Origin of the sequence: Parasedimentitalea psychrophila (assembly GCF_030285785.1) — a bacterium.
GTDB lineage: Bacteria > Pseudomonadota > Alphaproteobacteria > Rhodobacterales > Rhodobacteraceae > Parasedimentitalea > Parasedimentitalea psychrophila.
The window spans coordinates 4,777,381-4,835,051 of record NZ_CP127247.1 but is presented as its reverse complement, the minus strand read 5'-3'; the positions used below and the strand labels follow the sequence as shown (position 1 = coordinate 4,835,051).

Genomic DNA, 57,671 nt, shown 5'->3' with positions numbered 1-57,671 from the left:
CAGATCCATGGTGGGCTCCCTTGATGCTTGCATGGGGTTTAGCGCAGGCAGCCCGCGACGCCAAGATAATTTGATCAAAAGTTTGATCGCCGCCCATGATGCCCGCTGCAATCTGCCCCAACCCGAGCATCTTTTTGCTGAAAATACTCAAATCCACCGGCGCCCCAACCGGGCCACTGGTGACTCTTTCGGCAGCGGATTAGCGGATCAGGTTCATCCGCAGTTTCAACTTGGCCCGCTTGGCCTGCGGCAAGTGGCGGTTCAGCCGTTTGTTGACCTGGCCATAGACGCCGATAATTACCAGCGTCAGCAGGATGAAATAGAAAGCCAGGATCGGGTAAGGAACAAAAGGGTTGAAGGTTTTGTCAGCGAAGTAGTTGGCGTAATACAGCGCGTCACCCTTCTGCTGCCAGGTCGGGAACCCCGAGAAATAGACCAGTGTGGTGGCATGGAACATAAAGATCGCTTCGTTGGTATAGGCCGGCCAGGCCAGTCGCAACATGGTGGGCCAGGTGATCCGGCGGAATCTGGACCAGCCGGTCATGCCATAGGCATCCGCCGCGTCGATGTCGCCCTTGGGGATCGAGCGCAGGGCGCCATAAAAGATTTCAGCGCTATAGGCCGAGGTATTGAGAAACAGCACCAGAAGCGCTCCCAGCCAGGCTGAGGTCAACGGGGAAAACAACGGGTTGACGGTTTTCAGCTGAAGGAACAGGAAATAGGCAAAAAAGAACTGGATGAACAGAGGCGAGCCGCGGAACAGGAAGATGAACCATTCGGCCGGCTTGCGGTAGACCGGGTTCTGCGCGCTCTTGGCGATTGCCAAAGCGGTGGCAAGAAAAAAGCCGGCTATAACTGCCAGAAGACCAAAGTAGACATTCCAGATCAGCCCAGAGCCAATCAGTGTGAACTGCTCACAGAGGGTAAAGTCACTGCGCGGCAGCAGCCGTTCGCCAATCCCCAGTGATCGCAGGCCATAGTCCTGCAGGGTCTGAAAACAGCTCATGACGCTTTCCTTTGCGCGGTGCCACCGACGGTGGCCTGGCCATGCGACAGCCGGGCTGTCAGCCGATCAAGAAATACCTCGGAGAGCCTGGTGAAGGCCAGATAGAACACCAGCAAGGCCAGGAAATACCACATGCGCCAGTCGCCATGTGGATAGGCGGTGAACCTGGAGGTCTTGGAACCACCCAGTTCGCGGGCCCAATAGACAATGTCTTCGACACCCAGCAGGAACAGCAGCGGCGTCGCCTTGATCAAGACCATCCACAGGTTGGACAGGCCGGGCAGCGCGTAGATCCACATCTGCGGCACCAGAATGCGCCAGAAGGTCTGCCGATGGGTCATGCCATAGGACTCGGCTGTTTCGATCTGCCCATGGGGCACGGCGCCCATGGCGCCAAACAGCACATTGGCGGCAAAGGCGCCAAATACGATGGCAAAGGTCAGCACCGCTAGGGTGAACCCATATGTTTCGTGCATCCATTGCGGCGAGGTGCCCAGCGGCATCTTGGCGGCAGAACAGACGACAAAATCGCTGCCCTGGCGGATCGGTTGATCCCAGTCGGGGCATTTCACCTGGTGGCGCAGCCATTCAATGCCCTGATCCAGTGCAATCACGAAGAACAGGAAAAAGGCGATATCCGGCACCCCGCGCACCAGGGCGATATAGGCTTTGCCCAGCCAGCGCAGCGGCGCGATGCGGCCGCGGGCGGCCATGGCACCGCCAAAGCCAAACAGCATGGCGGCCGGGGCGGTGATCGCCAGCAACAAAAGGACCGTCCCAAACGAGACATAGAAGCCCATATGCTTGCCTGTGGTCAGGTAGCAGGACAACCACTGGAGGCCATCCAGCAGGGCGGGGTCTGAACAATATCCAAAAATGGCGGGCCTCGTTTTCTTGCAGGGAGCAGGGCCGATACGGGCAGTAAAAAGGAGAGGGGGCGATGCCCCCTCTCGCAAGTCTTGATGTCAGATCTGGGCGCTTAGAATTTGCCCTCGATCTCCCATTTGTCCAGCATTTCGTTCAGCGAGCCGTCGGCTTTCATCGACGCAATTGCCGCATCGAACTTGCCGCGCATTTCGCTATCAGACTTGCGGAAGGCCATGCCGATGCCGCCACCCAGATAGATATCACCCAGGAACACCAGGTCAGATTCTGCAACAATTGGGTTCAGGAAGTCCTTGTCGGACAGAACCGCGTCGGCTTCGCCTGCATTCACCGCAGCGATGGTTTCGTCCGGAGTTGGGAACTCGACCAGAGTGGCACCGGATGCAGCGACATGGGCCGACTGAATTGTCGCGGCCTGCGCGGCAATCACAGCGGATTTGATATCAATATCGGCCGACAGGCCTGCATAAGAAGACGGTGAGGGCAGGGTATAGCCCTGGGTGAAAGCCACCACTTCGGCGCGTTCCGGGGTGATCGACATGCCCGCGATGATAGCATCGTAGTTGCCCGAGGTCAGGTTAGGGATGATCGAATCCCAGTCGTTGGTGACCCAGGTACAGGTCAGCTCGGCGCGTTTGCACAGCTCATCGCCCAGCTCGCGCTCAAAGCCGTCAACTTCGCCAGCGTCGTTGATGAAGTTATAGGGAGGGTAGGCGCCCTCGGTGCCCAGACGAACGGTTTCAGCAAGTGCAAAGCTGGCGCTAAGGGCCAGCACAGCGGTGCCCAAGAACAATGACTTCATTAGATTACTCCCACATTTTTGTGATTATTTTGGTTTGGTTATTTCAGTGGCGGGTGGCGGACAGAAAGCCGCTCAATCGTTCCGATTGGGTATTGCCAAAGACCTCGTCCGGTGTGCCCTGTTCCTCGATCAGACCTTGATGCAGGAACACAACATAGTCTGAGACATCTGCCGCCAGTTTCATATCATGGGTGACCAGCAGCATTGTGCGGCCTTCAGCCGCGAGGTCCTTGATCACTTTGACCACCTCTTGCTCCAGCTCGGGGTCAAGGGCTGAGGTGGGTTCATCGAACAGTAGCGCCTCGGGTTCCATGCAGAGAGCGCGGGCAATTGCGGCACGCTGCTGCTGGCCACCGGACAATTGCGCCGGGAAGACATCGCATTTATCGCCAATGCCGACCTTGTCCAGGTAGCGACGGGCGTCGGCGTCGGCCTCGGCGCGGTCGCGGCCCAACACGGTGACCGGGGCCTCCATCACGTTCTGAAGGATGGTCATATGGGCCCAGAGGTTGAACTGCTGGAACACCATGGACAGATTGGTCCGGATGCGCAGGATTTGCTTGGGGGTCGAGGGGCGACGGGCCAGACCTTTGCCGGTCCAGGAGATCGGCTCGCCTTTGAACAGGATCTCGCCCTGCTGGCTGTCTTCCAGCAGGTTGCAACAGCGCAACAAGGTGGATTTACCAGACCCGGACGACCCGATCAGTGATACCACATTGCCACGATGGGCGGTAATATCGACACCCTTGATGACTTCTAGTTCGCCATAAGATTTGTGCAGGCCGCGAATTTCCAAAACAGGGGTTGTGTCAGTCAAGGTCGTTATCATCCGGTGCTGTTGTGTGGCGTTAGTATTGGACCTAATTTTAGCACTATTGCAATGTGCAATACGGAAAAATCTTGCGGCATTCAGGCGTTTTGTCGATCAAAAGTGCCGGATTGGAAACCCGGGCCGGCCGTTCACGTCGCCGATCCATCATAAATCATGCCGGCGCCACTTGTGCGAGTAAGCTGTGACCGGACTTGCCCGCTGTGGTTGGGCTCCTAGTGCCGCCACAAAACAAGACCGGCCGCTTTGTCGGCGCGGCGGCGGCGATGTCCTGAGGAGCCGCAAAGGGTCACAAATCAGGGTCGCGACCTTGATGCATCATCAGCGCCGGGCCCAAAGGTGTTGGCACCGCAAGGTAATCGGCAGCCGGGATTGCCAGCAGGCTGTTTAACTGCAGGGTTTCCCTATGGTCTTTCGACAGGTCCGAAATCGCGGTCTTGATGGCCAGAAACAACGGTTTTGGATCCTGGCCCATGGCGGTGATATAGGGCAATGCCGGGGTTGGATCTGTGCGGTCAATCGCAACCAGATCGGCGGCAAAACTGTCATAGCGCTGAATCATCAGCCAGCTGAGCGCATCCAGAGCGGCGAAGTCGGCACGCCCTTCGGCCACCGCCAGCGCCGAGGCCCGGTGGCCGCCGCTTTCCAGCAGCTCTCCGGGCATCAGATGGCGGGCGCGAAGATGGGTGATTGGCGCCGCCCAACCGGATTGAGACTGGGCATCATTATAGGCAAAGCGCTGTCCGTCAAACGCGGCAAGTGCTGCGCCCTGTTGGGATTTGCGGGCGACGATAATGCTGTTGTAGTGCCCCGGCGGGCAGTCTGGTAGGCCATAGTCCGGTGATCCGACCAGCTGGACCTCGCTATAAAGACGGCTGCGGTAGGGCATGCCACAGGTCTGCGACAGCAGCAGATCGGGCGAGCGCCAGACCTGCCAGAAATCGGCTCCGCGGGTCAGGGTCTCGGGGCCGCAGCCAAGCTGGGCCTGAATGGCGGACCAGAAAGCATCGTTGGCTGCCGCCGTTTCCGGGCGGTCATACATCCCAAGATGAGCAATCACTGTGTTTTCTCCACCCGTCGGCGCGCCCGCGCACTGTCGATGTCGCTGACCCCCAGAAGGCTGGCGGACAGGCGCATGATTGCATTTTCGCTGTCATCGCGTTGGCCGTCGGCCAGCACCACCTGCCACAGAGCCTCGACCACGCCAATGCGGTCGTCATAGGCGACAGCCTCTTTGATGGCACGGGTAAAACGAACGGTGTCCGGCGCTTCGGCCTCCATCGCCTCGGCCTGTTCGCGCAACAAGATTGTCTCGCCCAGATCCAGCCCATAGCGGGAGGCGGTTATGCGGTCGATACGATCCTGTTCAACATCGGCGTAATTGTGGTCCGAGCGGGCAATGCGCACCAATAGTGCGGTCAGCGCCAGGCGGGCATCTTTTGGCGCCAGCGCCGAGGGAACCGGTTGCAAAAGCTTATTCAGCAAATCCTTGAACATCAGCTTTCCTCTGACTGAGATGAAATTTTGGCTTTGGCCTTGGTGCGGGCGGCCTTGCTGTCGGCCGCTGACAGGCCCATGGCAATGCGGGCTTCTTCGACGATGGTGACTTCGCCGGGGTGTTCTTTGTTGTCCGCCAGCACCACTTCCCAAAGGGCATCCATCGCGGCGAGGCGCTCCTCAATGCCGGTGGTTTCGCGGATCAACTGGCCAAAGGTGTTGCTTTCCGGGGCGGCGGCCTGCAGTTTCTCGCAGGTGGCGCGCACCTTGGCGGCCTCGATGGCGTTGTGCTGATACAGGCGGGCCAGGATCCGGTCGATCAGGCTGATTTCCTCAAGCTGGTATTCGCGGTCGGATTGCGCCACCCGCACCATCAATGCCCCCAGTGCCAGTTCGGCATCAGGGTCGGGCAGCACCACGGTGCCTTTGGGGCGAATGGCCTGCAGCAGTTTTTTCAACATTGGCATGGGGCACTCCGAAATACTTGGCCAGTCACAGGCGGCCTATCCATCATAACCTTCAATGATCTCCATGTCGCCTTTGGAAACCGGATCACGCAGGGCCTTGGCATCTTGATAGGCGACAGAGTCGTAACAGGCTTTGGCCGTTGCAAAATCCTTGAACTCGATCACCACGGTGCGCGCCCGGGTCTGACCCTCGCGGACCTCTTTGGTGCCTCCCCGCACCAGAAACCGGGCGCCGAAATCTGCAAACGGCGCCGCATTGGCGGCGACGTAGTCTTTGTAGCGCTCCATGTCATCCACATCGACATGTGCAACCCAATATCCTTTTGTCATCTGTCTCTTTCCTAATTGCTGGCTGCAGGCTGGAACAAATTTGTGTGCATATCAATGAGTTGCTTGAACATTTTTTCCCCGTATCACGGTTGGCCGATACCGGTGCGTGCAAGCACACACCCTACACAAACCAGTCCTGCTCGGTCTTGGTCTTTATCGGCCACCCGGATACACCCGCCAGAGCGACGGGTGTATTTGGCGGCTATGGCAGGTCTCAGCCGATTTCAGACAGGCGCGCCAAAGCCTCTTTGATCTGGGCCTCTTCCTCTTCGCGCAGCTGCAGATTGGCGCGGGTTTCCGCCACCACTTCGGCCGGGGCAGAATCGGCGAACTTGGGGTTCTTCAACCGGCCGCGCAAGCCGCCCAGCTCTTTCATCAGCTTGTTCAGGTTCTTTTCCTGGCGGGATTTTTCTGCTGCAACATCAATGATGTCGGCCAGTGGCAGCGCAAAGGAGGCCCCTGGTGCGCCGATCGAGATACAGCCCTTGGGCAGGGTCTCGGCCTTGGTGAGGCTTTCGATCCGGGCCTTGTTCATGATCAGAGCGGCGTTGCGATCCCAATAGCTCTGGGCGGTTGCGTCGATCTCGGTCATCAGCATTGGCACGATGGAGCCGGAGGGTACATTCAACTGCGACCGCGCTGAACGGACGTTGCCAATCACTGAGATGACCCAGTTCATTTCGGCCTCGGCCTCAGCGTCCACCAGATCTGCCGCCGTGTATGTCGGCCATTTTGTGTGGACGAGCATTTTTGCTGTTTCGCCCGTCTTCATGCCACGGCCTTCTGTGACGTTCCACAGCTCTTCGGTTACGAAGGGCATAATCGGGTGCATCAGGATCAGCGCCTGGTCGATGGCCCAGGCATAGGTCGCCTGGGTTTCGTCCTTGGCCGCCTGATCGTCGGCAAAGAAGATCGGCTTGGTGAACTCCAGATAGCGGGCACAGAAGCTGTTCCAGAAGAAGGCATAGAGCGCATTGGCGGCATCGTTGAAACGGTAGGCCTCAAACGCAGCGTCGACCTCTTCGCGCAGCTTGGCGATCTCGCCGATGATCCAGCGGTTCAGCGGCAGGCTGGCCTTGGGGGGATTGGCGCCACGGGTGGCGCTGAAGGCATCAATCTGGCTGTCGCCGTAGGAGCAGGCCTGCCAGATTTTGGTGACGAAGTTGCGGTAGCCCTCGATGCGTTTCATGTCGAGTTTCAGCACGCCGCCAAGCGAGGCCATTGCCGCATTGGTAAAGCGCAGCGCGTCGGCGCCGAATTCGTCAATGATGTCCAACGGATCCACCACGTTTCCAGTGGATTTTGACATCTTCTTGCCCTTGGCGTCGCGCACCAGGCCATGCAGGTATACGGTGTCAAAGGGGATTTTCTCGGCCACCGGACGCTCTGACAGAACCGCCATCTGCATCATGATCATCCGCGCCACCCAGAAGAACAGGATGTCCTGGCCGGTGATCAGGGTCGAGGTGGGGAAGTAGCGATTCATCTCGGCGGTGTCTTCGGGCCAGCCCAGGGTGCCGATTGGCCACAGGCCGGAGGAGAACCAGGTGTCGAGCACGTCGGGGTCGCGGGTTAGTTCTGTCCCGATGCCTGCCATCATCTGTGCTTCAGATTCTGTAGCAGCACAATACTGATTGCCGTTCGCATCGAACCAAACCGGGATCTGATGGCCCCACCACAGCTGGCGCGAGATGCACCAGGGCTCGATGTTTTCCAGCCAGTGGTAATAGACCTTTTCACCGCTCTCGGGGATGATCTTTATGTCACCGTTTTTGACCGCGTCCAGCGCCGGGTCTACAATCTTGTTGGTCTCCACAAACCACTGGTCGGTCAGCATTGGTTCGATCACCACTTTTGAGCGGTCGCCAAAGGGCTGCATGATCGGCTTGTTCTCAACGTAAGGAACGCTTTCGGTCACTTGCGACTCGTTGCCGTCTTCGTCTGTTACGGTCTTGGTGACGGTTTGCATCACAGCCAGACCCTCGGCGGTGATGTCGGCGATCACTGCGGCACGCGCCTCAAACCGGTCCATGCCGCGGTATTGCTCGGGCACCAGGTTCATCGCGGCGATGCTGGCTATGGTGAATTCCACCTCGCCATTTGCGATGGCCTGCGCGGTTGCGGCCTCGTCCACATAGGGCGCGCCGTCGGCGCGCATATTGGCCTTAGTATCCATCAGATTATACATCGGAATGCCGCAACGCTTGGCAACCTGATAGTCGTTGAAGTCATGCGCACCGGTGATTTTCACCGCGCCAGAGCCGAAGTCTTTGTCTGGGTACTCATCTGTAATGATCGGGATCAACCGGCGCTGCGCCTTGGGGCCAACCGGGATTTCGCACAACATACCAACGATAGGCGCGTAACGCTCGTCCGAAGGATGCACCGCAACCGCGCCGTCGCCCAGCATGGTCTCGGGCCGGGTGGTGGCGATCGAGATATAATCACGCTCCTCGCGGAAGGTGACATTGCCCTCTTCATCTTTTTCCAAATACTCATATGTGGCGCCGCCAGCCAAGGGGTATTTGAAGTGCCACATGTGGCCCGGGGTCTCGATGTTTTCGACCTCAAGATCTGAAATCGCGGTCTCAAAGTGCGGGTCCCAGTTGACCAGCCGCTTGCCGCGATAGATCAGCCCCTTGTTGTACATCTCCACAAACACCTTGATCACCGCATCGTGGAAATTGGGCGAGTTTTCGTGGCCGGTGCGGGTGTCGCCATGGGCGCCGGACATGGTGAAGGCGGTGCGCTCAAAGTCACAGGAGGCGCCGAGGCGTTTGAGCTGCTCGACAATGGTGCCGCCGGATTGCTCTTTCCAAGCCCAGATCTTGCTCAGGAACTCTTCGCGAGTGAAATCGGTGCGTTTCTTGCCCTCTTTGGCCAGTTCACGCTCCACCACCATTTGGGTTGCGATACCCGCATGGTCGGTGCCGGGCTGCCACAGGGTGTCAAACCCTTGCATGCGTTTCCAGCGGGTCAGGATGTCCTGCAGGGTGTTGTTGAAGGCATGGCCCATGTGCAAAACGCCGGTCACATTGGGCGGTGGGATCATGATCGAGAAAGAAGAGGCGCCGGGCCTGGCATTGGCACCAGCCTTGAAGCAGCCGGCCTGTTCCCAGGCCTTATACAGCCGGTCTTCGGCTTCGGCCGCGTTGAATGTCTTTTCCATCGCCATGCGCATCGTCCTGAATAGGTATCTTTGGTTGGGGTTTCCCTTAGCGAAAAGGCGCGCCAAGGGGAAGGGAGGACCGGCATTGTGTGAGCCGCAGCGGCGATATAAAGGGAGAATGCGGGATTTTGAGTATTTAAAGCAAAAAGAAATCCACTCGGGACACATCAGAGTGCGCCCGACTGCTCGATGGCCATTGACCAGGGCACAGACGGGCGGCTTCTCTTTGCACGGCCATCGGCTCTCCAGCCTGTACCGCATCATCTTAATGCCACATTAACCCTAATAAGGCGTTAATGGTTTCTTTTTGCTGAAAGTACTCAACTTTAAGGCTGATTTGAATTTCGCCATGGATGGGTTGTACGGATCAGGTGCGATCCAGCTTGGTGGCAAGATGGATCAGGCTTTCCGAAGACTTGACCCCGCGCGCCTCGCCGATGCGGTCGATGGTTTCGTCCAACTCGGCGGTGGTTTGCGCGACCACCTGCGCCAGTAGGTCGAACCGCCCTGAGGTGGTATGCACAACCTGGACACCGGAAAGACTGTGCAGCCGCGATAGCACTTCTGGCCCCGAGCGGGGTTCGATTGAAATCAGCACTGTGGCCTGAAGGGGGGGGCGGGTGGCCGCCGTGGCCCGCAGGGTATAGCCGGAAATCACGCCGCTGCCTTCAAGCCGTTCAATGCGGGCCTGCACGGTTGTACGCGCGAGACCCAATTGTCGTGCCAGATCGGCCACTGGGCGGCGGGCGTTTTCGCGCAGTAGCGCAATGAGCTTTTCATCGGTATCGGCGTTTTGCATGGGTAACCTGTCATAGTGACGAATATTATCGTCATAATAGGCGGTCTGCAGGGGGAATTCGACGGGCAATTGATGTTTTTTAAGGGAAAACAGTGAGGCTTTTGAGATGCAGCATATTCCCGCCCTATGGCATGACCCTGAGACCCATCTGGCGCGGCATCAGCCTGATCTGCCGATTCTCTACTTTTCGCCGCGCGTCTTGCATCAGACCGCTGCACGGTTTCAGGCCGGATTTCCAGGATTGGTGACCTATGCGGTCAAGGCCAACCCGCATCCGGCGGTGCTGTCCAATCTGGTGGCCGCCGGCATCGAAACATTCGACGTTGCCTCCCCCGGTGAGATGGCAGCGGTGCGGGCCGCCAGCCCAACCGCAGTGATGCATTACAACAATCCTGTCCGGTCGCAGGCCGAGGTGCAGGCTGGTATAAAAAATGGCGTTGCCAGTTGGTCGGTGGATGAGCTGAGTGAGTTGGATAAGCTGGCAGAAGTGCCGCGCAGCTGCGAAATCGCGGTGCGGTTTGCCCTGCCAGTCTCTGGTGCAGCCTATGATTTTGGCAGCAAATTCGGCGCGGCGCCTGCTGAGGCGGTGGATCTGTTGCAGCGGGTGGCCGCAGCGGGCTGGGTGCCGTCCTTGTGTTTCCACCCCGGAACACAATGTGAGGATCCAAATGCCTGGGTTGAATACCTGGGCGAAGCCAGCCGGATCTGTGAGGCCGCAGGGGTCAAAATTTCCCGTTTGAACGTCGGCGGTGGATTCGCCGCCAATCGCGACGGCCTGGCGCCGAACCTGGAACAGGCCTTTGACGCCATCGGGCAGGCCGCGAGACGGGGATTTGGCCCTGACCAGCCTCTGCTGATCTGTGAACCAGGGCGCGCGATGGTGTCCGAATCCTTCACATTGGCGGCGCGGATTAAGGGCCTGCGCAAAGGCGGAGACGTGGTGTACCTGAACGACGGTATCTACGGCGGTCTGGTTGATATCCGAGACATGGGCCTACCGGGGCGGGTTTACGTTGTCGCCAGCAATGGTGTTCACCGCAGCGCCAAGGCAACACCACGGGTGGTGTTTGGCCCAACCTGCGACAGTCTGGATCGGTTGCCCGATGGCTTGCCCTTGGCGCAGGATGCTCAGGTGGGGGACTATGTGCTGATGCCGGGCTTGGGCGCCTATTCCTCGGCGATGAGCACCCAGTTCAACGGCTACGGGCTGTCAGATATCGCCACGGTTATCGAACTGAGTGGAACTCGCCACGGATAAAATCAGTTTCGCCGCACAGGGGGCTCGATAACAGCTCAAAGACCGGGGTATTGCCCCGATTGAGCCTCTGGTGCCCCGCATGGCGCTGAGGGCTGGAAATTCCACGGCTCGGCGCGTGCTGTTGTTACGAAATCGAAAGCATTTTGGGTGACGCTGTTCAGGCAAAGGACTTAGGCGATCTGAGACTCGGGCCAATTCGCCATCCCAGCTGACAGGTGCCGCAACCGGTATTGGCGTTGGACCCACCTCTGATTTGATTTACCTCATTGTCAGGGCAAAGAGGGATAACAAGGCTGGCGATAATGGGGGCACTTGGTCATGGATTGCCACCCGAGCTGCAGGCCGAAGGGCGGGTGCTTTGGGCCTGGATCGTAACGCCTCGGTGTGTCGGAGGAGCCAATAATCGGGCTTTTCCGGAGCAATGGAAAGTGGTGAGGAATGTTTTTAACACAGCTGAGCAAGCGGATCATCGGATGGCTCGGGCGGCCATTACGCTCAGAGCATTCTGGCGAAACCAAGATGCGCGGGCCGCGGGCTCATGTGATTATCCTGGACGGAACCATGTCAACACTCGAGCCGGGGCAGGAAACCCACGCAGGCAAAACCTATCAACTGTGCCGCCAGACGGGTGGCAAGGTTTCGGTGTTCTACGAAGCCGGGATCCAATGGTCCAACTGGCGCAAAACACTGGATGTGATGACGGGGCGCGGCATCAACAGGCAAATTCGCCGTGCCTATGGCTATCTGGCCTCACGGTATCGCCCCGGCGACCGGATCTACCTGATCGGGTATTCGCGCGGGGCCTATGCGGTGCGATCGCTGGCCGGAGTGATTGACCAGGTTGGACTGCTCAAGGCTGAACATGCCACTGTCCGCAATATTCGCACTGCCTATCGCCATTATCAGGGCGAGGGGAGCGAGGTCTCATCGCAATTTAGCCGCGCCTTTTGCCACCCGTCGGCTGATATTGAAATGATCGGCGTGTGGGAAACGGTCAAGGCGCTGGGCCTGCGGTTGCCGTTGTTGTGGCGCTGGGCAGAATCGCGGCATGCGTTTCACAGCCACCAGTTGGGGCATAATATTTGCAATGGCTTTCAGGCGCTGGCGCTGGATGAAACCAGGCAGGTGTTTGAACCGGTGCTTTGGGACTGTCCCTCTGGCTGGCACGGGCATGTGGAACAGGTCTGGTTTCGGGGCGCGCATGGCGATATTGGCGGCCAATTGGGCGGATACGAAGCGGCGCGGCCGCTGGCCAATCTGTCCTTGGTTTGGATGTTGGAAAAAGCCGAAAACTGCGGCTTGCCGCTGCCGGGGAACTGGCGCTTGCAATTTTCGGTTGATCCTACGGCCCCCTCTGTGGGGACTTGGCGCGGTTGGGGTAAGGTCTTTTTGCTGCGTGGCCGCCGCCGCGTTGGTCTTGATCGCAGTGAACGACTTCACAGCAGTGTTGGAAACAGCCCCGTGTCAAAAGCCACCGGCTTGCGGGCCTTGAGGTCCAAGGTCGCCCGCTGACCCCTGTCTGCTGGCCCTGCTGTGGCGTTTGCCGACGTGACCTCACAGGCTCAAATCGTCACTGTTCCCCAATTGATCCTGTCCCAGTTTCTTTTTGCCAAAAATACTCATCTTCAAACCCATCCAGCCGCCGCCGGCGTCAGCGCTTTGCGCCAGACAGGTTCATGATAATACAGGTGGTCGATCCGGTTGCGTATAGCTTGCCGTCTTCCACGCCACGAATTTCCCCCCGCGCAACCCCGGTTGAACGACCGACGTGCTCAGTGACGCCGAAACAATCAACCATCATGCCCAGCGGAATGGACCTCAGAATGTTGATTTTATATTCCAGCGTCGTATAGACTGAGCCCCTGGGGACGCCGGTCATGACAGCACAGGCCATAGCGCTGTCCAGCAAGGTACCGTACCAGCCCCCATGCACTGTTCCCAGCGGGTTGGTGGTGGAAAACTCTGGTGTGCCGCGAAAGACCACCCGGCCCATTTCAACGCTATGCAATTGATAGTTCAGGGTCTTGGCGATGGGCGGTCCGGGGAGCGACCCGTCCCGCATGCGGGTCATGAACTCCAGCCCTGACATTTCGGTAATCTGCTTAGGTTTCAGTAAGTCATCCGGAGACTCTGCAAAATACATGTCGCGTTCCTTTTGGGCGGACCCTAGGAAGGCGATCAATCCTCGGCAAGATTTACGCCACGTTCTCCAGCGACACTTTGGGAACAACCCCCAGTGCGTGGCAGACGTCACGGGTCAACTCGGGTCGGTTCATGGTGTAGAAATGCAGCTTGTCAACGCCGCCGTCGCGCAGGTCTGAGCACAGTTCGGTGCAAATCGCCGTTGCCAATAGCTCCTCACGGTCATCGCGAATAGCCTTGTCAAAGGCCTCGTCGACCCAGGCCGGGATCACGGTGCCGCAGCGTTTGGCAAAATTACGCGCGCCTTTCCAGTTCTCGATTGGCAGAATGCCGGGGGTCAGAACATGGTCAATGCCTGCCTTGGCGCATTTGTCGCGAAACCGAAAGAAGGTCTCCGCTTCAAAGAAAAACTGGGTCAGCGCTTCGCTGGCGCCGGCGTCAATTTTGCGCTTCAGCCAGTCGACGTCAGCATCCGAATTGGCTGCCTCGGGGTGGCGGTCGGGATAGGCGCCGACGCGGATATTGAACTTTCCGGTTTCAGCCAGTGCCTCGATCAATTCGACGCAATTGGCGAAGCCGTCGGGATGAGGGGTGAAACCGCCAGCGCCCTTGGGCGGATCGCCGCGCAGGGCAACGATATCTTTCACCCCCGCAGCGGCAAACCGGTCGGCAATGTCCAGTGTTTCAGCGCGGGTGGCATTGACGCAGGTCAGGTGGGCGGCAACGTTCAGCCCCGAGGATTTATGCAACGTGGCCACCGCATCGCGGGTCAAATCGCGGGTGGTGCCGCCAGCGCCATAGGTCACCGAGACAAAGCGCGGCTCCAGAGGCGATAGCACTTGCATGGTGTCCCACAGGCGAAAAGACCCCTCGAGGTTTTTCGGTGGGAAAAATTCAAATGAAATCTCTGGCGTCGTCATCTGGGGCATCTCCTGTTCAATTCCACCCTTGTTGCACGCGCCGCATTGTGAGACAAATTCATAATTCTCAAGAACAACATGAGTGAAACGCTGGGATGCATATCGAATTTCGCCACCTGCGAACCGTCAAGGCCATACATGAGGCCGGCGGTTTGGCGCGTGCGGCCGACCAATTGAACATCACCCAGAGCGCGTTGAGCCATCAGATCAAAGGCCTGGAGGAACAGGCTGGGGTGGAGTTGTTTCTGCGCCGCTCCAAGCCGATGAAACTATCCGCTGCCGGGCTGCGGCTGCTGCGGCTGGCCGACCAGGTGCTGCCTCAGATCGCGGCTATGCAGGCCGAGTTTTCAGCGCTGCGCGATGGTCACACCGGCCGGATGCATATCGCTATTGAGTGCCACGCCTGTTTCGAGTGGCTGTTTCCGGTGCTCGAGAGCTTCCGCAGAAGCTGGTCAGATGTGGATGTGGATATTCGCCCCGGTCTGGCGTTTGATGCGCTGACGGCCTTGCAAAAGGAAGAGGTCGATATGGTGGTGTCGTCGGACCCGGAGCAAATTTCCGGGGTCGATTTCATCGAGCTGTTCGACTACGCGCCGGTGTTTGTCGCCGCCGCTCAGCATCCTCTGGCGGCCAAGTCTTATATTGACGCCGAAGATTTTTCTGACCAGACGCTGATCACCTATCCGGTGGACAAAACCAAACTGGACGTGTTCAGCCAATTGCTGATCCCTGCCGGGGTTGAGCCGGAGGCCATTCGCCAGGTCGAGTTGACGGCGGTGATCCTGCTGCTGGTGGCCTCTAATCGCGGTGTCTCGGTGTTGCCGGACTGGGTGGTGCGCGAGGTGAAATATTCGTCTGATTACGTTACTCGGCCGCTGACCCGCAAGGGCATCACTCGCAGTCTATATGCGGCAGTGCGCAGCGAGGACCGGGACAAACCCTATATGCAAGAGCTGATCCGGCTGGCCAAGGTCGAGGCCCATAAACTGCAATTGCAGTAAAACATATTTGGCCGCAATAGCGGTGCGTGCTAGCACGCACCCTACGCAGATAGCAGGACGGTAGGGGCGAGTGTAGGGTGTGTGCTTGCACGCACCGTCTGCTCGCCCAATGTCAGCTCAGACCAGTTTCACGATCTGCTTGCCCATATTGCCGCCCTTTAGCAGTGCCATAAAGGCGGCTGGGGCATTTTCCAGGCCAATGGCGATATCCTCGAGGAACTGGATCTCGCCATTGGCGACCAGAGGGCCGACGTCCTTTTGGAATGCCGGGTAGCGGTCAAAGTGGTTCATGATGATGAAGCCCTGCACGGAGAGGAATTTCACCAAAACATTGCGCCATATCATCGGCGCCGTCAGGTCTGCATCGGCGCCTTTTGCACCGCCGTAATAGCTGATCATGCCGCAGACCGGGATGCGGCCATAGGAGTTCATCAGCGGCAGTACTGCCTCGAGCACCTTGCCGCCGACGTTCTCAAAATAGATGTCGATGCCATTGGGGCAGGCTGCGCCTAAGTCTTTGCGCAACGCGGAGGCATCTTTATAGGCGCGGTGATCCAGGCAGGCGTCAAAACCAAATCTGTCAACTGCCAGAGCGCATTTTTCGGCGCCGCCAGCGATGCCAACGGTGCGCAGGCCAGCCCGTTTGGCCAATTGGCCAACCATGGATCCAACCGGTCCAGTGGCCGCGGCCACCACCAGAGTCTCACCGGCCTTTGGCTTGCCATATTCATTCAAGCCATGCCAACCGGTCAATCCCGGCATGCCAAGAACGCCGAGCGCCGCAGTTATGGGGCCGTGGTTTGGATCCAGTTTTTGCAGCTGATTGGCCGGTAAGCGGCCGTGGCTGACCCAGCCAAACATGCCAAAGACAAAATCGCCGGGCTGGAATGCGGGGCTGTTGGAGGCGACCACTTCGCCCACGGCTCCGGCTTCCATGGTGCCGCCAATGGGCACCGGGGCGGCGTAAGACTTGGCATCGTCCATCCGCCCACGCATATAGGGGTCCAGCGACATATAGTGGAGTTTGACCAAGACCTCATCCGGGCCCGGGGTTGGCACGGCGCAGGTCTCAAGGCTGAAGTTTTCAGCCGATGGTGCACCGGTTGGGCGGCTGGCCAGCGTGATGCGTTGCATTTGATCTGACATGGATGTCTCCGTTGCTGTTTGGCTGCTTTCTAAACTGCTCAGTTCAGTTAGGCCATTGGAAAGTGCTCCGCTATTATAGCCGAACGGCAAATGGCGCAGGTATTGGCTCTTGGCAACTGGGGGCATGCGGCGTATAGGCAGCGCTTGACCAACATCTCTCTGACGACATAGGAGCCCCGATATGATCGGCAGTGCGAATCTTAATATCATGATCAAGGCCGCCCGTAAGGCAGGCAAATCGCTGGTCAAGGATTTCCGCGAAGTGGAAAACTTGCAGGTCTCGGTGAAAGGCGCCGGGGATTTTGTCACCAAGGCGGATATTGCAGCTGAGAAAATCCTGAAAGAGGAACTGCTGGGGGCGCGGCCAACCTATGGCTGGCTGGCCGAAGAGAGTGCTGAAATTCCAGGACAGGACCCGACCCGGCGCTGGATCGTCGATCCGCTGGACGGCACCACCAACTTTTTGCACGGGCTGCCACATTGGGCGATTTCGATTGCGCTGGAGCATAAGGGCAAGATTGTTGCGGGGGTTATCTTTGATGCCGCCAAGGATGAAATGTATTTCGCCGAAAAGGGCTCTGGCGCCTGGATGAATGAAACCCGGATCCGGGTGTCCGGTCGTCACCGGATGATCGAGAGCATCTTTGCCACCGGGCTGCCTTTTGCCGGGCGCTCTGATCTGCCTGCAACCCTGCAGGATCTGGCGCGGCTGCTGCCCGCCTGTGCCGGTGTGCGGCGTTGGGGCTCAGCGGCGCTGGACATGGCCTATGTGGCCACTGGTCGCTATGAGGGATTTTGGGAGCGTCGATTGAACGCCTGGGATCTGGCCGCCGGGATTATTCTGGTGCAGGAGGCCGGTGGTCTGGTGCAGGGATTGGATGCTGACGATAATATCGTCGACGTCGGCGAAGTGATCTGCGCCAACGAGCCGATCTTTGAGACGTTTTCCAAGGTTATTCGCCGCTGATATCGCTGAAGTTTTGAAAATGATCGCGCGTCTGGAGCTGTCCGGGCGCGCGTTTTTTGTTTGGGATGTGCGCTTTTGTAAAGGGAAGGGCACGTGGCTGGTTCAGGAGCCTCCGGCGGGGATATTTATGGCCAGATGAAGCTGCGGGATCCAGTGTCGGGGCAGCGCGGCAGTCGAAACAGTCCGGTTTTTGTATGGGCTGCGCTAGCGGCCTTTGGTCCAGGGTGACTGGCCTGGTTTTTTGCGCGGCAGTTGGGGGATGCGACTGGCGCTGTATTTGGCCTGGGGGTGAGGCGGCTGACCGCGGGTCTGGCGCCAGAATGCGCGGCCTCCGCGTTTGACCCACAGAGGCACAGTCAGCAACAGCCCGACCGCAAAGCCTCCGGTATGGGCCCAATAGGCCACGCCTCCGGTATTGGGGTCGGCGTTGAGTGAGCCTAGGAACTGCATGCCGAGCCAGACGCCCAGCATCAGATAGGCGGGGATGGTGAAAATCCGGAAATAGATCACGAGGATCAGCAGGATGTCGATGCGGGCGCGCGGAAACAGCAGCAGGTAGCCGCCCATGACCCCGGCAATAGCGCCGGAGGCTCCGATGGTGGGCACATGCGAGTCGGGGCCTGAGGCAATATGGACCAACCCGGCGCCAATACCGCAGGCAAGGTAGAAGGCGAGAAAGGGCAAATGGCCCATCTCATCCTCCATATTGTCGCCAAAGATCCACAAAAACAGCATGTTGCCCGCCAGATGCATAAAGCCGCCGTGAATGAACAATGAGCTGACCAGCGGCGACAGCCGCTGCGCGGCGTCGATTTCGGCGGGGATCAGCGCGTAGGCATTATAGAACCGTGCCAGCTCAATATCAGTGTCAAACATGGTGGCATAAAAGGCATAGGCCAGAATATTAAACGCCATCAATGTGTAGACGACATAAGGCCTGCGGCCAGAGGGGTTGTGATCGCGGATTGGGAACATGGGGCTGACGCTGGGCTGAAAGCGGCCCAGCGTCAAGCACTTATAGGGTTTGGCCCTCGCCACCCAGCAGTGCCGCGTTGCCGCCGGCGGCGGTGGTGTCGACGCAGATATGGCGCTCACCGAGGACGTGGGCGCGGTCGGGGTGGCCAGGGATCAAAGGCAGGATCGGGCCGCTGCGCCGCGCCAGGGCCTGTTCTATGGTGCGCCCGATCGCTTCGTCTCCCCACCAGAGCACCCCGGAGATATCCTGGATCTGTTGCAGTTGCTGCAGGTCGACCCTGCCGGTGGTCCGCAACACGGTGCCGCCTTGGTGAGTGACCTCTTGCATCTGGGCGGCAACCGTCTCAGGCCCGGGGCCAAGGCAAAGCAGCGGTGGCCGTGGTGAAAGTGTCAATCGATTGCTTTCCCCTGTGGGTCCGGGGAGGCTCTGGGTGGTGGCAGAGGCTGGGCTGCCCGAGGGGCTGGGGCGCTCGGTCTGATCGCGCTGCCATGCGGCGCTGCTGTGCTGGCGGTCCGGGGCGCAGAACCGGGCCAGATAGTTGGGGCCACCGGCCTTGGGTCCGGTGCCCGAGAGGCCCTCGCCGCCAAACGGCTGGCTGCCGACCACGGCGCCGATCTGGTTGCGGTTGACGTAGATATTGCCTGCCTCAATGCGGTCGGTGATGTATTGAACGCGGTCGTCGATGCGGCTGTGCAACCCGAAGGTCAGCCCGTATCCGGTGGCGTTGATGTCGGCGATGACCCGGTCCAGATCGGCAGCCTTGTACCGGACCACGTGCAGGACGGGGCCAAAGATTTCCTGTTTCAGCGCGGCAATGCTGGGGATTTCGATCAGAGTCGGAGCGACAAAGCTGCCCTGCTCGGGGGCCTGCAGCTGTTTCAGCACACGGCCCTCGGCGCGGGCGATTGCGATATGTGACGCTATGATATCCTGGGCGGTTTTATCGATCACCGGGCCACTGTCGGTGCTGAGCAGCCAGGGGTTGCCGGTGTTCTGGGCCTGCATGGCGCCGGTTAGCATGGTCAACACGCCATCGGCGATGTCTTCCTGCAGGTAGAGGCAGCGTAGTGCCGAGCAGCGTTGGCCGGCGGACTGAAAGGCGCTCTCAACGATGGATTGAACGGCCTGTTCTGGCAGCGCGGTGCTGTCGACGATCATCGCATTCAAGCCGCCGGTTTCCGCGATCAAAGGCGTGCCGGGGCGCAGGGCATCGGCCATGCTGGCGCGGATTTTCAGCGCAGTGGCAGTAGAGCCGGTAAAGGCCACACCATTCACCCGCTCATCTGAGGTCAAAGCCGCGCCGACAGCGCCGCCACCGGGCAGTAATTGCAACGCAGACCGTGGCACGCCGGCCTGATGAAGCAGCGAAACGCAGCAATAGGCAATCAGCGGCGTTTGCTCGGCAGGTTTGGCCAGCACTGCATTGCCGGTGGCCAGGGCTGCGGCGATCTGCCCCGAGAAGATCGCCAGCGGGAAGTTCCAAGGGGAAATGCAGGTGAAGACACCGGCTGGTTTGGCCTCTGCGGGAATGCGGGAGGCGTAGAAGCGCAAGAAATCAACCGCCTCGCGCAGTTCCGAGACGCAGTCGGGCAGGGTTTTACCAGCTTCACGGCTGAGCAGGGCGAACAGCTCGCCAAATTTCTCCTCGTAAAGATCAGCCGCTTTGTTCAGCACTGCGGCGCGGGTGCTGGCCGGGGCATCCCAGGGGGTGGCGGCGGTCAGTGCCGTGGCCACGTCGCTTTCGCTGGCACTGGCCACCTGGCCAACCGGGGTCAGGTCGCTGGGGTTGGTCACGTCCTGCGGCGGCAGCGGCGCGGCGGCTGCAGCCAGTAGCGGCACGGCGCTCCAGCTGTGGGTTGCCCAGGGGGTGCGCGCCTGCTCAATCAGGTCCAGCGTTGGCGCATGGGTCAGATCAAAGCCCCGCGAGTTGATGCGTTCTGGGATGAACAGCTCGGGCCCGATGGCGATGCTGCGGCTGACGTCGGCGATCATCTCAAACGGATCGGCGGCGACCACCTCGGGGGCGACATCCTCGTCGACGATCTGGTTGACAAATGAGCTGTTAGCGCCGTTTTCCAGCAGTCGGCGCACCAGATAGGCCAGCAGATCCTGATGGGCGCCAACCGGTGCGTAGATCCGGCATTTGGTGTGGTTCTGTTCCAACACCATCTGGTGCATGGTTTCGCCCATGCCGTGCAGGCGCTGGAATTCATAAGGCTGGCCGTCCCGCGCCATATGCAGGATGGCGCTGACGGTGTGGGCGTTATGGGTGGCGAACTGCGGATAGATGTGATCGGTCATCGCCAGCAGTTTGCGCGCATTGGCGATATAGGACACATCCGTTAGGGGCTTGGAGGTGAAGACAGGGAAGCCATCAACCCCCATCTCCTGAGCCCGTTTGATTTCGGTATCCCAATAGGCGCCCTTGACCAGTCGCACCATGATCTTGCGACCGTGGCGGCTGGCGATATCGTACAGCGTGTCGATGGTCAGCCCGGCGCGCGGGCCGTAAGCCTGCACCACCACGCCAAAGCCATCCCATCCTGCCAGCGCCGGATCGGCCAGCACAAGGTCGATCACCTCAAGCGACAGCGACAGGCGGTCGGCCTCTTCGGCATCGACATTCAGCCCCATGCCCGCCGCCTTGGCCAGCAAGGCCAGTGCGCGCAGCCGGGGCACCAGAAGATCCATCACGCTGGCCTCTTGCGCCAGCTCATAACGGGGGTGCAGCGCCGACAGTTTCACCGAGATGCCGGGGTTCTGGCGGATGTCATGACTGTGGCAGCCCGCGGCAATGGCCGAAATTGCGCGGGAATAGCTGAGGTGATAGCGCGCCGCGTCGCCTTCGGTGCGGGCAGCCTCGCCCAGCATGTCATAGGAATAAGTGTAGCCCTTGGATTCCATCCCGGCGGCGCGTTTCATAGCGCTTTCGATGTTTTCGCCCAGTACAAACTGACGGCCCATTTCCTTCATCGCGCGGCTGACGGCGGTGCGGATCAGGGGTTCGCCGACCCGCTTGATGGCACCGCGCAGGGCGCCAACCGGGCCGCTCTCGTCGTCCAGAACCTTGCCGGTCAGCATCAGCGCCCAGGTCGAGGCATTGACCAGCGAGGAGGAGGACTTGCCCAGGTGTTTGCCCCAGTTCGAGGGCGCGATCTTGTCCTCGATCAGCGCATCGATGGTTTCGGCATCGGGTACCCGCAGCAGCGCCTCGGCCAGGCACATCAGCGCCACACCTTCGTCGGTGGACAGCCCGTATTCAGCCAGAAACACCTCCATCAACCCCGGTGAGGAATGGCCGCGGATGTCACGCACCAGCGCTGCCGCATTGGCACAGATGCGGGCGCGGTCATCGCCCGACAAAGCTGCCGTGGTCACCAGTTGATCGCGAAGCTCAGCCTGATCGGCATAGGTCATGGCGTCGATGACGTGGCGCAGCGGGGGGGTAGGTGCCATCAGGGATCTCCAGTAGGGGGCAGGCGTTATGGTGAGGATACTGGCAATTCTGCGGGACATTCGTCTGAATACCTGTATTTGTAGGGCGATTAGGCTGAAAATCGAGGGTAAGGCAATGCAAACGGGTTTTTCGGGGCTGGACCGCTTTGATCAGGCGATTCTGACTGTACTGGGCGGCGAGGGGCGGATCTCTATCGCCGATCTGGCGCGGCGCATTGGCCTGTCCAAATCGCCCACCCAGACCCGGCTGAAGCGGCTCGAGTCGGAGGGGGTCATCACCGGTTACCGCGCCCTGGTGGATCCGATCCGGCTGGGTCTGGATCATGTGGCCTTTGTCGAAGTGAAACTCAGCGACACCCGGGAAGTGGCGCTGAGGGCATTTAATGCCGCAGTTGCCAAGGTGTCTGAAATTGAACAAGCCCATATGATTGCGTCGAATTTCGACTATTTGCTGAAGATCCGGACCCGTTCGATGGCGGCCTATCGCTCGGTGCTGGCCGACAAAATATCGACCCTTCCGCATGTGGCCTCGACCTCGACCTATGTGGCGATGCAGGCGGTCAAAGAGGACGGGGCGCTGGCGCAAGCCTGGCCTGTTGGCGCCTGATGGTCCTCTGGAGCCGGTTGCGGTCGGGGAAATGGCGTTGGCTGCAAAAACCGCTCTGTTACCCTGATAAAACCGATTGTCCCCGGCGCCCGGCGCCGCTAGACCTGTGCGGGTGAGGTGCCGCGGTATTTCACATGCGGACGTGGTGGAATTGGTAGACACAAGGGACTTAAAATCCCTCGCCAGATAATGGCTTACGGGTTCGATTCCCGTCGTCCGTACCAATAGTCTTTAGGTAATGCCGCTGATGTCAGTGACGGTATTGCGTAGCTATCGACGGAAAGCTCCATATTTTTAATATGCATTGATGCCTGCGACTCGACTGTACGTGGCTGCACTTTTGGCCGGGTCCCGATGTCGCGCCCGTCACTGACACCCGTTTGAATGTAGACCCGCAATCGCTGTCAGCGTGTGTTGGCAGCATGACGTCAGGTCAGCGTCCCGTCACACCGGCACTTTGGGTCCTGACAGTGAATTATGGTCAACAATTTGGTTACTAGGTGCCGGTAGATCCGGGGTGGGTATCTTGGTTTGACTAGGCTGAGGCAGCGTCCTGAGCGGAACGCCAAGTGCCCTGTTGCGATGTGTCGCTGGGTGTCAGTTGTCCGGGCGAGTTTGTCCAAATGGCGTAAATAGCAAAAGAAAACCTATGACAACCAACACAATTGAGGCCTTCGCGGTTGGCAGCTTTGCTGACATCGATCCGGATGAAACCAACTCTACCGTTGAAAACACGATATTTATTGTTGGAAAGAGCTTTGGGTCCAGCAGCGACCCGTTGCATGACAGCATAGGTGCGCTGACACTGGATGATGCCAATGATGACGGCCGGGTTGGCGAGGGGGATGCAGGATATTCTGTCGAGGACCTCTGGTACAATGGCTCAGCCTCTGAGCTGGATGCGGTCGTGGAATATAGCGTTACCGTCACCTATTCAGACGGCACCACGGGTGATGACACCATAGAGTCAAACCACGTAGATGCGGATGGCACCCGGGTCGATGGAACCGACGGGGCCAATAACACCATCTTGGGCTATGCGGGCAATGACGCGATTGACGCGGGCCGCGGCGATGACGTCGTCGATGCCGGGATTGGCGATGACACGGTGCAGGGCGGCATGGGCGACGACACCATTGATGGCGGTGAGGGCAATGATTTCATTCAAGGCGGCGACAGCGACGATGAAATGACCGGTGACACGCCGCTGGCGGCCGGGGAAGCAGAGTATCTGGTTCAGGGGTTTGTCAAAGGTGATAATTTCACCCTGAACAACGACCATTTCAATTCGGCTGGTGCCACGGAATTTACCGTTGATGGCGATCCGGTACAGATCCGCTTCATTGACAACGACGCCAATATGGACGGCGATGGTTACGGCGACGAGATCCCCACTGATATGGATGGACAAGTCGAAATAAACGGTGAGCTTTCCCAATGGCGAAACAGTCATTCTGAAAAGGGTAGTCCCCAGTCAGATTGACGACACGAGCGAGTTGCACGCGGCTGGCATTCCCTGTTTTACAGAAGGCACAAAGATTGCAACCACCGCCGGTGAAATTGCGGTTGAGGATCTGCGGGTCGGAGATCTGGTGCAGACACTGAACAATGGCCCGCTACAGCTCCTGTGGATTGGCACCCGGCGGTTCAGCCATGATGAACTGGAGGCTGATCCCGACAAAAAACCGATCCACATCCCAACCGGGGTGCTGGGCAATCACAGCCCGTTGCAGGTGTCTCCACAACACGGGATGCTGTTGGGTCAAAGCCACAATCTGGACGCGGAAATGCTGGTGCTCGCCCGCCATCTGTACCAAACGCGCGGCCCGGTGCGACTGGCCAAAGGTTGCCGTCAGGTGTGTTGTTTTCACCTGATGTTTGCACAGCATCAGATCCTCTTTGCCAATGGCGCAGCCGCCGAGAGCTTTTATCCCGGCCCCCAGGCGCTGACGCTTTTTGGCATGATGGATCTGCTGGGCTTGCGAGCTTTGTTCCCCAAATTGGGGACCTGCGCCACCGAGGAGGCCTATGGGGGGCTTGCACGCCCGTTTGCCAAAAGGAAAGATGTGCTGGCTAGGGTCGATTTACGCCCGTCGAGCTCTCCGGCGGCAGCTGACATGGACCGTCGCCCTGCTACTGTTGCGGCCTGAAAGCACCACCCTGCCGTCAGGCGATAGACGGTCATAGCCTAAGGCCCGTTCCGCAGGGTTGAACTCTGCCGCAAAACCGGGGTGGCAGTGGCCACAATGGCGGCGGCTAATAGAGCGTTTTCTTTGTAATTGGTGTCAGGTGGCAGGCTGGTCATGCCTATGGGAACATAGTGCTTAACCGTCATTCAATCATGAAATCTCAGCTTCGAGGCGAGATCGGTGTCTGTGACCGAGATCAAGGTGACACTCTGAGCCATTCGTTAAGGATACCGTATCGAAATGCTCAAAACATCGGAGACCCCAATGCTGCGCCTTGCCTCTATGCTTTATTCGTTGATTTCCACCAGCCTGGCTGGAGTCGGCATCATCGCCGTCTTGGTGGCCGGTTTTGGCTCAGTCCCGGCGATACTTACTGCGGCGGTGGTGGGCGCGGTTGCGGCTGTTCCGGTCTCTTGGCTGGTGGCCCGCCAGATCGTTCAGAACTAGGCTGACGCGGCGCGACTGCGGGCCGTTATGCGTTCAGAAATATCCGCGCCGTGGCTTCGAATTCGCGGGGTTTCTCGGCGTGTAGCCAATGGCCGGCACCGGGGATCTTGGCAAAACGGGCCTGCGGGAACCGGGCCCGGATCTGCGGGCGGTATTTGGCATCGACATAGTCTGACGCGGCGCCGGACAAAAACAGCACTGTGCCCGGCCAGACCGCACCTGTCTGCGGAAAGGACAGGATGTTGGGCATCTGATCCGCCAGCGCATCAAGGTTTAGCCGCCAGCATCGGTTGGGAATGTCGAGAGACTGGGTGAAAAAACTCTGCAATGCGGGCTCTACCCCGGCTTCGGCCAGTTGCGCTTCGGCCTCGGAGCGCCGTTGCAGGGTGGTCAGATCAATGCTGCGCATCGCCTCGATGAACTGGATCTGGCTGTGGGAATAGGCGACCGGCGCGATGTCCGCGACCAACAGGCGGCGCACCGCCTCAGGGTGGTTCAGGGCCAGCATCATTGCCGCCTTGCCGCCCATTGAGTGACCAATCACATCCATCTGCCCGCCATGCGCGGATATGACCTCGGCCAAATCCTCGGCCAATTCGGGGTAGCTATGGGTCTCCGACCAGGGGCTGTGCCCATGGTTGCGCATATCGACTGCCACCACCAGCCGCTCAACCGACAGCCGCTTGGCGATCACCCCCCAATTGCGGGCCGATCCATATAGCCCGTGGGCGATCAGGACGGGAGCTTTGTCGGTGGCGGCGCCATGGGTGATCGTGTTCAACATAAAGCTGTGATAACGCCGCAGCTGCAGGGCCGCCAGTTCAATCTGGATGTATTGAGCCCCAGCGTGGCAAAGGATAGGCTGACGCTGACTAAAAAACAGGAGAGCAGCACAGTGGGTCACAGCATCGCAGAGGAAATTGCAGAGATCCGGGATTTGCTGAAAACCCGCGAACAGGCCTCGGGGGCGCTGTCTGTGGCGCTGAAAAAGGCCCGCCGACGGTTGCCGCGCAGGGTCTATAATCAGGGTATGTTGCTGGCCAAGGCTGAACCGCTGATGGATCACCCCAAGCTGCGATTGACCTTGGATGAGCCGGCCCTGCGCAAATCGGCGGGTGAGGTCTCGGCCTATCTGAAATCGGTGGATCTGGCCGAGCGTCGCAAAACCCGTGCGCTGACAATTCTGGGCAGTATGGCATTTTCTGTGCTGGTTGTGATTGGTCTGGCGATCACTGTGATGCGCTGGCGCGGCTTGATCTGATGGATACCAGCCAGCCGTTCGTTCTGGCGGTCAGCCAGCCAGATGTCTGTCGGTTGATTTATGAGCGCCTTTGGGATGCAACGGAGCGCCTGACAGGGCATCGCGCAACACCAGGGTTACAGTGACAAAACTGACGAACAGCAAAAGATACCAGGATCCCATTTTGGCCAGACTGACCAAATGATGTTGGCTTTGGCCGTTGTATAGCCAGGTCTTGGTGCCGGTGCCGATGTTCTCGGCCAGCCACAGAAAGAAGCTGGAGAACAAGGCGGCCAAAGGCAGCGGCATCCAGTAATGGGGCTCGCCGATGCGAAACCAGATCCGGGTCTGGGCGAACAAAACAACTGTTGCGGCGAACAGCGCCAGCCGGATGTCGGGCAGGAAATGATGCGCAAAGAAGTTGCCATAGATCGCCAGCGCCAGCAGCACAGTTGTCCAAAACGGCGGGTAGGGGGCAAAGCGCATGTCAAACAACCGGATCACCCGCGCCATGTAAGACCCAACCGAGGCATACATGAAGCCGGAAAACAGCGGCACGCCCCAAAGTTTCATCAGACCCTCGCCGGGATAGCCCCAGCTGCCCACATGCACCTTGAAAATCTCCATCACGGTGCCAGTGAAGTGGAACAGCAGGATCACCCGTGCCTCACGCCAACTCTCCATGCCGGTGGCCAGAAACAGCGCTTGCAGGGCCAGCGCATAGAGAAGCAAAGCATCATAGCGGGCCAGCGGCCAGTCCGGTTGCCAAATCCGATTGGTCAGGATCATGCCAACCAGCAACAGCCCGCCGAACAGAGCAGCCCAACCCTGTTTCAGGCTGAACATGACCAATTCTGCCAGCAGATGCGGCAGTCTTGCCCGCATCCAGTCCCCCAGGCGGCGCTCCAACTGGCGGGTGCGGTTGTTTGTCTGGGGCAATGGAGTTTGTTCCGGTGTTGAAAATGTCAGGTGATAAAAATGGCCAAGCGCAAAAGACCATCCCGATGCCGCTGAGTCCAGCACTGATAAAGACAGGCGCTGCACTGGATCGCCGGGGTTTAAGCTGGCAGGCTCAGCCCGCAGGGCTGCCATGCCCAAGGCCTTTGGCCTGGCATCTTTGATGGCGGGACAGGGCGCGGGAGGGGCGCGGGAGGGATTGGTGCGCGGCGGCGGGGGCGGGCATGAAAAAACCGCCGCAACCCGGGGCTGCGGCGGTTTCAAAATTGTCTGGCTATGAGTTTACAGGTTCGGGTAAAGCGGGAACCTGGCGCAGAGATCGGCGACTTTGGTGCGGACGCCTGCCTCAACCTCGGCGTTGCCCTCTTCACCATTGGCTGCCAGCCCATCGACCACTTCGACAATCAGGTCGGCGATCAGGCGAAACTCAGCCTCACCAAAGCCGCGGGTGGTGCCCGCCGGAGTGCCCAGACGCAGGCCCGAGGTGACCATCGGCTTTTCCGGGTCAAACGGGATGCCGTTCTTGTTGGTGGTTATCTTGGCCCGGCCCAGAGCCTTGTCGGCGATGTTGCCGGTTACGCCTTTGGGGCGCAGATCGACCAGCATCACATGGGTGTCGGTGCCACCGGTGACAATGTCCAGCCCGCCCTTGATCAGCTGATCAGCCAGCGCCACAGCATTGGCGCGGACCTGTTTCTGGTAGGTTTTGAACTCGGGCCGCAGGGCCTCTCCAAAGGCCACGGCCTTGGCGGCGATGACATGCATCAGCGGGCCGCCCTGGATGCCGGGGAAGATCGCCGAGTTGATTTTCTTGGCGATTGTCTCGTCATTGGTCAGGATCATGCCGCCGCGTGGGCCGCGCAGGGTCTTGTGGGTGGTGGTGGTGGCGACATGGGCGTGTGGGAACGGCGAGGGGTGCTCGCCTGCGGCCACCAGACCGGCAATATGCGCCATGTCGACCATCAGATAGGCGCCAACCATATCGGCGATCTCGCGGAAGCGGGCAAAGTCGATCTGACGCGGGATCGCAGAGCCACCGGCGATGATCATCTTGGGCTGGTGCTCTTTGGCCTGGGCCTCGATCTGATCATAGTCGATCAGGTTGTCGTCGCGGCGAACACCATAATGCACCGCGTTGAACCATTTGCCCGACTGGTTGGGGCGGGCGCCGTGGGTCAGGTGACCGCCCGAGGCCAGGTCCATGCCCAGAATGGTGTCGCCGGGCTGGATCAGCGCCTGAAACACCCCCTGGTTGGCCTGGCTGCCGGAATTGGGCTGCACATTGACGAAGTCACAGCCGAACAGCTGTTTGGCGCGGTCGATGGCCAGTTGCTCGGCAACGTCGACGTGCTGGCAGCCGCCATAATAGCGACGTCCGGGATAACCCTCGGCGTATTTGTTGGTCAGCACAGTGCCCTGCGCCTCCATCACCGCGGCAGACACGATGTTCTCGCTAGCGATCAGTTCAATCTCGTCGCGCTGACGGGTCAGCTCGCTGGTGATTGTGCCGTAAAGTTCGGGGTCGCGCTCAGACAGAGGCTGGGTGAAAAAGCCGGGGTCGCTGGTGATTTCGGTCATGGTGGCTCCGTTGAGTTGGACTGGAATTGGGGATTTCCTATAGGAAACACGGCTAGTCGGAAAGACTGCATTGCGACGAATCCCTGCGTTAGAACGGCAAGTCTGGCCATCCGAGGGCAGGTGTGGTTGTTTCGGAACCAATTGGGCAGCACCGGAAACTGATTTGATGGATATGAGAATCGCCTTTTTGGCCAGTCAGGCACCGGTGGCCCAAAGCGCGCTTGCAACATTGACCACGCGCCACGGCAACATTGCGCCCGCTGAGGCCGAAGTGATCGTGGCGCTGGGGGGGGACGGTTTTATGCTGCGCACCCTGCATGCCACCATGGATCTACCGGCGCCTGTTTACGGGATGAACCGCGGCACCATCGGCTTTTTGATGAATGTCTACACTGAAGATGGCTTGATTGAACGGTTGCAGGCCGCCGAGCAGGAGATCATTAATCCGTTGTCCATGCGGGCGATGGATCAACATGGAACGCTGCACCAGGCCCTGGCCATTAACGAGGTGTCCTTGCTGCGGGCCGGCCCGCAGGCCGCCAAGCTGAAGATATCGATTGATGGGCGAGAGCGTCTTGAGGAGCTGGTCTGTGATGGGGCGCTGGTTGCCACCCCGGCGGGGTCGACGGCTTACAATTACTCTGCGCATGGCCCTATCGTGCCCATCGGCGCGGATGTGCTGACCTTGACCCCCATTGCCGCGTTTCGTCCAAGGCGTTGGCGCGGGGCGCTGTTGCCAAGCGGTGCGACGGTGCGGTTTGATGTGCTCGAGGCAGAAAAACGGCCGGTGAATGCGGATGCGGATTCGATCTCCAAATCGATTGCGGATATTGATTGGGTTGAAATCAGTACCGAAGCCAATGTGCAGCACAAGATCCTGTTTGATCCCGGTCATGGTCTGGAAGAGCGGCTGATTTCCGAGCAATTTTCCTGATCCATGCCACTCACGAAGACGTGATACTCTGACTGCGGACAAGCCTCCAGTTTACACTACTTCAGGCAGGCTGGAAGCAGCGACGGTCGCTCCATCCGTGACCGATCTGTTGTGAACGAGTATGTTTGGTAACCAAGCGTCGGGCGTGGGGCCCCAACCCCACGCCCACGTTGTACCTGTTGGTCGCGTCATCCGGAGAGGATGACGCAGGCGGGTTATTGCGCCATGCGCTCCCACAGCAAATCACACATGCGGCCGATGCGGGATTCAATGGCGACACAGGCGTCCACCGCCAGATCCTCGCGCCAGCGCCGCGCCACGATCTGTACATTGATCGGTTGCGGCCCCTGCGGCAGCTCGGCCAGTCGTGACGGAACGCAGCCTGCGGGCAGGCCCATATAGTTGATGGCATAAGAATAGACCGCACAGCCCAGTACCTCGTGGACGCCCTCAGACCCTTCGGTGTCGCGGTCGGGTTTGAAAAACGGTTGCGGCAGGAAGGGGGTCAGGACCAGCGGATATTGTTCCAGAAACAGCGACCATTGCCGGGCATAATAGGTTCGCTTGGCCATCATTTTCAGCAGCTCGCTGTCCTGAAACGGCGGGAATTCCTGAAAGTAGACCTCAAAGATGTCGCGCACGGTTTGCGATCCGGCCGCATCGATGTCTTGCTTCATCAGCGCATGGACCTCGCCCATCAGGGCGCGGTAGCCGGTGCGCCCGGCGTCAAAGACATTGGGCGGCTCGACCTGTTCGACGATATATCCGGCATCAACCAGCGCATCGCGGGCGGTGTCCAGCGCTGCCTCGACCTGCGGGTGCAAGTCGTAACCAAAGGTGTTCTTGGTAAAGGCGACCTTGATGGGGCCATCCAGCGGCGCTCCGCGCCAGGGCAGGGGAACGTGAAAAGGGTCACGGGGATCACCGGTTATCATCGTCGGCATCGACAGATGCAGATCGGCGGCACTGCGGGTCAGCAATCCCTGCACCGACATCGACTGCGCCAGCATGCCGCGCTCGGCAGATTGGCTGGGATTAAAGGCGGGCACCCGGCCCAGACCCGGCTTGACAGTCACCGCCCCATTGGCGGCGGCGGGAAAGCGCAGGCTGCCGCCGATATCGTTGCCATGCGCCAGTCCGCCAATACCCGCCATCACCGCAGCCCCAGCCCCACCGGAGGATCCGCCGGGCGAGATATGTTTGCCCCATGGGTTAAAGGTGCGGCCAAACAGCGGGTTGTCGGTGTCGGCGCGAAACGAAAACTCGGGCGTGTTGGTGCGGCCGATCACCACTGCGCCAGCCTTTTGCAGGTTTTCGACAAGCGGGGCGTCTGCCGGCGCAATCAGATCCTTAAGCGCGGTTACGCCGTTGGACGAGGCATGACCGGCCTGATCGACGTTGATCTTGATGGTGACGGGTACCCCGTGCAGCGGGCCGGGAGTTGCGCCAGCGGCGCGGGCCTTGTCCAGTGCGTGGGCCCGCTCCAGCGCCTCGGTGCTGAGATCCTCGACCACGGCATTCAGCGCCGGGTTTACCGCATTCATACGGCTGATCGAGGCGGCAATACTGCTCTCGGCGCTCAGGTCTCCGGCATGGGTGCGGGCGACGGTCTCAGTGGCGCTTAGGCGCCAAATATCATTGTTTGTCATGTCATTAATCTCCTGCGGTGCAAGTTAAGCAGCAACAGGGGAGTTGCAAGAGAAACCCGAGGTCACAAGATTGAACACCCAAGAAGACCCTGTTCGACGGCACCAGCAGGGACCGCCTCAGGCAGGGGCGGTAGAGGTAGATAGCGGATGGACTGTACCCCGTGGCATGGATTGCTCTCACCAGCCCTGCCTTGGGGGCAAGGCCGGTTAGGCTGATTTACACTAGATTATTCCGCCGCATAGCCAATGGTTTGCAGCGCGACTTTGATTTCATCCAGAACCGCCGGATCGTCGATGGTGGCGGGTGGTTTGTAGGCGGTGCTATCGGCGATGTTTACCATGGTGCCGCGCAGGATTTTGCCGGATCGGGTTTTGGGCAGGCGATCGACCACCAGGGCCAGTTTGAACGCCGCCACCGGGCCGATCTTTTCGCGCACCAGCTTGACCACCTCAGACACCACTTCGCCGTGGTCGCGCGTGGTATTGGCGTTCAAGCACACGAAGCCCAGCGGCAGCTGCCCCTTCAACGGATCCGAGACGCCAATCACCGCGCATTCGGCCACATCCGGGTGACCGGAGAGCACCTCTTCCATACCGCCGGTAGACAGCCGGTGACCGGCCACGTTGATGACATCATCAGTGCGCGCCATGATATAGAGATAGCCGTCGTCGTCTTTCATGCCGGCGTCGCCGGTCTCATAATAGCCGGGAAAGGCGGTGAGATAGCTGGACTGGAACCGTTTGGGCGCGTTCCACAGGCCCGGCAGGGTGCCCGGAGGCAGCGGTAGCCTGATCGCAATCGCGCCAAGCTCCCCATTGGCAACCGGATGGCCGCCTTCGTCCAGAATATCAATCTCGTAGCCCGGCATGGGCACCGCCGGAGAGCCAAGCTTGGTCGGCAATTCCTCGACCCCCAGCGGATTGGCGGCAATCGCCCAGCCGGTTTCGGTCTGCCACCAGTGGTCAATCACCGGCACGCCAAGATGTTTTTGCGCCCAGAGGATGGTGTCCGGGTCGGCGCGCTCCCCCGCCAGATAGACCTGACCGAGGTTGGACAGGTCGTAGGTCTTGACCAGTTCGCCGCTGGGGTCTTCGCGTTTGACGGCGCGGAATGCGGTGGGCGCGGTGAAGAAGCTTTTGACCTTATGTTCGGAAATCACCCGCCAAAAGGTGCCGGCGTCCGGGGTGCCAACAGGCTTGCCCTCAAACACAATTGTGGTGTTGCCGGCAATCAGAGGAGCGTAGCAGATATAGCTGTGCCCCACCACCCAGCCAACATCCGATGCCGCCCAGAACACATCGCCGGGATCGACGTTGTAGATGTTCTTCATGCTCCAGTTCAGCGCCACCAGATGGCCGGCGGTGTGGCGGATCACTCCTTTCGGGGCGCCGGTGGTGCCCGAGGTATACAGAATATAGGCCGGGTGGTTGCCCTCTACCGGCACGCATTCGGCTGGCTGCACCCCAAACTGAAAGCCGTGCCAGTTGACATCGCGGCCTTCAACCAGTTGGGCAACGTCCTGTTCGCGCTGGAAAATCACGCAGAAATCGGGTTTGTGCGCGGCCTGTTCAATGGCGCCGTCCAGCAGCGGCTTATAATGCACCACCCGGTTGGGCTCTAACCCGCAGGAGGCGGCAATGATCGCCTTGGGTTTTGCATCGTCAATCCGCACCGCCAGTTCATTGGCCGCAAAGCCGCCAAACACCACCGAATGCACCGCGCCGATTCGGGCGCAGGCAAGCATCGCCTCCAGCGCCTCGGGGATCATTGGCATGTAGATGATGACGCGGTCGCCCTTCTCTATGCCCTTTGCCCGCAGCGCGCCGGCCAGACTGGCGACACGGTTGCGCAGCTCAACATAGGAGATCTCGCGTTTGGTATGGGTGATCGGGCTGTCGTAAATGATCGCCGTCTGCTCGCCGCGCCCCTGCTCGACGTGGCGGTCAACCGCATTGTAGCAGGTGTTCACCCGGGCATCGGCGTACCATTCGTAATAGGGGGCATCATCGTCGAACAGCGCTTTGCTGGGCGGCCTGTCCCAGCTGATAGCCTCAGCGGCCTGCATCCAGAACCCTTCGGGATCGGTCTTCCAGCCTTCATAGAGTTTCTGGTATGACATGGCGTGCTCCTCCTACTTCGCAGAAGAGAGTTAGGCGCAAGATGAGCGCGTCGGCAAGGCGGCAGCGTCACCGCGCGTCAGATTATCGCAGATAATTTGCAAATTCGGTCTGATGCAGGCTGCAAAGTTTTGCAAACTGCTCGGTTTGGAGAAGATTTTTGGAAAAATAGTGCGGTTTTGCAAATCTGCTAATTTGTCAGTGCAAAAGTCCCGCCTTAGCCACTCTTGCCCGGAAGGCACTAACTAGCTTTTTCCATTGTAGCCGGACACTTCGAGTTGCAGTGCGGGACACTTCGAGTTGCAGCAATTCGTTATTTGGGTTTGAGGGCATTTTGCGCGGTATTTGTCGCCTGTCACCCCCGACTTTCTGCGACCATCATTTAATCCCATTCCTTTTTGCTGAGGACGGCTTGCAGCATGGCATCTACTTCCGAAAAAAAGGAACCCCACATCGTAGGCCCACCCATTTTTGCGTCGGGCGACCCACAGAGCGTCCATTTCTCCCCGTTCGTGCAAGTTTTGTTTTGCACATCAGGGCCCCCGTTTTTGGGTGACTGTAGTGATTTGGGTGCTTTGGTGGCAAACGTTTTGGGACAAAGCTATGCGCAAGCGAAGTGTTCTGGGGCGGAAATCGATTAGAACGCCGGTTTAACGACCTCTTTAAACGGTCAGTAAATAGGGTTTCAACACTGTTGTCGTGAGGAGTCGAAGACGAGTTGGAGTCTTGAATAAGAGGTGAGGGGGCATGGGATGGTGGTTTCAGTGGGCTGCGGCCTAGTTCGCGTCAGCTCTCAGCTCTCAGCTCTCAGCCATCTGCGAACCGCCACATCGGTCACGCAGAGTTTACGGGCGATCTGGACCTGTCCCGCTTTCGTTCCGCCCCTTGTGCTCATTTAGGCGGCGATCTTTTCAAAAGCCAAGGGACTTTTCCAGCCTAATGCCGAGTGTCTCCGGCGGGGATTATAGAACCCATTAATGTACTCGAAGATGGCGATCTCAGCAGCCCTGCGGGTTTGCCAAGAGTGCCGCCAGATCAATTCCGCTTTGATGGTTTTGAAGAAGGTTTCCATTGCGGCGTTATCATAGCAATTACCCTTGCCGCTCATGGATACCTTGAAGCCATACCGGCGCAGGATTTTCTGGTAATCCTGCGAGCAATATTGGCTGCCCCTATCAGAATGATGGATGCATCCTTTGGGCGGCCTGCGCAGGGTTATGGCCATGTTCAGCGCCCGTATGGCCAGATCGCGCTTCATCCGGTTGCTGACAGCCCAACCGACCACGCGCCTGGAGTACAGGTCCAGAACCACGGCCAGATAGAGCCAGCCCTCGCGGGTCCAGATGTAGCTGATATCAACAACCCATTTTTGATTGGGTCGATCTGCTGAGAAGTTCCGGTTCAGCAGGTTTGGCGTGATGTTGAACTTGTGATTGCTGTCCGTTGTGGCCTTGTACTTACGGGTTCTGACAACAGATATGCCGTTCTGGCGCATCAATCGGCCGACACGGCGGTGACCAATATCCAGACCAAGCTCTTTCAGTTCTTCGACCATTCTCGGTCGGCCGTAGCTCTGCAAACTCAGGCGGTGCTGCTCCCGGATGTGGGCCAGCAGAACCATATCCCCACGTTGACGCTGGCAGGCAGGGCGTTTGCGCCAGGCTCGGTAGCCACGTGGGGTGACATCCACAATCCGGCAAAGTCGCTCTGTGGGAATGCTATTGCGGTGCCTTTCAACAAATGAAAACCTCATTTGCTTTGGTCCGCAAAGAAGATTGTTGCTTTTTTTAGCAGCTCCCTCTCCTCACGTAGAAGGCGGTTTTCCCGGCGAAGGCGCTCGTTCTCCTTGGCCAGTTCCTGATCCTCTTTCGAAACAACGTCCGCGTCACGATAGGTTCTGATCCACTTGCACAGGGTGGACATACCAACCCCAAGATCGGAGGACGCCTGTCGGCGGGTCTAGCCCGCTGGTCAGTGCGATCCGCACTGCGTCGCGTTTGAATTCTTCGGATGGTCGTGGTGCCATGGTGTATCTCCTTTGGGGCAGAATATGCTCTCAAAGGGGCGGAACAATACCGTGACAGGTCCAATCTGTTTGGTTGCACTGTCGATCCCGCCATGCGCGGCTGACTTTTCCGAAAGCGCGCAGAGCGAGGACCAGTAGCCGACAATGCTGCTCAGATATCCATACTCGTGTGGATCACCGTTCTGGATTACTCTTCCGTAATCGTCATATGCGTGGACGATGTGCCACTCCGGGTAGGTCATGAAGGTTCGGGATTCCGTCCGATGGTATTCAATCGGGATCAAGGAAGCATATTCTTCCCCAGGCCCTTCCCCCTGGCAGCTTGTTTCCACGTAGACAATCGGAGCGATCAGAACCATCGTCAGCAAGGTTAAGGCCAGAAGGCCGCGCTTTGTCCAACGCCAAAGGGCGTTCACGCTCGGGGCTCGATGAAGAGGCCCGAAACGAGCGCAAATCCACCAAGTGCCAGATGTGGTAGGTTCGCAAGACTGCGCCCAAGCGACAATTCCATGCCCAGAGAGGCGTTAGTGAAGATGCCCATATCCAGAAAACCATAACCTGTGAAGAAGCCAAAAATGCCGTCACCCATGTATGCTGCACCGAAAAGGACAAGGAAGATCCTCGCTGCTTTGCGCGACATCAGACCCGCGATTAGCGCCCAGAGAGCCGAAGCCACATGTAAAGCATCGTCGTATAAGTCCAATGCGAAGATGCCAAAGGCCAGTCCGCTTTCGTCGGTCAGTCCGGGAATGTAGTTGATCGAGGCTGCGATCATCAGAGCTATGAAATAGCCAATCGAGATCTTCTGAAGTTTGCTCATAGCGTTCTCAAATATGTGTCCCAAAAATTATTCCGCAGGATGAGGTCAGGGTCAATGCGGCGTTTGGCATCCACGAAAGCAGGCACCTGCGGATATGCAGCTACCAACTGGTCGACACGTGCGTGTGGGCGATACGGCAGGTAAAAAGCGCCGCCAATAGCCACTATTCTATCGATCAATATCTCAGTCATCCGTGCCATGTCTGCTTCTGCCCGCTCGGCTAATTCTTGGCTGAAGGACATGACCGCCGCAATGCGCGGTTTAGGCGCATAAGACAGGGTGCTTTCCGCATCAGCTGCCACGTAGCGCAAAGTGACATTCAAGAACTCCTGGTAAGAGGCTGGGATGACCTCTCGGCAAACCGTCAGAAACTCGTTGAACCTGTCGAAATCAACAAAATACTCATGGAGTATGTCAACCCGGTCTGGATTCCGGTCATCAAGCGTTTTAACAGGCTCGTTCATCAGGCCGTTACGTGTAACATCTCCACCTCCGAGAGTTGGTCCGATGACAGTTTCATTCCACCAGCGAAAATCCTTCATCGGCTCACTTCCGAGCTGGGCCCGGTAAATGCGGCTTGCCAAAACAGACATCCAGCCCGACCCGCCTACTGGCGGAAGATTTTCCTGTTCTGTTGTTTTTCGGTAGGTAACGAGTAATGCCTCTTCGAAAAATGCAGCACGTTCCACATTGAGGCGCCCATAGGCCATTGTGACTTCCGGATCCATTAGGGCAGTCTGATAGGCTCTGCTGAACTCGTCTGCTGGCATGACCTCATAGAGAGGAAAGAGCCGGGTATTGTTCTCCATCTCTACTTCTAGATCCACTATCGCACCAATCAGGCCATAACCGCCCATAGCATGCCCGAAAAGCTCGGAGTTTTCCTTCCGTGAACAGGTAACAAGTTCTCCGGACGGCAGGATCATGTTGAGGGAACGCACCGTCGACCCCATTGGGCCATAAGGCACCGGCCACCCATGCGCATTCACGCTGTAGGTAGCAGCAACTCCAAAATCGTTGTTCGATTGCATAACTTTGGGAGAAAAACCAATCAGATCGAGGGCGGAAATCACCTGGGACCAGCGCGCGCCAGCGTGCACACGGTATACGCCTGCATCCGTATCGGGTTCGATCATGCTGTTTTCGAAGGTCATTGCGATTCCATTCCTTGGAATGGCTTGGCCACCCATGGAGTGACGCGCCGCGCCAATGTTGAACGGCCGCCCATCTGCCTTCGCCGCACGCATCTCATTGCGCACTACCTGGATCAGGGCTTCGCCTGGGTCCTCGCTAATCACGATATGCTTATGAACAGGTGTTGCAGAAAGTCCGCTAGCATCGTTGAGGATACCTCCGCCCGATGAAGGAATAATCCGTTTCACCCCATCAAACACCGGTTGTTTCACACTAAACTGGTTGGCCGCAATCCATCCTGCTGCGCCACCAGACCCGAGCAGGAAAGCTCGGCGGGCAATCCTTTTCATCTGGCCTCCATTCAACGGCCGAATTTCTATTAACGGCCGAATGAGTTTCCCTGTAGGTCACAGGAATACAATTTACACAATAATTGGCCAATTTCATTAAGCCGACAAGTCATAAAATCCACCGACAATGTCGTCACGTTGGACACATGAAAAAATTGGTGGCTTTCTCCACTTTGTTTCTAGGCTATTTTTCTGATTACGGCACTCCCCACGAGCGGCAGCAAAGCGAAATCTGCACTGTGGAATTTGATCTTGGGACTAGGCTCAGGACTCATAACCAGAAGATCACGGTTGCTGCGAGAGCGATGGCGGACAGGAAGACCTTCGGGCATCGGTCATAACGGGTAGCCACGCGCCGCCAGTCTTTCAGGCGACCAAACATGATCTCAATCCGGTTACGTCTTTTGTAACGACGCTTGTCGTACTTGATGGTTTTGTCTCGCGACTTTCGTCCAGGGATGCAGGGCGTTATTCCCATATCTACAAGGGCCTCTCGGAACCAATCCGCGTCATATCCGCGATCTCCCAATAGCCAGTCGGCCGCTGGCAGGCTATTCACCAGAGCTCTTGCCCCAGTGTAATCGCTAACCTGACCGGCGGTCAGGAAGAACTGGATCGGCCGCCCAATCGCGTCCACTGCCCGGCAGTGGTTTGCCTGCAAACCATGAGAGGGGGCACGGCATGCAACTTCGTGTTCATACCGCCCTTGGTACGTCCCCTCTCGGGACATTGATGCGCAATGCCCTGCCGGGCAGGGGATCAGACGTCCACGCCCCCTTTTTTTTACCCGCAGGCTGGAGGCCGTTCGATGTGCCTTGAGGTAAGTTGCGTCAATTGAGATCGTCTTGTTGTCAGGAACCTCGGCTGCCAGCCCCATCATAATCCGCGCGAACACCCCCATGTCGCTCCACCGTTTCCAGCGGTTGTAGAGCGTCTTGTGTGGACCATACTCCTTGGGCGCATCACACCAACGCAACCCATTGCGATTGATGAAAATAATACCACTTAACACTCGACAATCATCGACCCGTGGCACGCCATGACTCTTCGGAAAATAGGGCCGAAGCCGTGCCATCTGATCTTCTCTCAGCCAGAAAAGATTACTCATAAAACCCCCGTAATTTGGGGCCTTGAATCATGCAGAACAGATAGCCTCAAGCAGATTAATGGGTCCTGAGCCTAGGCTCAGGACTCATAATCAGAAGATCACGGTTGCTGCGAGAGCGATGGCGGACAGGAAGACCTTCGGGCATCGGTCATAACGGGTAGCCACGCGCCGCCAGTCTTTCAGGCGACCAAACATGATCTCAATCCGGTTACGTCTTTTGTAACGACGCTTGTCGTACTTGATGGTTTTGTCTCGCGACTTTCGTCCAGGGATGCAGGGCGATATTCCCATATCTACAAGGGCCTCTCGGAACCAATCCGCGTCATATCCGCGATCTCCCAATAGCCAGTCGGCCGCTGGCAGACTATTCACCAGAGCTCTTGCCCCAGTGTAATCGCTAACCTGACCGGCGGTCAGGAAGAACTGGATCGGCCGCCCAATCGCGTCCACTGCCCGGCAGTGGTTTGCCTGCAAACCATGAGAGGGGGCACGGCATGCAACTTCGTGTTCATACCGCCCTTGGTACGTCCCCTCTCGGGACATTGATGCGCAATGCCCTGCCGGGCAGGGGATCAGACGTCCACGCCCCCTTTTTTTACCCGCAGGCTGGAGGCCGTGCGATGTGCCTTGAGGTAAGTTGCGTCAATTGAGATCGTCTTGTTGTCAGGAACCTCGGCTGCCAGCCCCATCATAATCCGCGCGAACACCCCCATGTCGCTCCACCGTTTCCAGCGGTTGTAGAGCGTCTTGTGTGGACCATACTCCTTGGGCGCATCACACCAACGCAACCCATTGCGATTGATGAAAATAATACCACTTAACACTCGACAATCATCGACCCGTGGCACGCCATGACTCTTCGGAAAATAGGGCCGAAGCCGAGCCATCTGATCTTCGCTCAGCCAGAAAAGATTACTCATAAAACCCCCGTAATTTGGGGCCTTGAATCATGCAGAACAGATAGCCTCAAGCAGATTAATGGGTCCTGAGCCTAGTTGGCTCACTTTCAAAATGTGGGTCAAAGAAGAGAACCCATTGGTCTCATGCGTCGGAACAAATTTTTGGGTATAGCTTACATCGCACCCTTCAAATACAATGTTCTCATAGCCCATTGCTTTGAGAGACGCCTTTAAACTCTCATCAGAGCCCTGATCAGCTAAAGCGGCACTGGCTGCTATGCAGAAATAAAATGTCAGTATGCGTAGCATAATAGTACCTGTAATTTAGAATATTTCAAATCGCCAATCGACTGCACCACTACGTCCAGACCATTCTCCAAGCCCTCATGGCAAACACTGGCAGAACCTAACACTTACTCACCCCTCAGCTGATTTTGCGCACTTTTTTATCGTCAACTCAGAGATACACAAGAATAATGTCCGCCAATAGCGGCCATAGGTGCAACTGAGGCAAAACTCACCCTGTCCGCATAGCTGCCGTTAGTGCTCTTCGCAGCGAACGGCTCCTTACCGCCCTTAGTGACGGATTTCTGCGGCCGTAGCATTGTTCGCTGACTGCGCTAGTTCGGAGTTTTCTGGGTATCGTTCGAATGGCAGCTATTGGATGAAAGTGTTAGAAATGAGTGCTGTGCTCGGATCCCAGTTGGGAGCACCATGTGTCGGTTTTCCCCAAAAACGATTCCCACTTCCAGCACGTAAGGGAATTTTTCAAATACCCCTATATCTTTGATCTCTTTAAACAAATCCCTATCTGGGAAGCCGTGAACAAACTTGGCGCAGGATTTCCCAGTTTCGACCCTTAGAGAGAGCGCGCTTGCCGGGCTGCCGAGACGGCTACAATGGCCGATCAACCTTATTTATAAGGCTCGCAGAGAGGTCAGAATAATTTGCAAAGATAGGTGTCTCAATATTGTTCAAACGGCGTTAAAGGCCCGTATTAAGCTGTTTTGAAGGACATCCAAAAAATTTGTCCAGAACGCGGCCCACCGTCACGAAACCCCTTGTTTATAAGGTTCTATCCGGCTTCTTCCGCCATCCTCCGGGGTCTTCCGGTTACTGCAATAATAAGTGTCCAACAACATCGGCATCGTGTTGAGAATGGGGTCTGGCTAACAATAAGGAATTATTGACATGCAACTTAAAGGTAAAACCGTCATTGTAACCGGCGGCAGCGATGGCATTGGCAGGCATATTTGTCTGAAACTGGCTGCCGAAGGCTGCAAACTGGCCGTTCTTGGCCGCAACAGCACGCGGCTTGATGCGGTGGTGGCTGAATCGCTGGCTCTGGGGGCTGTCGAGGCACGCGCCTATGCCGTCGATTTCATGGATGCAAAGGCCTTGGCGACCACGGCGCAAACGATTGAAACTGATTTTGGCGTTGTTGATATCCTTATCAACAACGCCGGTGTCTGGCACAAAGCCGGGCCGCTCGATTCTATTGATGCGGATATGCTGGTCACAACCGTTCAGACCAATCTGACTGCCCTGATGCAACTGACGCTGCACATCCTGCCAATGCTGCGCACACGAGGTGAGGCCGCGATTCTCAATATTGCGTCCAAATCCGGCGTTGTCGCTCAGGCCGGGCAATCGGTTTACTCGGCCACCAAATATGGCGTGCGCGGGTTTACCGATGTGTTGAAGGAAGATGAGGCCGAAACCGGTGTACGGGTCGCCGGACTGTATCAGAGCGGCACCAATACGGGTATGTTTGCCAAGGCTGGCGAAGAGGTTCCAAACCACATCTTTACCGAGCCTGACGATCTGGCTGACGTGGTTGTCTTTATGCTGTCACGGCCAGAAAAACTGTGGATGCACGAGGTGCGTGTCGAGATATAACAGGCATCGCCCTTTGCCCCTTTGCCCCCTTGCCCCTTTGTCCGTTTGGTATTGAACACAGGGGCAAAGGGGGGGGGCTGCAAGAGCAAATGACCAGCAGCCCTGTTATGTTGCGCTGGCGGATTAGCCGTAGTGGGTGACCGGCGTGCCGGCAATGGCGGCCATGTTCAGCAATCCGCGTGCGGTGATCGACGGTGACACGATATGGGCGCGGTTTCCCATGCCCATCAGAATCGGCCCGACCTCCAGCCCGTCTGCCCGCATTTTCAGAATGTTGCGCACACCGCTGGCCGCATCCGCATGAGCAAAGATCAGCACATTGGCGGCGCCCTCCATCCGCGAGTTGGGGAAGATCCGCGACCTAAGGTCAGCATCCAGAGCGGTGTCGATGTTCATTTCGCCCTCATAGACAAAATCACGCGGCTTGTCGTTCAGGATTTCCAGTGCAGCGCGCAACCGGGTGCCGGTATCGCAGTTGGTATTGCCAAACTGAGACTGCGAACACAGCGCGATCTTGGGCTCCAGACCAAAGCGGCGCACGTGACGGGCGGCGCCAATCACCGACTGGGCAATCTGCTCGGGGGTGGGTTCTACCCGGACATGGGTGTCGGCGATGAACAGGGGGCCGTCTTCGAGGATCATCAGCGACAGAGCGCCGTGTGGCTCAAAGCTATTGCCCCCCAGCATCTGCGTGACGTAATTCAGGTGCCAGCGATATTCACCAAAGGTGCCGCAGATCAGGCTGTCGGCCTCGCCGCGCTGTACCATGATGGCGCCAATGGCCGTGGTATTGGTGCGCATCACCGCCTTGGCGATGTCGGGGGTGACGCCCTGACGTTGCAGCAGCCGATGATAACTGTTCCAGTAATCGTAATAGCGCGGATCGTTCTCGGGATTGACGATCTGAAAATCGGAGCCGGGGCGAATATCCAGCCCCAGCTTTTCGCAGCGGGCGTCTATCACCTCGGGGCGACCAATCAGGATCGGGGTCTCGGTGGTTTCTTCCAAAATCGCCTGCGCCGCGCGCAGCACCCGTTCGTCTTCACCCTCGGCAAATACAATCCGGCGCGAGGCAACGCGGGCCGATTCAAACACGGGCTTCATCAGCAGTGCCGATTTGAACACCGTCTGGTTCAGTTTTTGTTTGTAGGCTTCCATGTCGTCGATTTGACGGGTGGCAACACCGGTTTCCATCGCCGCCTTGGCCACCGCCGAGGACACCACTGCCACCAACCGAGGGTCAAACGGTTTGGGGATCAGGTAATCGGCGCCAAAGGTCAGCTGTTCGCCCTTATAGGCGGCGGCCGCCTCGGCCGAGGTGGTGGCGCGGGCCAGTTCGGCGATGCCCTCGACACAGGCAATCTGCATGGCGTCGTTGATCTCAGTTGCGCCAACATCCAATGCGCCGCGAAAGATAAACGGAAAGCACAACACGTTGTTGACCTGATTGGGGAAATCACTGCGCCCGGTGGCGATGATGGCGTCCGGTTTTACCTTGCGGGCCTCTTCGGGCATGATTTCCGGGTTGGGATTGGCCAGCGCAAAGATGATCGGCTTGTCAGACATCTTGGCAACCATTTCTGGCTTCAGCACATTGGGCCCGGACAGCCCAAGAAACAGATCGGCACCGTCGATGACGTCATCCAGCGTTCGCTTGTCCGAAGCCTGGGCAAAGGCCGCCTTATGCGGGTTCATATCCTCAACGCGGCCCTCATAGACCAAGCCGTGAATGTCGCAGAGCCAAATATTCTGACGCTTGACACCCAGTTTCAACAGCATGTTGAGGCAGGCAATTCCGGCCGCGCCGCCGCCGGTTGAAACGATCTTGATGTCGTCAAAGCTTTTGCCAACCACATGCAGAGCGTTTTTGGCGGCGGCGCCAACCACAATGGCGGTGCCGTGCTGATCGTCGTGGAACACCGGAATATTCATCCGTTCGCGGCAGATCTTCTCAACGATAAAGCAATCCGGGGCCTTGATGTCCTCTAGATTGATGGCGCCGAAGGTGGGTTCCAGCGCGCAGACGATATCGGCCAGTTTTTCGGGGTCGCTCTCGTTCACTTCGATGTCAAAGCAATCAATGCCGGCAAAATTCTTGAACAGAACCGCCTTGCCCTCCATCACCGGTTTTGAGGCCAGTGCGCCGATGTTGCCCAGCCCCAGCACCGCAGTGCCGTTGGTCACCACCGCCACCAGATTGCCGCGGATGGTATAGCGGGCAGCATTGGCGGGGTCGGCCAGGATCTCGGTGCAGGCCTCGGCAACGCCGGGCGAATAGGCGCGGGCCAGGTCGCGACCATTGGCCATCGGCTTGGTCGCACGGATCTCCAACTTACCGGGCTGCGGGGATTCGTGATAATGCAAGGCAGCCTGGCGGAGGTTCTGAGTATCGGACATAGGGCGCTCCAAAAATATGTAGTTTAGTGTTAAACTAATTTTGACGTCGGGGAAATGGTTGAATTGAACCGCTCCATTTTCGCAGCGGCTTCTTGCACATTCTGCCCAATGTGATCACTCTGATGCAAAAAGCATAGGGATGGTTTTGATGATGGCTACAATAGCCGAGATGCGATTGCCGACGCAGGAATTGCGTGATGATATTCCGTTTTATACCAAGGTGTTGGGGATGCGAATGGATTCAATTTATCCGGCCGATGACCCCAGCGTCGCGGTGTTTTCCGGGCATGGGCTGCGGCTGCGTATTGAGAAAGGCGCGCCCGAGGCGCCGGGCACCCTGCGCATTCTGACCGAAGATCCCGATGGTTTTGCCAATGGGCAGCGCCAGTTGACGGCGCCAAATGGGACGCGGATTGAAATCGAAGACCGCAACCCACCGCTGGTGATGCCACAAACGGTGCATTCCTTTGTGGTGCGCCGTCTGGCCGATCAGGCCCCTTGGGTCATTGGCCGGGCAGGCATGAATTACCGGGATCTGGTGCCTGATCGGCTGGGCGGCGCGGTGATTGCCAGCCACATCCGCATTCCGGGCGGCGGTCCGGTGCCGGATATGGTGCATTTTCACCGGGTTGGTTTTCAGCTGATCTTTTGCATTCACGGCTGGGTGGACGTGGCCTACGAGGATCAGGGACCTCCCATGCGGCTGACCGCAGGCGATTGTTTTATCCAGCCGCCGGAAATTCGCCACCGGGTTTTGCATTCGGGCGATGATGTGCAGGTGATCGAAATCGGCGTTCCTGCTGAACATGTCACCGAAATCGACCATGACATGACTCTGCCGACACCAAACCTGCGCCCTGACCGCGAATGGCAGGGGCAGCGGTTTGTCTTTAATCAGGCTCGGGATGCCGACTGGCAGGATTTCCGCCTGCCGGGGTTTGTCAGCCGGGGCACCACCATTGCCGCCAATACCAAAGGCGTTGCCGATGTGCAGGTGGTGCGCAAGGGGCAGGGAGACAGCCCCTTTGCCAGCCATGATACCGATATCCTGTTTGCCTTTGTAATGTCGGGTCAAGTGATCTTGCACGGCGAGGGGCGCGAGCCGTATAATCTGGAACCGGGCGATGCTTTTGTCATCCCACCGGGGATGAAAACCAGACTGTCGGATGCATCGGATGATCTGGAACTACTGGAGGTTAGCCTGCCGGGCAGCTTCACCACGACATTGGAGACACCATGACCCTGAAAAATGCTGCCACCGCTGTGCGCCTGAATGCCCACGCACCCTATTCCAACTTCAAGGTGGGGGCTGCGATCCGCGCCGTCTCGGGGCAGGTCTATGTGGGCTGTAATGTCGAAAACGTCGCCTATCCCGAAGGTACTTGCGCCGAGGCCGGGGCGATTGCGGCGATGGTTGCGGCCGGGGAGACGCAGCTGACCGAGGTGTTTGTGATTGCCAATTGCCCGGCGCCAATTCCGCCCTGTGGCGGCTGCCGGCAGAAATTGGCGGAATTTGGCTCAGGTGATGTGACAGTGACGCTGGCCACAACCGACGGCGATGAGCAGGTGACCACCATTGGCGATCTGCTGCCGGGCAAGTTTGACGCCAGCCACATGGACCGGAGTTAATTCAATGGATGCGCGCGCGATCATTGCCACCTTGCGTCGGGGCGACACCCCAAGCGAAGACCAACTGCGCTGGTTTGCCCGGGGGCTGGCAGATGACACGGTCAGCGATGCGCAGGCCGGTGCCTTTGCCATGGCGGTATGCCTGCGCGGGCTCGGCCCTGAGGGGCGGCGCGCCCTGACCCTTGCCATGCGCGACAGTGGCGAGGTGCTGAGCTGGGATTTGGATGGGCCGGTACTGGACAAGCATTCCACCGGCGGTGTCGGTGATTGCGTGTCGCTGCTGCTGGCACCGGCGCTGGCCGAATGTGGCGCCTATGTGCCGATGATATCGGGGCGCGGGCTGGGCCATACCGGCGGCACGCTGGACAAAATGGAAGCCATCCCCGGTGTGACAACTCAGGTGCCACAGGACCGGTTGGTGCAGATCATGCACGAGGTCGGCTGTGCCATTGTCAGCGCCACCGCCCAGATCGCCCCGGCGGATAGGCGGCTCTACGCGATCCGCGATGTGACCTCGACTGTCGAGAGCCTGGATCTGATCACCGCGTCGATCCTTTCCAAGAAACTGGCTGCCAGCCCGGATGGTCTGGTACTGGATGTCAAGCTTGGTTCGGGCGCCTTCATGAAAACCCTCGACGAGGCTCGGGCGCTGGCCCGCGCTCTCAGCGAGACGGCCAATGCGGCAGGGTGTAAGACCTCAGCTGTGATCACTGATATGAACCAGCCCTTGGCGCCAGCATTGGGCAATGCACTTGAGGTGGCCGAGGTGATGAAGGCGCTGACCGGTGTCACGCAGGGGCCTTTGTCCGAAATCACCGCTGTCTTGGGTGGTATTCTGCTGGCGGATGCCGGTCTGGCCACCAGCGAGCAGGACGGCGCCGATCGCATCAATGCCGCCCTGTCTGGTGGTCAGGTCGCTGACCGCTTTGGCCGGATGATCGCCGCAGTTGGCGGGCCGCTTGGGTTTGTTGACAACTGGCAGCGTTTCCTGCCCGAGGCGACGGTGATCAAGGAGATCGCCGCCAACCGCGCGGGCTATGTCACTGCCATCGACGGCGAGGCGCTGGGCCTTGCCGTGGTACGTCTGGGCGGTGGGCGGATGGTGGAAAGCGACTTGGTCAACCCTGCCGTTGGACTGGCTGGGCTGGTGCGTCTGGGCGAGAGGGTTGAAAAAGGCACGCCTTTGGCGGTGGTCCATGCGGCCCGCGAAGAGGCTGCGCGCATTGCCGAGGCAACGGTGCAGGCGGCGATCACCATTGCGCCGCACCCCGCTGATCTGCCGGATCTTATCCATGAGAGGATATCCTGATGCCGCGTGCGTTTTTGGTGGTGATGGATTCCGTTGGCATCGGCGGTGCGCCGGATGCCAGCAGTTTCTTCAACGGTGCTTTGCCGGATCTTGGCGCCAATACTGTGGGTCATATCGCACAGGCCTGCGCCGAGGGCCGGGCTGAGATTGGCCGCTCTGGTCCGCTGCACCTGCCGATCCTCGAACAGCTGGGGCTGGGGGCTGCGCTGCGGCTGGCCTCATCCGTGCCGCTGCCGGGGTTTAGCGCTGAACCGCAGGGCCGCTGGGGCTGCGCCGCCGAGGTGAGCCGCGGCAAGGATACCCCGTCGGGACATTGGGAACTGGCCGGGTTGCCGGTGCCTTGGGATTGGTGCTTTTTCCCCGACACTGTGCCGTCATTTCCCCCAGATCTGAGCCGCTATGTGGCTAGGGCCGCCGGGGTGGATGGTATTCTGGGTGACTGCCACGCGCCCGGCACCGCCATTATCGAACGTCTGGGCGAAGAGCACATGCGGAGCGGCAAGCCGATCGTCTATACCTCGGCGGATTCCGTGATGCAGATCGCCGCCCATGAAGAGACATTTGGTCTGGATCGGTTGCTCGATCTATGCCGCAGCATTGCACCACATCTGCACCAGATGAAGGTCGGCAGGGTCATTGCCCGGCCCTTTGTCGGCAATGCGCAAGACGGGTTCACCCGCACCACCAACCGACGCGACTTTGCCATTACACCGCCAGCGCCAGTGCTGACCAATTGGGTGCAAAACGCCGGGGGGGCGGTGCATGCAATTGGTAAAATCGGCGACATCTTCACCATGCAGGGTATTGATACCTTGCAAAAAGGCGCGGATGCGACACTGATGGAGCATCTGGCGGATCGGCTGCAAAACGCCGCCGATGGCAGTCTGACTTTTGCCAATTTTGTCGAGTTTGACAGTCTTTATGGCCATCGCCGTGACATCTCGGGCTATGCCCGCGCGCTGGAATGGTTTGACGCCGAGATCGGCAAAATCATTGAAATGATGCGCCCGGGTGACATGTTACTGCTGACAGCTGATCACGGCAATGACCCCAGCTGGCCGGGCACCGATCACACCCGCGAACAGGTGCCGGTACTGATTGCCGGGCTCGGCTCCGGCCCGGTTGGCGCGGTGGGATACGTTGATATCGCCGCAACCATTGCGGATCATCTTGGTGTTGTGCCAGAAGGCCCCGGAAGGAGCTTCTTATGAGCGTTGCCGACCTGCCAAAAATCGAATTGCACCTGCACCACGAAGGGGCGGCGCCGCCGGCCTTTATCCGCCAGTTGGCGCATGAAAAGAAAATGGACCTCAGCGGCATTTTTCGCGCTGATGGCGGCTATGATTTCCGCGATTTCACCCATTTTCTGTCGGTCTACGAGGCCGCCAGCGAGGTACTGACCGGCCCCGAAGAATTCCGCCGCCTGACGCTGGCCATTCTGGAGGAAAGCGCCGCAAATGGCGTGGTCTACTCAGAGACCTTCCTCAGCCCTGATTTCTGCGGTGGTGGCGATCTGGCCGCCTGGCGGGATTATTTGGCGGCGATACAGGATGCCGCTGATGAGGCCGAGAAACGGTTCGGTATCACCCTGCGCGGCGTGGTGACCTGTGTGCGCCATTTTGGACCGGATAAGGCCAAGAAGGCGGCACAATGTGCGGCGGATACCGCAGGCGACTGGATCGTCGGCTTTGGCATGGGCGGCAACGAGGGCATGGGACAACAGGGCGATTTCGCTTGGAGCTTTGACTGCGCCCGCGAGGCCGGGTTGCGGCTGACCACCCATGCGGGTGAATTTGGTGGCCCCGAGAGCGTCCGTGATGCGGTGCGGATCTTGGGTGTTGAACGGATCGGCCACGGCGTGCGCGCCATCGAGGACGCCGATCTGGTGCATGAACTGGCTGACCGCGGCACTGTGCTCGAGGTCTGCCCCGGCTCGAACGTGGTGCTGGGACTGTGCCCGGACTTTGCCTCACATCCCATATCGCGTCTGCGCGATGCAGGCGTTAAGGTCACGGTGTCCACCGATGACCCGCCGTTTTTCCACACCACCATGCGGCGCGAATATGAGATGCTGAACCAGGCTTTTGGCTGGGACGCAGACGATTTCGCCGCCCTGAATGCGACGGCCCTGGCGGCCGCCTTTTGTGATGATGCCACCCGTGACCGGGTGCAGAAAAGACTGGAGAGCTAAATGAGCGAACATCTGACCGTCGTTGACCACCCATTGGTGCAACACAAACTGACACTGATGCGGGACAAGGGCACCTCGACCGCCGGCTTCCGTCGGCTGCTGCACGAGATCACCCAACTGCTGGCCTATGAGATCACCCGCGATATGCCGCTGACCACCACCACCATCGAGACCCCGATGGAGGAGATGGAATCGCCGATCCTGGCCGGTAAGAAACTGGCGCTGGTGTCGATCCTGCGGGCCGGCAACGGTATGCTGGACGGGGTGCTGGAACTGATCCCTTCGGCCCGCGTTGGCTTTGTCGGTCTGTACCGGGACGAGGAAACACTGCAGCCAGTGCAGTATTATTTCAAAGTCCCCAAGGGCATGAATGATCGTCTGGTGATTGCCGTTGATCCGATGCTGGCCACCGGCAACAGCTCGGTCGCCGCCATCGACCTGCTGAAAGAGGCCGGTGCCACCGATATCCGTTTCCTCTGTCTGCTGGCCGCACCCGAAGGTGTTGCGCGGATGAAAGAGGCGCATCCGGATGTGTCGATTGTAACGGCATCGCTGGATCGTGAGCTGAACGAGAAGGGCTATATCATGCCCGGTCTTGGTGATGCGGGCGACCGCATGTTCGGCACCAAGTAAGAACCTGGCAGGTTGGGGCAGAATTATGGGGTGATTGCGCAACTATTTGGGTGATTGCCTCATTATTGTCCACAAACCATGCTTGCCACCGAATCACTTTTCAGGCATCTTTGACCCATATTTTGTGGGGCACGGCTATGATGATCACTAGAGTTATTGCATTGACCATTGCGGCAGGCACCTTTGGCCTGTCCGCCGTCCCCTCCCAGTCTCAGGCCCAATCACAGTCCAGTGCAGGGCTGCCTGCTGAATTCCCTCCGGCTTCGTACAGGGGCAAACAATATGTCGACAGCAAGGGCTGTGTGTTCATTCGGGCGGGCATCGACGGCAATGTGACCTGGGTTCCGCGGGTGAGCCGCTCGCGCAAGCAATTATGTGGTCAGCAGCCGACTGCGGTGGCCGGCGCGACCCGTAGCCCCTCGCAGGGTGGCCCGGCACCGCAGCTGATTACGCTGCCAGCCAGTCAGCAACCTTCCACTCCGGCTCCGGCTCCGGCGCCAACACGACCCGCGACGGCGGTGGCCAGCACCAGCGCACCCACCACTCCGGCGCCAACCAAACCGCAACGTCCATCTGCGACAGCCAGCGCGGCCCCGGTTGCGGCCCCAGTCAGGGCCGCCAAGCCAGCGCCGCAGTCCGCCGTTGCGGCCGCTCCCGCAGTCTCTGCTGCCCGGGCACCCGTTGCGACCGCTGCGTCTCCGGCGTCTGGCGGTTGCGCCAATGCCTCTGCGCTGAGCCAGCAATATACCAATCAGGGCGCCCGCTGTGGCCCACAGGCGGTGTCTCCGGTTACCTTTGGCACTGGCAGCGGAGTAGGGCCGCAATCGTCGCTGCGGTTGACCCCCAACACGCGCGTGGTGCCAACCCATGTGTACCAGGCCCGGCGCCACAGTCAGGCCGTCACCCCGCCCAGTGGCTATCGCGCTGTTTGGCAGGACGACCGGTTGAACCTTCAGCGGGCCGAGCGCGGCCTGAAACCTGCGATAATCAGCGGTATGGTTCAGGTTCCCGCAGGCTATGTATTGGCAAGCCGCGAGGATGACCGGCTGAACAGCCAGCGCGCAACCCGCACCGCCGAAGGCGATGCGCAAAGCGATCTGATCTGGACCCGCACCGTGCCACGCAAACTTGTCGCCCTGCCGCTGGATCGTCCGGTGGTCAGTTTGCCGACAAGTGCCGCCGTGAGTCAGGCCGAGGTGTCCGAAAATCTGGTGCTTCACCTGTCGACGCGCTCTGCTCCGGCGCCGCGGCGCTATGTCCGCGCGGCAACCTTTTCTGATCCCGCCGCCGCACGGGCGGCAGCGCAGGGGCTTGCGGCCCGCGGCCTGTCGGTGCGACTTGGCAGTGTCACCCGCAAGGGGAAGATGTATAAAGTGGTGCTGGCCGGTCCCTATACTGACACTGCCGCTGCTGAGGCGGCGCTGACCAATGTCCGCGCTGCGGGCTATTCAGGGGCACGTCTGAGCAAATAATTCAGCCTCAGAAATCACCGCAGAAACCGCGATAGAATTCAGCCGCAGATGTTTTGCAACTGCACCCAGTCCCGGTCATTCAGCACCGGCTCCAGGCTGCGTCCCGCCATGGGGTCCGCCTCGATCAATCCCAGTACTTTTTCACCGGTGATATCCTGGGCATAGGCATAGGGGGTTGAGGGAATCGCCGCCTGGGCAAAGGTGGCCAGAATTTTCTCTTGCGGCACATCCGGGCGTGGGGCGCTGACCATGGTTTCAGTGAAACGGTCCAGACTGTTTCGATCCAGTTTGCCAGTGGTCAGCAGGCGGAACGAGGCCAGCATACCACCAGAGGTCAGCACTTCGATCAGCGGGTCGCTGGTCTGGGCACGGGCGCGCTCGATCAGTATGGCACCGGCCGCCACTGCGGGATCCTCATGATCTTCGATCAGCGAGCGGTTCAGCAGAACGATATTGCCCGGTAGGTGCAGGCTGGAGGTAAGGCCATCGCGCAGCACAACAACCTGCCGGACTCCCGTCCGTTCAGCCAGCTTCGCCAGAATTGGGGCCGTCTCAGGGGTTGAACAGGCTTGCCCCGACACCCGCTCAATTCGACCCAGCAGGGCTTGGCCGATGGCTTTGCGTTTGATGTCGGGAACCACACTGACCGTGTGACGGATCATCGCACCTGGCAGCCAGAACACCAGCAGCGCGGCGAACAGCCCAAGGCCGCCAAGCACGCTGACCGAGCGCAGCCGCCCCGGGTGCGGCCGGGCGCCTGCTATGGCCTGCTGCACCCTTTCAATGGCCTTCAGCATGGTGGTTTCATCTTCGCCCAGCTCCAGCGTCTCACCGGGGTCGCCATCGGGATGGAACAGCGCTGGGTAGCGGCCGGGGTTCTGCCGTTCCACTGCCGCCAGCGACCAATGGGCCAGCGGTCGTTCCTTCATGTCGATAATCGTCAGCGTGGCATCGCCGACCGAAACAATCACGTCCCGGCGTTGCTCTTCGGGGCTGGCGCGCCACAGGCCCGCAGCCTCAAGCCGTTGATATTCCCGGAGTGCAGTCATCTGCTTATTCTTGCCTGTGCCTCAATTACAATGTGAGGCTAACACGGTTGGCCCCTTGGCGGCAAACGGCTTTGCCGCCAAGAGGTTCATTTCAAAGGCGCTGCCTTGCTCAGAGGTTTTCGGCAAGTTTGCGCAGCTCGAACTTTTGGATTTTGCCGGTCGAGGTCTTGGGGAGCTCTTGAAACACCACCGTTTTGGGCGTTTTAAAGCCGGCTAGAGTTTGCCGAGCAAAGCTGATCAGATCAGCCTCACTCGGCGCGGTTCCCGGTTTCAGCTCGACAAAGGCACAGGGCACTTCGCCCCATTTATCGTCGGGCTTGGCGACCACCGCTGCCAGACTGACATCCGGGTGCCCCATCAACACGCCCTCGATCTCGACGGAGGAGATGTTCTCACCGCCCGAGATGATAATATCCTTGGCCCGGTCCGAGATCTGCACGTAGCTATCAGGGTGCTGCACGGCGATGTCGCCTGAATTGAAATAGCCATTGGCAAAGGCCTCGGCGGTGGCCTCGGGGTTCTTCAGATAGCCCTTCATGACCGAATTGCCGCGAATGGCGATTTCACCCTGAGTGCGGCCATCCATGGGCACAGGCTGGTGGTCACTGTCGCGCACCACCACATGTTCCATCATCGGCATGGCGACGCCCTGGCGGGCCTTGATCGCGGCCACACCTGGCTTGTCCAGCGCATCCCAGTCGCCAGCTTTCCAGTAACACTCGGTGACATGACCATAGGTCTCGGTCAGCCCATAGACTTGGGTGATGTTGAACCCCAGATCCTCGATCTTGGCCAGGGTTGCGGGGGCAGGCGGGGCGCCGGCGGTGAAGACCTCGACCTGGTGGTCAAAGGTCCGGCGATCCTCATCCACCGCGTTGACGATCATGTTGAGTACGATCGGAGCACCGCCAAAATGGCTGACTCCCTCATAGTGGATCGCGTTATAAACCGCCTTGGCTGAAACATCACGGCAGCACACCAAGGTGCCGCCCAGCAGCGGCATCATCCAGGTGTGGTTCCAGCCGTTGCAGTGAAACATCGGCACAATGGTCAGATAGATCGGGTGCAGAACCATGCGCCACGAGACCACGGTTCCCATGGTCATCAGATAGGCGCCGCGGTGGTGATAGACCACGCCCTTGGGCCGCCCTGTGGTGCCCGAGGTATAGTTCAGCGCCAAGCTTTCCCATTCGTCCTGCGGCAGGATCCAGTCAAAGTCAGCATCGCCTCCGGCCAGCAGATCCTCGTAGGTTGGATGGCGGCCACTGGCGTGCCAGCCGGCCTGATCGTCAGCAACTTCGATCAAGGTCGGTGCCGGGCCGTCCATCGCCTCAATCGCCGCTTCGGCCAGTTCCAGAAACTGCGAATCCACCAGCACCACCTTGGCGCCACCGTGATCAAAGATATAGGCCACCGTGCCGATATCCAGCCGGGTGTTGATGGTGTTCAGCACGGCACTACAGGCCGGCACCCCAAAATGCGCCTCGGCCTGGGCCGGCAGGTTGGGGATCAGTGTTGCCACCACATCACCGGGTTTGACCCCAAGTTTGACCAACCCCGAGGCCAGCTGGCTGCAACGCTGGTAATATTCGCCATATGTTTTGCGGTGGCTGCCATAGCTCACCGCCAGATGATCCTTGAACACCACCGCAGCGCGCCGCAGATGCGACAGCGGCGTCAATGGCACATAGTTGGCGTCGGTTTTTACCAGACCTGTTTCGTCAGCCATCCACCCCATGTAATTCCTCCCAGAATCATTCGATATGTCGTTTTGAGACCAGATTGTGCGCAAAGTTGCTGCCATTGGGAAGACTATGAAACAAATGGTTATTTCCACACCTGCCGCGAATTCCCCGGCGATTGCCGCAAATGTCATGTTGGCGGCGATGGCTGTCATCGGCGTGATCGATAATGTGGTGCCCTTGTTGGCCGAAGTTGTTGGCCTGTGGCAGTTCTACCTGATGCGAACTGTGTTGAGCATACCGTTGATTTATGGCTTGGCGGCGATTGGTCTGGGACAGGTCGCGCCGCGTAAATGGGGCGCTGTGGTGCTGCGCAGCCTTCTGGTTGCACTGTCGATGATGTTCTATTTTTCGGCCTTAGCGCTGATGCCCTATGCCGAGGCCCTGGCCGGGCTGTTTACCTCGCCTATTTTCATTGTTCTCATCTCGGTTCTCTTTATGGGGATGCGGATTGGCAAAATCCGAATTCTGGCGGTGTTGCTGGGCTTTGCCGGGGTGTTGTTTGTATTGCAGCCGGATCTGAAAAACTTTGACTGGCTGATCCTGCTGCCGGTGGCGGGTGGTTTCTTTTATGCGCTGGGGGCGATTGCCACCCGCAGCCTCTGCGAGGGCGAAAGCACGGTTTCAATGTTGTTTGGCATGCTGCTCGCTCAGGCGGTGATGGGCGCGGTGGGTTTGGGCGTGCTTGAGCTGTGGCCCTTGCCGGTGGCTGAGGGCGCCGATGGCTTTGTGACCCGCGGCTGGGTCTGGCCGGTCTGGGAGATTACCCATTGGGTCCTGGTTCAGGCGGTTGGCTCGGTGCTGGGGGTGTTCTTGATCATCAAGGCCTATCAACTGGGCGAGGCATCGCTTGTTGCGGTGTTCGAATACTCGGTGATGATTGTCGGGCCGGCCTTTGCCTGGGCGGTGTTGGGTCAGCAAATCGGCCTGTGGCAGATGTTTGGCATTGCGCTGATAATTCTGGCCGGTGCGACAATTGCGGTGCGCTCGCGGTAACCTGAAAAATATGTGATGCATTGGCCGCAGGGCCAGGAAGACGCCCAGCCATGGTTCCCATTTATCGCATTGTTTTCTAGCCTGCCATTATGATCCTGTCGCCTGGCCGCTCTTACCTGTTTATCCATATCCCCAAGACCGGCGGCACCGCGCTGGCGCTGGCGCTGGAGGCGCGGGCCAAAGCGGATGACATCATGCTGGGTGACACCCCCAAGGCGCGGCGGCGGCGGCACCGGGTAAACGACGTGGCGACCCGTGGGCGCAAATGGAAACATTCCACCCTGGCCGATATCGAAGGGCTGGTGCCGGAGCAGACCCTGCGCCGCCTGTTTGTCTTCACACTGGTACGCAATCCTTGGGATCGTGCGGTCAGCTATTACCACTGGCTGCGAGAGCAGCGCTTTGACCATCCGGCGGTGCATCTGGCGCGGTCGCTGGATTTTTGCGATTTTGCCAGTCATCCCCAGACCATGGCGGCGTTCCGGGGCGCTTCGGCGGCGTCATACCTGCGCCACCGCGATGGCAGCCAGCAGGGCCAGCTGTATATCCGGCTGGAGCATTTTTCCACCGATGCACAGCCATTGTTTGACCATCTTGGTTTTGAGATAAGGCTGCCTCTGGCCAATACCTCAAAACGGCAACGCGACTGGCGGAGGTACTACGACACCGATGCAGCCCAGTCGGTGGCGCAGAGCTGCGCTGAAGATATTGCTCAATTTGAATACTCTTTTAACGATTCACCGCTATCCCTCTAGTTAGACATTGAGCTGTTGTCAGCGACCGGTCGCTAATTCCCTGCATTGGCCGGGATTAGGCGGTTTTTGCCGACAATGACCCCGAGATGCCCTATTTTTGGCCCATTTGTGGCCTGAAAACACAGTGTTTTGGGGCTGACACGAATACTACGTGCTTTTGCCATCGGGCAGGGCCGTCTTTTTAGAAGGAAAAGGCGATGTTTGACTGGATCACCAAACGTAAACCCGCGCCGGTGGCTTCGGGCTTGGGCACCGAACTGCCGTTGGTGTCAACCGGGCAGGGCGGTTTGCTTGCCGGCACCCATGTGGCGTCGAACCTTGGCTGGCGGCCTGTCGAAGCATTGAGCGTTGGTGACAGGGTGTTGACCTTTGATCACGGCATGCAGGAAATCACCGAATTGCACCGTGAAACCATTCTGATGCCCGAAGAAATTCTAATGGACCCACAATGCCCGATGTTTGTGCCGCAGGACGCGCTGCACAACCGTGTGCCGATGTGGGTGATGCCGGATCAGGGTATCCTGGTGGAAAGCGATCTGGCCGAGGATGCTCAGGGCGATCCCTTTGTCGTGGTGCCCGCCTGCGCCCTTGAGGGCTATCGTGGAATTCACCGGGCCGCCGCAGGGCAATGCTTGCAGCTGGTGATGCCGCGGTTTGCCCAGGACCAGGTGATCTATCTTGAGGCCGGTCTTTTGGCGTTCAGTGCAACGCCCTTTAGCATTCTGGAATCAGCCGCGCCCAGAGACGGGCTCTACCGTGTGCTGCAACAGGACGCAGCGCGGGATCTGATCACCGATATGATAGTCGATGAAGCCTTTTGGACCGCAGATGTGCCCGCCGGATCGGCGGCGCAGTGTGAGGCCCAGTTTGTCTCGGTGCGGTAAGCCGCAGATCCAACATTGATAAAAGGGGCATGACAAATGTCAGATGCCCCTTTTTGTATTTTGATCAGCCCGGGTCCAGTCGAATTGAAATGGCCACCCCCAAGGGATGGCCTGATGTGTTCCCTGGCCGCTTACGCGACCTTCTTCGCCGGATCAAACCGACCATAGAAGCTCTGCCCCTTGGCCGCCATTTCACGTAGCAGCGGTGGGCAGGCGAACCGTTCGCCGTATTGCTCGGCCAACTGGTCACAGCGTTCAGCAGCATAGGGCGTGCCGATGATATCGAGCCAGCTGAGCGGACCGCCGGACCAAGGCGCAAACCCCCAGGCCAGCACCGCACCCACGTCGCCCTCACGGATGTCTTCCAGCACGCCTTCTTCCAGCGCCCGTACCGCTTCCAGCACCTGAGCAAACATCAGCCGTTCCTGCACTTCGATCAGATCAGGCTGTTCATCGGCCAGCGGGTATTTCTCCTGCATGCCTTTCCAGTATTCGACCCGTTTGCCCTTGTCGTCATAGTCAAAGAAGCCGGCATTGGCCTTGCGGCCCATCCGCCCCAGACTCTCCATCCAGAAGATCAGATCGTCACCGGGGCTGTCCGGGTAGTCATCGCCCATCGCCGCCTTGGTGGCGCGGGCAATCTTGGCGCCCAGATCAATCGAGGTTTCATCGTTCAGCTGCACCGGCCCCACAGGGAAGCCAAGCTGGCGTGCCGCATTGTCGATCAGCACCGGTGACACACCCTCGGTGATCATCCGCAGACCTTCGTTGATATAGGGGATGATGCAGCGGTTGCAGTAGAAGAACCGCGCATCATTAACGACGATCGGTGTCTTGCGGATCTGACGCACATAGTCGAGCGCCTTGGCGACTGCGCGATCACCGGTTTTGTCACCCTTGATGATTTCCACCAGCAACATCTTCTCAACAGGCGAGAAGAAGTGGATGCCGATGAACTGCTCTGGCCGCACCGAGGCCTCAGCCAGACCGGTGATCGGCAGGGTCGAGG

At 58.9% G+C, this 57,671-nt stretch carries 49 protein-coding genes, 1 tRNA gene and 2 pseudogenes (2 of these 52 only partly in view); 22 read left to right on the top strand and 30 right to left on the bottom strand.

All coding sequences use genetic code 11. From position 1 onward, the window contains the following. The 11 genes from QPJ95_RS23385 to QPJ95_RS23335 all read right to left on the bottom strand — a co-directional run. On the bottom strand, positions 1-9 hold the start of the coding sequence (locus QPJ95_RS23385; RefSeq protein ID WP_270920170.1) for a glutamine synthetase family protein. 1,311 nt of this gene lie to the left of the window's left edge; the window shows 9 of its 1,320 coding nt (coding positions 1-9); its start codon is at positions 7-9; its stop codon lies off the left edge, out of view. A gap of 190 nt (positions 10-199) precedes the next feature. Then, positions 200-1,006: an ABC transporter permease gene (locus QPJ95_RS23380; protein ID WP_270920169.1), complete on the bottom strand. Its 807-nt coding sequence runs from the start codon at positions 1,004-1,006 to the stop codon at positions 200-202. Then, positions 1,003-1,884: an ABC transporter permease gene (locus QPJ95_RS23375; RefSeq protein ID WP_270920197.1), complete on the bottom strand. Its 882-nt coding sequence runs from the start codon at positions 1,882-1,884 to the stop codon at positions 1,003-1,005. The genes QPJ95_RS23380 and QPJ95_RS23375 overlap by 4 nt, the downstream gene beginning before the upstream one ends. A gap of 101 nt (positions 1,885-1,985) precedes the next feature. Further along, positions 1,986-2,693, bottom strand: a complete 708-nt coding sequence (locus tag QPJ95_RS23370) for a transporter substrate-binding domain-containing protein (RefSeq protein ID WP_270920168.1) — start codon at positions 2,691-2,693, stop codon at positions 1,986-1,988. Between the two features lie 43 nt (positions 2,694-2,736). Then, positions 2,737-3,510: an ABC transporter ATP-binding protein gene (locus QPJ95_RS23365; RefSeq protein ID WP_270920167.1), complete on the bottom strand. Its 774-nt coding sequence runs from the start codon at positions 3,508-3,510 to the stop codon at positions 2,737-2,739. 301 nt (positions 3,511-3,811) lie between these two features. After that, positions 3,812-4,582, bottom strand: coding sequence for a phosphate/phosphite/phosphonate ABC transporter substrate-binding protein (locus QPJ95_RS23360; protein WP_270920166.1), 771 nt, complete (start codon positions 4,580-4,582; stop codon positions 3,812-3,814). After that, entirely contained in the window at positions 4,579-5,019 is a 441-nt protein-coding gene (locus QPJ95_RS23355; protein ID WP_270920165.1) for a tellurite resistance TerB family protein, read from the bottom strand. Before QPJ95_RS23355 ends, QPJ95_RS23360 begins: the two co-directional genes overlap by 4 nt. Beyond that, positions 5,019-5,480, bottom strand: a complete 462-nt coding sequence (locus QPJ95_RS23350; protein ID WP_270920196.1) for a tellurite resistance TerB family protein — start codon at positions 5,478-5,480, stop codon at positions 5,019-5,021. The genes QPJ95_RS23355 and QPJ95_RS23350 overlap by 1 nt, the downstream gene beginning before the upstream one ends. A 42-nt stretch (positions 5,481-5,522) precedes the next feature. Next, the gene (locus QPJ95_RS23345; RefSeq protein WP_270920164.1) at positions 5,523-5,816 is read right to left on the bottom strand and encodes a DUF1330 domain-containing protein; all 294 of its coding nucleotides are present in this window, start codon (positions 5,814-5,816) and stop codon (positions 5,523-5,525) included. A 214-nt stretch (positions 5,817-6,030) separates the two neighbouring features. Continuing rightward, positions 6,031-8,991, bottom strand: coding sequence for a valine--tRNA ligase (locus QPJ95_RS23340; protein WP_270920163.1), 2,961 nt, complete (start codon positions 8,989-8,991; stop codon positions 6,031-6,033). A gap of 361 nt (positions 8,992-9,352) precedes the next feature. Then, a complete protein-coding gene (locus tag QPJ95_RS23335; RefSeq protein WP_270920162.1) occupies positions 9,353-9,784 on the bottom strand; it encodes an Lrp/AsnC family transcriptional regulator in 432 nt (143 codons plus the stop codon). A 106-nt stretch (positions 9,785-9,890) separates the two neighbouring features. Between QPJ95_RS23335 and QPJ95_RS23330 the strand changes: the two genes are divergently transcribed. Further along, a complete protein-coding gene (locus QPJ95_RS23330) occupies positions 9,891-11,042 on the top strand; it encodes a type III PLP-dependent enzyme (RefSeq protein ID WP_270920161.1) in 1,152 nt (383 codons plus the stop codon). Between the two features lie 438 nt (positions 11,043-11,480). Beyond that, a complete protein-coding gene (locus QPJ95_RS23325; protein WP_270920160.1) occupies positions 11,481-12,554 on the top strand; it encodes a DUF2235 domain-containing protein in 1,074 nt (357 codons plus the stop codon). 139 nt (positions 12,555-12,693) lie between these two features. Here the strand turns inward: QPJ95_RS23325 and QPJ95_RS23320 are convergent, their stop codons facing one another. After that, positions 12,694-13,185 (bottom strand): PaaI family thioesterase, encoded by a 492-nt coding sequence (locus tag QPJ95_RS23320; protein ID WP_270920159.1) that lies wholly within the window; start codon positions 13,183-13,185, stop codon positions 12,694-12,696. Positions 13,186-13,237: 52 nt separating this feature from the next. Continuing rightward, positions 13,238-14,104 carry a methylenetetrahydrofolate reductase [NAD(P)H] gene (gene metF / locus QPJ95_RS23315; protein ID WP_270920158.1) on the bottom strand — a complete coding sequence of 289 codons (867 nt, stop codon included), beginning with the start codon at positions 14,102-14,104 and terminating at the stop codon, positions 13,238-13,240. Positions 14,105-14,199: 95 nt separating this feature from the next. On the opposite strand from metF, the gene QPJ95_RS23310 reads away from it, so the two are divergent. Next, a complete protein-coding gene (locus tag QPJ95_RS23310) occupies positions 14,200-15,105 on the top strand; it encodes a LysR family transcriptional regulator (RefSeq protein WP_270920157.1) in 906 nt (301 codons plus the stop codon). Positions 15,106-15,222: 117 nt separating this feature from the next. Here QPJ95_RS23310 and QPJ95_RS23305 read toward each other — a convergent pair whose 3' ends face one another. Further along, positions 15,223-16,251, bottom strand: coding sequence for an NADP-dependent oxidoreductase (locus tag QPJ95_RS23305; protein ID WP_270920156.1), 1,029 nt, complete (start codon positions 16,249-16,251; stop codon positions 15,223-15,225). Between the two features lie 181 nt (positions 16,252-16,432). On the opposite strand from QPJ95_RS23305, the gene QPJ95_RS23300 reads away from it, so the two are divergent. Beyond that, entirely contained in the window at positions 16,433-17,218 is a 786-nt protein-coding gene (locus QPJ95_RS23300) for an inositol monophosphatase family protein (RefSeq protein WP_270920155.1), read from the top strand. Between the two features lie 204 nt (positions 17,219-17,422). Here QPJ95_RS23300 and QPJ95_RS23295 read toward each other — a convergent pair whose 3' ends face one another. Both QPJ95_RS23295 and putA read right to left on the bottom strand, forming a co-directional pair. Then, positions 17,423-18,193: a rhomboid family intramembrane serine protease gene (locus tag QPJ95_RS23295; protein ID WP_270920154.1), complete on the bottom strand. Its 771-nt coding sequence runs from the start codon at positions 18,191-18,193 to the stop codon at positions 17,423-17,425. Between the two features lie 40 nt (positions 18,194-18,233). Next, entirely contained in the window at positions 18,234-21,650 is a 3,417-nt protein-coding gene (gene putA / locus QPJ95_RS23290) for a bifunctional proline dehydrogenase/L-glutamate gamma-semialdehyde dehydrogenase PutA (RefSeq protein ID WP_270920153.1), read from the bottom strand. A gap of 115 nt (positions 21,651-21,765) precedes the next feature. Here putA and QPJ95_RS23285 point away from each other — a divergent pair, with 115 nt between their 5' ends. The 5 genes from QPJ95_RS23285 to QPJ95_RS23265 all read left to right on the top strand — a co-directional run bounded on the left by QPJ95_RS23285 (position 21,766) and on the right by QPJ95_RS23265 (position 24,893). Continuing rightward, positions 21,766-22,257, top strand: coding sequence for an Lrp/AsnC family transcriptional regulator (locus tag QPJ95_RS23285; protein ID WP_270920152.1), 492 nt, complete (start codon positions 21,766-21,768; stop codon positions 22,255-22,257). Between the two features lie 136 nt (positions 22,258-22,393). Beyond that, positions 22,394-22,481 (top strand) — tRNA-Leu (locus tag QPJ95_RS23280). Between the two features lie 425 nt (positions 22,482-22,906). Beyond that, the gene (locus QPJ95_RS23275; RefSeq protein ID WP_270920151.1) at positions 22,907-23,740 is read left to right on the top strand and encodes a calcium-binding protein; all 834 of its coding nucleotides are present in this window, start codon (positions 22,907-22,909) and stop codon (positions 23,738-23,740) included. Next, positions 23,682-24,407: a Hint domain-containing protein gene (locus QPJ95_RS23270; RefSeq protein ID WP_270920150.1), complete on the top strand. Its 726-nt coding sequence runs from the start codon at positions 23,682-23,684 to the stop codon at positions 24,405-24,407. Before QPJ95_RS23275 ends, QPJ95_RS23270 begins: the two co-directional genes overlap by 59 nt. A 303-nt stretch (positions 24,408-24,710) precedes the next feature. Continuing rightward, complete coding sequence (locus QPJ95_RS23265; RefSeq protein ID WP_270920195.1) at positions 24,711-24,893, top strand: hypothetical protein; 183 nt, start codon at positions 24,711-24,713, stop codon at positions 24,891-24,893. Positions 24,894-24,918: 25 nt separating this feature from the next. On the opposite strand, the gene QPJ95_RS23260 is transcribed toward QPJ95_RS23265, so the two are convergent. After that, complete coding sequence (locus QPJ95_RS23260) at positions 24,919-25,677, bottom strand: alpha/beta fold hydrolase (protein WP_270920149.1); 759 nt, start codon at positions 25,675-25,677, stop codon at positions 24,919-24,921. Here QPJ95_RS23260 and QPJ95_RS23255 point away from each other — a divergent pair. Then, positions 25,657-26,154, top strand: a complete 498-nt coding sequence (locus QPJ95_RS23255) for a hypothetical protein (protein WP_270920148.1) — start codon at positions 25,657-25,659, stop codon at positions 26,152-26,154. The genes QPJ95_RS23260 and QPJ95_RS23255 overlap by 21 nt on opposite strands. Before the next feature lie 30 nt (positions 26,155-26,184). On the opposite strand, the gene QPJ95_RS23250 is transcribed toward QPJ95_RS23255, so the two are convergent. Both QPJ95_RS23250 and glyA read right to left on the bottom strand, forming a co-directional pair. After that, positions 26,185-27,018 (bottom strand): DUF817 domain-containing protein, encoded by an 834-nt coding sequence (locus QPJ95_RS23250; RefSeq protein WP_270920194.1) that lies wholly within the window; start codon positions 27,016-27,018, stop codon positions 26,185-26,187. Positions 27,019-27,372: 354 nt separating this feature from the next. Beyond that, the gene (gene glyA / locus QPJ95_RS23245) at positions 27,373-28,668 is read right to left on the bottom strand and encodes a serine hydroxymethyltransferase (RefSeq protein ID WP_270920147.1); all 1,296 of its coding nucleotides are present in this window, start codon (positions 28,666-28,668) and stop codon (positions 27,373-27,375) included. A gap of 166 nt (positions 28,669-28,834) precedes the next feature. Here glyA and QPJ95_RS23240 point away from each other — a divergent pair, with 166 nt between their 5' ends. Beyond that, entirely contained in the window at positions 28,835-29,602 is a 768-nt protein-coding gene (locus QPJ95_RS23240) for an NAD kinase (protein ID WP_270920146.1), read from the top strand. 215 nt (positions 29,603-29,817) lie between these two features. On the opposite strand, the gene QPJ95_RS23235 is transcribed toward QPJ95_RS23240, so the two are convergent. The 7 genes and pseudogenes from QPJ95_RS23235 to QPJ95_RS23205 form a co-directional block, all read right to left on the bottom strand. Next, positions 29,818-31,251: an amidase family protein gene (locus QPJ95_RS23235; RefSeq protein ID WP_270920145.1), complete on the bottom strand. Its 1,434-nt coding sequence runs from the start codon at positions 31,249-31,251 to the stop codon at positions 29,818-29,820. 227 nt (positions 31,252-31,478) lie between these two features. Further along, positions 31,479-33,371: a propionate-CoA ligase PrpE gene (gene prpE, locus QPJ95_RS23230; protein ID WP_270920144.1), complete on the bottom strand. Its 1,893-nt coding sequence runs from the start codon at positions 33,369-33,371 to the stop codon at positions 31,479-31,481. 893 nt (positions 33,372-34,264) lie between these two features. Next, positions 34,265-35,395, bottom strand: a pseudogene (locus QPJ95_RS23225) (IS3 family transposase). A 412-nt stretch (positions 35,396-35,807) separates the two neighbouring features. Next, complete coding sequence (locus QPJ95_RS23220; protein ID WP_270921267.1) at positions 35,808-36,215, bottom strand: hypothetical protein; 408 nt, start codon at positions 36,213-36,215, stop codon at positions 35,808-35,810. Continuing rightward, complete coding sequence (locus QPJ95_RS23215; RefSeq protein WP_270921268.1) at positions 36,212-37,699, bottom strand: FAD-binding oxidoreductase; 1,488 nt, start codon at positions 37,697-37,699, stop codon at positions 36,212-36,214. The genes QPJ95_RS23220 and QPJ95_RS23215 overlap by 4 nt, the downstream gene beginning before the upstream one ends. Positions 37,700-37,970: 271 nt before the next feature. Next, positions 37,971-38,807 carry an IS5 family transposase gene (locus QPJ95_RS23210; RefSeq protein WP_286018225.1) on the bottom strand — a complete coding sequence of 279 codons (837 nt, stop codon included), beginning with the start codon at positions 38,805-38,807 and terminating at the stop codon, positions 37,971-37,973. A gap of 90 nt (positions 38,808-38,897) precedes the next feature. Beyond that, positions 38,898-39,727, bottom strand: a pseudogene (locus QPJ95_RS23205) (IS5 family transposase). 1,170 nt (positions 39,728-40,897) lie between these two features. Between QPJ95_RS23205 and QPJ95_RS23200 the strand changes: the two are divergent. Continuing rightward, complete coding sequence (locus tag QPJ95_RS23200) at positions 40,898-41,605, top strand: SDR family NAD(P)-dependent oxidoreductase (protein WP_270919686.1); 708 nt, start codon at positions 40,898-40,900, stop codon at positions 41,603-41,605. Positions 41,606-41,728: 123 nt separating this feature from the next. On the opposite strand, the gene QPJ95_RS23195 is transcribed toward QPJ95_RS23200, so the two are convergent. Next, a complete protein-coding gene (locus QPJ95_RS23195) occupies positions 41,729-44,002 on the bottom strand; it encodes an NADP-dependent malic enzyme (RefSeq protein ID WP_270919685.1) in 2,274 nt (757 codons plus the stop codon). Positions 44,003-44,150: 148 nt separating this feature from the next. On the opposite strand from QPJ95_RS23195, the gene QPJ95_RS23190 reads away from it, so the two are divergent. The 7 genes from QPJ95_RS23190 (at position 44,151) to QPJ95_RS23160 (ending at position 51,236) form a co-directional block, all read left to right on the top strand. Continuing rightward, positions 44,151-45,242 carry a cupin domain-containing protein gene (locus tag QPJ95_RS23190; RefSeq protein ID WP_270919684.1) on the top strand — a complete coding sequence of 364 codons (1,092 nt, stop codon included), beginning with the start codon at positions 44,151-44,153 and terminating at the stop codon, positions 45,240-45,242. Continuing rightward, a complete protein-coding gene (locus QPJ95_RS23185; protein ID WP_270919683.1) occupies positions 45,239-45,631 on the top strand; it encodes a cytidine deaminase in 393 nt (130 codons plus the stop codon). Before QPJ95_RS23190 ends, QPJ95_RS23185 begins: the two co-directional genes overlap by 4 nt. A gap of 4 nt (positions 45,632-45,635) precedes the next feature. Next, positions 45,636-46,940 (top strand): thymidine phosphorylase, encoded by a 1,305-nt coding sequence (locus QPJ95_RS23180; RefSeq protein ID WP_270919682.1) that lies wholly within the window; start codon positions 45,636-45,638, stop codon positions 46,938-46,940. Then, the gene (locus QPJ95_RS23175; RefSeq protein WP_270919681.1) at positions 46,940-48,151 is read left to right on the top strand and encodes a phosphopentomutase; all 1,212 of its coding nucleotides are present in this window, start codon (positions 46,940-46,942) and stop codon (positions 48,149-48,151) included. Before QPJ95_RS23180 ends, QPJ95_RS23175 begins: the two co-directional genes overlap by 1 nt. Further along, on the top strand, positions 48,148-49,131 hold the full coding sequence (locus tag QPJ95_RS23170) for an adenosine deaminase (protein ID WP_270919680.1): 984 nt from the start codon (positions 48,148-48,150) through the stop codon (positions 49,129-49,131). The genes QPJ95_RS23175 and QPJ95_RS23170 overlap by 4 nt, the downstream gene beginning before the upstream one ends. Continuing rightward, a complete protein-coding gene (gene upp, locus QPJ95_RS23165; protein ID WP_270919679.1) occupies positions 49,132-49,764 on the top strand; it encodes a uracil phosphoribosyltransferase in 633 nt (210 codons plus the stop codon). 137 nt (positions 49,765-49,901) lie between these two features. Continuing rightward, positions 49,902-51,236: an SPOR domain-containing protein gene (locus QPJ95_RS23160; RefSeq protein ID WP_270919678.1), complete on the top strand. Its 1,335-nt coding sequence runs from the start codon at positions 49,902-49,904 to the stop codon at positions 51,234-51,236. Positions 51,237-51,274: 38 nt separating this feature from the next. On the opposite strand, the gene QPJ95_RS23155 is transcribed toward QPJ95_RS23160, so the two are convergent. Then, a complete protein-coding gene (locus tag QPJ95_RS23155) occupies positions 51,275-52,285 on the bottom strand; it encodes a hypothetical protein (protein WP_270919677.1) in 1,011 nt (336 codons plus the stop codon). A 109-nt stretch (positions 52,286-52,394) separates the two neighbouring features. Further along, complete coding sequence (locus QPJ95_RS23150) at positions 52,395-54,023, bottom strand: AMP-binding protein (RefSeq protein WP_270919676.1); 1,629 nt, start codon at positions 54,021-54,023, stop codon at positions 52,395-52,397. A 76-nt stretch (positions 54,024-54,099) separates the two neighbouring features. Between QPJ95_RS23150 and QPJ95_RS23145 the strand changes: the two genes are divergently transcribed. The 3 genes from QPJ95_RS23145 to QPJ95_RS23135 all read left to right on the top strand — a co-directional run bounded on the left by QPJ95_RS23145 (position 54,100) and on the right by QPJ95_RS23135 (position 56,662). Then, positions 54,100-55,023, top strand: a complete 924-nt coding sequence (locus tag QPJ95_RS23145; RefSeq protein WP_270919675.1) for a DMT family transporter — start codon at positions 54,100-54,102, stop codon at positions 55,021-55,023. An 89-nt stretch (positions 55,024-55,112) separates the two neighbouring features. Next, positions 55,113-55,778, top strand: a complete 666-nt coding sequence (locus tag QPJ95_RS23140; RefSeq protein ID WP_270919674.1) for a sulfotransferase family 2 domain-containing protein — start codon at positions 55,113-55,115, stop codon at positions 55,776-55,778. A gap of 197 nt (positions 55,779-55,975) precedes the next feature. Beyond that, the gene (locus QPJ95_RS23135) at positions 55,976-56,662 is read left to right on the top strand and encodes a Hint domain-containing protein (RefSeq protein WP_270919673.1); all 687 of its coding nucleotides are present in this window, start codon (positions 55,976-55,978) and stop codon (positions 56,660-56,662) included. 131 nt (positions 56,663-56,793) lie between these two features. Here the strand turns inward: QPJ95_RS23135 and QPJ95_RS23130 are convergent, their stop codons facing one another. Beyond that, positions 56,794-57,671 carry the final stretch of a 3-hydroxyacyl-CoA dehydrogenase NAD-binding domain-containing protein gene (locus tag QPJ95_RS23130; RefSeq protein ID WP_270919672.1) on the bottom strand. Its footprint extends 1,321 nt past the window's final position, so only the last 878 of its 2,199 coding nucleotides appear in the window; its start codon lies beyond the right edge, outside the window; the stop codon is at positions 56,794-56,796.

What these genes read in the sequence shown, in the direction of transcription:
- QPJ95_RS23380 (WP_270920169.1), bottom strand. Translation starts at nt 1,006, where the DNA reads ATGAGCTGTTTTCAGACCCTGCAGGACTATGGCCTGCGATCACTGGGG.
- QPJ95_RS23370 (WP_270920168.1), bottom strand. Translation starts at nt 2,693, where the DNA reads ATGAAGTCATTGTTCTTGGGCACCGCTGTGCTGGCCCTTAGCGCCAGC.
- QPJ95_RS23355 (WP_270920165.1), bottom strand. Translation starts at nt 5,019, where the DNA reads ATGTTCAAGGATTTGCTGAATAAGCTTTTGCAACCGGTTCCCTCGGCG.
- QPJ95_RS23350 (WP_270920196.1), bottom strand. Translation starts at nt 5,480, where the DNA reads ATGTTGAAAAAACTGCTGCAGGCCATTCGCCCCAAAGGCACCGTGGTG.
- QPJ95_RS23345 (WP_270920164.1), bottom strand. Translation starts at nt 5,816, where the DNA reads ATGACAAAAGGATATTGGGTTGCACATGTCGATGTGGATGACATGGAG.
- QPJ95_RS23340 (WP_270920163.1), bottom strand. Translation starts at nt 8,991, where the DNA reads ATGGCGATGGAAAAGACATTCAACGCGGCCGAAGCCGAAGACCGGCTG.
- QPJ95_RS23335 (WP_270920162.1), bottom strand. Translation starts at nt 9,784, where the DNA reads ATGCAAAACGCCGATACCGATGAAAAGCTCATTGCGCTACTGCGCGAA.
- QPJ95_RS23330 (WP_270920161.1), top strand. Translation starts at nt 9,891, where the DNA reads ATGCAGCATATTCCCGCCCTATGGCATGACCCTGAGACCCATCTGGCG.
- QPJ95_RS23325 (WP_270920160.1), top strand. Translation starts at nt 11,481, where the DNA reads ATGTTTTTAACACAGCTGAGCAAGCGGATCATCGGATGGCTCGGGCGG.
- QPJ95_RS23320 (WP_270920159.1), bottom strand. Translation starts at nt 13,185, where the DNA reads ATGTATTTTGCAGAGTCTCCGGATGACTTACTGAAACCTAAGCAGATT.
- metF (WP_270920158.1), bottom strand. Translation starts at nt 14,104, where the DNA reads ATGACGACGCCAGAGATTTCATTTGAATTTTTCCCACCGAAAAACCTC.
- QPJ95_RS23310 (WP_270920157.1), top strand. Translation starts at nt 14,200, where the DNA reads ATGCATATCGAATTTCGCCACCTGCGAACCGTCAAGGCCATACATGAG.
- QPJ95_RS23305 (WP_270920156.1), bottom strand. Translation starts at nt 16,251, where the DNA reads ATGTCAGATCAAATGCAACGCATCACGCTGGCCAGCCGCCCAACCGGT.
- QPJ95_RS23300 (WP_270920155.1), top strand. Translation starts at nt 16,433, where the DNA reads ATGATCGGCAGTGCGAATCTTAATATCATGATCAAGGCCGCCCGTAAG.
- QPJ95_RS23295 (WP_270920154.1), bottom strand. Translation starts at nt 18,193, where the DNA reads ATGTTCCCAATCCGCGATCACAACCCCTCTGGCCGCAGGCCTTATGTC.
- putA (WP_270920153.1), bottom strand. Translation starts at nt 21,650, where the DNA reads ATGGCACCTACCCCCCCGCTGCGCCACGTCATCGACGCCATGACCTAT.
- QPJ95_RS23285 (WP_270920152.1), top strand. Translation starts at nt 21,766, where the DNA reads ATGCAAACGGGTTTTTCGGGGCTGGACCGCTTTGATCAGGCGATTCTG.
- QPJ95_RS23275 (WP_270920151.1), top strand. Translation starts at nt 22,907, where the DNA reads ATGACAACCAACACAATTGAGGCCTTCGCGGTTGGCAGCTTTGCTGAC.
- QPJ95_RS23265 (WP_270920195.1), top strand. Translation starts at nt 24,711, where the DNA reads ATGCTGCGCCTTGCCTCTATGCTTTATTCGTTGATTTCCACCAGCCTG.
- QPJ95_RS23255 (WP_270920148.1), top strand. Translation starts at nt 25,657, where the DNA reads ATGGGTGATCGTGTTCAACATAAAGCTGTGATAACGCCGCAGCTGCAG.
- QPJ95_RS23260 (WP_270920149.1), bottom strand. Translation starts at nt 25,677, where the DNA reads ATGTTGAACACGATCACCCATGGCGCCGCCACCGACAAAGCTCCCGTC.
- QPJ95_RS23250 (WP_270920194.1), bottom strand. Translation starts at nt 27,018, where the DNA reads ATGCGGGCAAGACTGCCGCATCTGCTGGCAGAATTGGTCATGTTCAGC.
- glyA (WP_270920147.1), bottom strand. Translation starts at nt 28,668, where the DNA reads ATGACCGAAATCACCAGCGACCCCGGCTTTTTCACCCAGCCTCTGTCT.
- QPJ95_RS23240 (WP_270920146.1), top strand. Translation starts at nt 28,835, where the DNA reads ATGGATATGAGAATCGCCTTTTTGGCCAGTCAGGCACCGGTGGCCCAA.
- QPJ95_RS23235 (WP_270920145.1), bottom strand. Translation starts at nt 31,251, where the DNA reads ATGACAAACAATGATATTTGGCGCCTAAGCGCCACTGAGACCGTCGCC.
- prpE (WP_270920144.1), bottom strand. Translation starts at nt 33,371, where the DNA reads ATGTCATACCAGAAACTCTATGAAGGCTGGAAGACCGATCCCGAAGGG.
- QPJ95_RS23220 (WP_270921267.1), bottom strand. Translation starts at nt 36,215, where the DNA reads ATGAGCAAACTTCAGAAGATCTCGATTGGCTATTTCATAGCTCTGATG.
- QPJ95_RS23215 (WP_270921268.1), bottom strand. Translation starts at nt 37,699, where the DNA reads ATGAAAAGGATTGCCCGCCGAGCTTTCCTGCTCGGGTCTGGTGGCGCA.
- QPJ95_RS23210 (WP_286018225.1), bottom strand. Translation starts at nt 38,807, where the DNA reads ATGAGTAATCTTTTCTGGCTGAGAGAAGATCAGATGGCACGGCTTCGG.
- QPJ95_RS23200 (WP_270919686.1), top strand. Translation starts at nt 40,898, where the DNA reads ATGCAACTTAAAGGTAAAACCGTCATTGTAACCGGCGGCAGCGATGGC.
- QPJ95_RS23195 (WP_270919685.1), bottom strand. Translation starts at nt 44,002, where the DNA reads ATGTCCGATACTCAGAACCTCCGCCAGGCTGCCTTGCATTATCACGAA.
- QPJ95_RS23190 (WP_270919684.1), top strand. Translation starts at nt 44,151, where the DNA reads ATGATGGCTACAATAGCCGAGATGCGATTGCCGACGCAGGAATTGCGT.
- QPJ95_RS23185 (WP_270919683.1), top strand. Translation starts at nt 45,239, where the DNA reads ATGACCCTGAAAAATGCTGCCACCGCTGTGCGCCTGAATGCCCACGCA.
- QPJ95_RS23180 (WP_270919682.1), top strand. Translation starts at nt 45,636, where the DNA reads ATGGATGCGCGCGCGATCATTGCCACCTTGCGTCGGGGCGACACCCCA.
- QPJ95_RS23175 (WP_270919681.1), top strand. Translation starts at nt 46,940, where the DNA reads ATGCCGCGTGCGTTTTTGGTGGTGATGGATTCCGTTGGCATCGGCGGT.
- QPJ95_RS23170 (WP_270919680.1), top strand. Translation starts at nt 48,148, where the DNA reads ATGAGCGTTGCCGACCTGCCAAAAATCGAATTGCACCTGCACCACGAA.
- upp (WP_270919679.1), top strand. Translation starts at nt 49,132, where the DNA reads ATGAGCGAACATCTGACCGTCGTTGACCACCCATTGGTGCAACACAAA.
- QPJ95_RS23160 (WP_270919678.1), top strand. Translation starts at nt 49,902, where the DNA reads ATGATGATCACTAGAGTTATTGCATTGACCATTGCGGCAGGCACCTTT.
- QPJ95_RS23155 (WP_270919677.1), bottom strand. Translation starts at nt 52,285, where the DNA reads ATGACTGCACTCCGGGAATATCAACGGCTTGAGGCTGCGGGCCTGTGG.
- QPJ95_RS23150 (WP_270919676.1), bottom strand. Translation starts at nt 54,023, where the DNA reads ATGGGGTGGATGGCTGACGAAACAGGTCTGGTAAAAACCGACGCCAAC.
- QPJ95_RS23145 (WP_270919675.1), top strand. Translation starts at nt 54,100, where the DNA reads ATGAAACAAATGGTTATTTCCACACCTGCCGCGAATTCCCCGGCGATT.
- QPJ95_RS23140 (WP_270919674.1), top strand. Translation starts at nt 55,113, where the DNA reads ATGATCCTGTCGCCTGGCCGCTCTTACCTGTTTATCCATATCCCCAAG.
- QPJ95_RS23135 (WP_270919673.1), top strand. Translation starts at nt 55,976, where the DNA reads ATGTTTGACTGGATCACCAAACGTAAACCCGCGCCGGTGGCTTCGGGC.